Raw genomic sequence first — 57,341 nt, forward strand, 5'->3', positions numbered from 1 at the left:
AGCCATCACCACCCGCTGGCTCGACCCCTCCCACGGCGGCATCAACCTCGGCTTCCCCGAGAACGCCTGATCCCTCCCCGGCGAGCGTGCGTGTCTGCACCCCGACACGCCCCTCGTGGATGGGAGTCCACGCACGCTCGCCGGGGAATCCGTTACCCGCTGCCGCCGCACTGAGTGAAAGATGGACCTATGACGACCACCCCTGACATCGCGACGCTGCCGAACGGTCTGACCGTCGACGACGCCCGCGCCGAAGCCGCCCGCACCTATGAACTCGACCGCGCCCACGTGTTCCATTCCTGGTCCGCGCAGGCGCAGATCAAGCCGATGACGATCGTCGCGTCGGACGGCTCCTATGTTTGGGATGGCGAGGGCAACAAGCTGCTCGACTTCTCCGGTCAGCTGGTCTTCACCAATATCGGGCATCAGCACCCGAAGGTCGTCGCGGCGATCCAGGCACAGGCCGCCAAACTGTGCACCATCGCGCCCCAGCACGCCAACGACGCCCGCTCGGAGGCAGCCCGGCTGATCGCCGAGCGCACGCCCGGTGATCTGAACAAGATCTTCTTCACCAACGGCGGCGCCGACGCCGTCGAGCACGCCGTGCGGATGGCCCGGCTGCACACCGGCCGCTACAAGGTGCTCTCGCGCTACCGCTCGTACCACGGCGGGACCGACACGGCCATCAATCTGACCGGCGACCCACGTCGTTACCCCAACGATTACGCCAGCGCCGGCGTCGTGCACTTCAACGGACCGTTCCTGTACCGCTCGTCGTTCCACGCCGAGAACGAGCAGCAGGAATCCGAGCGTGCGCTGGACTACCTGGAGCGCCTCATCCAGCACGAGGGGGCGACGTCGTTCGCCGCGATCATCCTCGAGTCGGTGCCGGGCACCGCGGGCATCATGGTGCCGCCGCCCGGCTACATGGCCGGTGTGCGGGAGATCTGTGACAAGTACGGCATCGTCATGATCGCCGACGAGGTGATGGCCGGATTCGGCCGTACCGGCGAGTGGTTCGCCATCCAGAACTTCGACGTGACACCGGATCTGATCACCTTCGCCAAGGGTGTCACCTCCGGGTATGTCCCGCTGGGTGGCGTCGCGATCAGCGAGAAGATCGCCGCGACATTCGCCGACCGCGCCTACCCCGGTGGGCTGACCTACTCCGGCCATCCGCTGGCCTGCGCGGCCGCGGTCGCGACCATCAACACGATGGAGGACGAGGCAATGGTGGCCAATGCCAAGCGCATCGGCGCCGACGTGCTCGGTCCCGGCCTGCGCGACCTGGCGGCCAGACACCGCTGTGTCGGCGAGGTGCGCGGCCTCGGCGTGTTCTGGGCCGTCGAGCTAGTGGCCGATCAGCAGACACGGGAACCGTTGGCGCCCTACGGCGGATCGAGCCCGGCCATGAACGCGGTCATCGCGGCGTGCAAGTCCGGCGGACTGCTGCCGTTCGCGAACTTCAACCGCATCCACGCCGTTCCGGCCTGCAACATCAGCGATGACGAGGTCCGCGAGGGCCTGGCCATCCTGGATGCCGCGCTCAGCGAGGCCGACGCCGCGCTCTAGGGACTCACACACACATCGATGGTCGTGCACCCACCCGGGTGCACGACCATCGACGTTTCAGAGCGGTGTTTCAGGCCAGCAGGTATCCGCCGAGCCGTTCGCGCGCCTCGTCGGGGATCGGGGTGGGCCCGTCGTCATCGAGCATCACCAGCACGGTGTCGCACAGGCTGACGCAGGTCTGGCCGACGAACAGGGCGGTGGACGCCACATAGGATGTGCGGCCGAGCTTGCCGATACCCAGCCCGGTCTCGATGGTCGCCGGCCAGTGCACCTCGGCAAGAAAATGCACGACGTTGCTGGCCGACACCAGCCGGACCGTGCGCGATGCCGGCTGGTAGATGTCGGGGAAGATGTGCTCGTTGAACTCCGCACGAGCGGTCTCGTGCAGTGACTCCAGGGCAAGGTTGTTCACGTGTCCGTTGGCGTCGACGTCACCGTATCGGGCGATGGCCAGCCCGGTCACCGGGTAGAGAGCCTTGTCCGAGCGGGTGGGGTGCGGGCGCTGGATGGGTGCGACGAGGGACTGATCATGCTGGCTCATATCGGCGCAAGTAGATCACGACGTAGGGTGACGAGCATGGTCGACCTGCATCCCGCGATGACGGTCCTGGAGCCTCTGCTGGGTATCTGGGCCGGGCCCGGCGCGGGCGAGTACCCCACGATTCCGTCTTTCGAGTATCAGGAGTCGATCACCTTCGGTCACGTCGGGAAACCGTTCCTGTCCTATAACCAGCACACGCGTTCACGCGCCGACGGACGACCGCTGCACGCCGAGACGGGTTACATCCGGATACCCGAGCCCGGCCGGGTCGAATGGGTGTTGGCGCACCCCACCGGCATCGTCGAGGTGATGGAGGGGCCATTGCAGATCGGCGACGACGGTGCGCTGACCATGACGATGACCTCCACCATCGGCCGGTCGTCCTCGGCCAAGGATGTCAGCGCCATGGCTCGCACCTTCACACTGCGCGGTGAGGAGCTGAGCTACACCGTCCAGATGGCCGCCGTCGGCCAACCACTGCAGCACCACCTGTCCGCGGTGCTGCGCAAGGACGCCCCGTGAGCGTTCACGAGGGTCGCATCCAGGTGACCGACGACCTCGACGCGATCACCGATCGGGGCATCGAGGATACCGATGAGGTTGATTCCGGTGCGGTGGAACGGATCTGGGATGCCGCCACGCACTGGTACCGGGCCGGTATGCACCCGGCCATCCAGGTCTGCCTGCGCCGCAACTCCAAGGTCATCCTCAATCGCGCCATCGGACACGCGTGGGGGAACGGGCCGCACGATCCCGCCGATGCCGAGCGCGTCCCGGTGCGCACCGATACGCCGTACTGCGTGTACTCCGCCGCAAAGGCGATCACCACCACCGTGACCCACATGCTGGTCGAGCGCGGCGCCTTCTCCCTCGAGGATCGCGTGTGTGACTACCTGCCCGACTACACCAGTCATGGCAAGGACCGCACCACCATTCGGCATGCGCTGACCCACAGCGCCGGCATCCCGTTCGCCACCGGGCCTCGTCCCGATCTGAAGCGGATGGACGACAGCGAATACGCGCGTGAGATGCTCGGCCGGATGAAGCCGGTGTACCGGCCCGGTCTGGTCCACATCTACCACGGTGTGACGTGGGGTCCGCTGATGCGTGAGATCATCTCGGCGGCCACCGGACGCAGCATCCGCGATATCCTCGCCGAGGAGATCCTCGATCCACTCGGTTTCCGTTGGACGAATTATGGTGTTGCGCCCCAGGACGTTCCGTTGGTTGCGCCGAGCCATGTGACGGGCAAGCCGTTGCCCGCGCCGATTGCCAAGGCATTCAAGACGGCCGTCGGAGGTACCCCCCAACAGATCATCCCGTTCTCCAACACGCCCGAGTTCCTCACCGGTGTCATCCCGTCGTCGAACACCGTCTCGAACGCATTCGAGTTGTCACGGTTCGCCGAGATCCTGGTCCGCGGTGGGGAACTCGATGGGCACCGGGTACTGGCGGCAGACACGTTGCGCCGGGCGACGGCCGAAGCCCGGCGGCTGCGCCCGGATCTCGCGACGGGTTTGCAGCCGATGCGCTGGGGCACCGGCTACATGCTGGGGTCCAAGCGGTTCGGCCCGTTCGGTAAGGATGCCGGTGGGGCCTTCGGGCATACGGGGCTGACCGATATCGCGGTGTGGGCCGATCCGCAGCGCGCGTTGTCGGTGGCGGTGATCAGCAGCGGCAAGCCGAGCGGCCACCCGGAAGCCAAACGTTATCCGGCGCTGCTGGACCGGATCAACGCCGAGATCCCGCGGATCGCCTGAACCTCTCGGCTGCTGTGAGCAGCCTCACCCCCCGGGATGCATGCGCTTTCGCCGCTTCGTCACGACCAACAGTCAGCAACGAAGCGAGAAAGGACACCGATCATGGCAGATATCACGAACAAGGCAGAGGAACTCGCCGGCCGCGCCAAGGAGGCCGCCGGCGATCTGGTCGGCAATGACGACCTGAAGGCCGACGGCGCCGCGGACAAGGCGACCGCACAGGTCAACCAGGGGCTGGACGCGGTCGCGGACAAGGCCGAGGACGCGGCGCAGGCCGTCACCGAGAAGGCCCAGGATGCCAAGCAGGCCGTCGCGGAGAAGACCGACGAGGTGAAGCAGGTCGTCGCCGAGAAGGCCGACTCCCGTGTCGCGATCGCGGTCGTCGCCGGCTTGGCCGTCGTTGCCCTCCTGGTGGTCCGCCGCAATCGTGGGAAGTCACGTCGGCAGAAGCACCCGGTGGCCAAGAAGGTCGTGGCGGCGGGTGTGACCAGGGCCCTGACGCACTGAGTTCGCCCGTACGACTGCTCAGACCGATGCCATTGCCTCGAGAGCCTCGAAGCGGGCAAGCACCTCGGCCTGCAGCACCGCGACCGCCGGGTCGGACGCTTTGCGGGGTCTGGGCAGATCGACGTCGATGACCTCGTGGATGCGTCCACCCGGCGCGAGCACCACGATCCGATCGGACAACTGCACCGCCTCGGTGACGTCATGGGTGACGAACATGACGGTGCGCCGGGACTCCAGCCAGATCCGTTCCAGATGCTCACGCAGCGTCCGCGAGGTCATCGCATCGAGGTGGCTGAACGGCTCGTCCATCAGCAACACATCGGGTTCGACTGCGAACGCGCGGGCGATACCGATCCGCTGCTGTTGGCCACCCGATAGCTGCGCGGGAAACCTGTTGCCGCAGTGACTCAGTCCCACCAGGTCCAGATAGTGTTCGGCCCGTTCCTGCCAGCCTGCACGCTCGTGCTGCACGAAGCCCAGATTCGCCATCACGGTGCGCCACGGCAGCAGTCGGGGATCCTGGAACACATAGCCGACGCGGGCGTCGTCGGAGCCCGAGCGCAGGCGCACGCTGCCCGAGGTGAGCGTCTCGATCCCCGAGACGATATTGAGCAGTGTGGTCTTTCCGCTGCCCGACGGCCCGACGACGGACACGAATGTCTCACCCGAGATGGTGAGATCCACCCCGTCGATGACGCGGGTGATGTCGCCGCGGCGGTCGGTGTACTCCTTGACCAGGTTCTGGATATCGATGGAGGCCATGGCTTTTCCTTAAGTTCGGTACGGTCGGGTGGTCAGGCGGTGCGCCAGCGGGTGGCGTAGCGCTCGATGGGTCCGAGGATCAGCAGATCGGCGATGACGAGCAGCAGGATGAAGACCAGCACCCAGGCCAGGAAGCCGTCGAGTTGGTTGGCGTCATACCAGTAACGGGACCGCCAACCTACACCGGAGGTGGCGCCGAACCACTCGGCAAGCAGCAGGCCGTTCCAGGCGCTCATGATGGCGAATCTGACTGCGGCCACCGTGGATCCGGCGACAGCGGGGACGACGATCTGCCGCAGCACCGTCGTCCGGGAGACCCCGAAAGCCCGCGCCATCAGCACCAGGTCGGCCGGTACCGCTCGGGTCGCCTTGGCGATGTTGACGATCACGAACGGCAACCCGGACAGGAAAGTTCGGCGAAGAGGTCGGCCGAGGACTTGCCGTCATAGAGTGCCCGCACCGATCCGTCGCGCAGTTCTCGAGCAGACAGGTCGGGGTAGCAGATACAGGCATCGATCTCACCGCGTGCCAACAGATTCGACAGGTTCTGGATATCGGCGACCACGATGTCGACATCGCTGGGGCGCTCACCCGCGGCGACGAGATTCATACCGTGCATCTGCTGCACGAGCGCACTCCATACCAACGTGCCCGACACGGTGGTGAAGACACCGAGTCGTCGACCCCGCAGATCCTCCAGCGACCGGGCGGGATCATCGGCACGGACCAGGATGCGGCTGCGTTCGGCGTTGTAGCGACCGATGATGACGGTCTCGCGCTGGGTCTGCTCTTCAAGGGCTGGGACCTCGAAGGAGGCCGAGGAGATGATGTCGGCGTGCCCACCGGCGAACAGCCCGAATTCGTCCCAGGTGGCGCTGGTTTCGATGGAGTAGCCGGTGTCGCGTTCCCATTCGTCGATGACCCCGGTGTCATGCATGTAGTCCCAGATCGGGTCGGGGGCAAAGGTGAACCGGATGACACCGTCCTGGGCCGAGCGGGATGAGGCCGGACCGCCGAGGCCTGCGGAGCATGCCGTGGCAGCGGCGATGGTGAGCGCGGATGCGAAGGCAACGGCGATCTTGGCGAGTCGGTTTCCTGTGATGGTCGTCACGAGAACACGATGCGGGTGACGTGGCCCGACCGACAATGTCGGCGGACACACTCTTGGCCCCACGCCTATGTCGGTGCAGACACCCGGTCCGGCGGCAACGGCGGGGCGTGCGGGACAGGCGTGCGTCGGATTCCACCCGCACCGGGGCATCGCGGTCGGTACTGTCCCGGGAACAGACAACAGACCGGAGACCCGTATCCCCATGACGCCGCCGTCCGCCGATGTGATCGTGGTCGGTCACGGACTGGCAGGTCTGGTGGCTACCCACGAGCTCGTCGAGGCGGGCAGACGCGTTCTGCTGCTGGACCAGGAGGGGCCCGTCGATTTCGGCGGTCAGGCCTACTGGTCGTTCGGGGGCTTGTTCATGGTCGACACCCCCGAACAGCGGATGTGTGGGATCCGGGATTCACGCGATCTCGCGTGGCAGGACTGGCTGGGTTCGGCGCAGTTCTCCGACGGCGACGATGATCATTGGCCGCGGCAGTGGGCCGCGCACTATGTCGACTTCGCCGCCGGCGAGAAGCGCCGCTGGCTGCGCGGACTGGGTTGGCGCGCCTTCCCGCTCCCGGGCTGGCCCGAACGGGGCGGGCACGGCGCACTCGGGTCCGGAAACAGCGTGCCACGCTTCCACATCACCTGGGGTACCGGCCCGGGTTTGGTCGATGTCTTCGCCCGCCGGGTGCTCGACGCCCAGGCGCGCGGTCTGGTCACCCGTCTGTTCCGCCACCGTGTGACCGGTCTGGACGCCACCGGCGGTCGCATCACCGGTGTCCACGGAACACTGCTCGAGCCGTCCCCGCATCGGCGTGGCGCGCGTTCGAGCGAGACCGCGGTGGGCGAATTCAGCGCCACCGCAAGCGCTGTGCTGTTGGCGACCGGCGGCGTCGGTGGCAGCCCGACGATGGTGCGGCGCCTGTTCACCGAGAGCTTCGGCACCTTTCCCGACGACATGCTCTGCGGCAACCCCGCCTACGTCGACGGATCGTTGATCGCCGTCGCCAAACGGGCGGGGGCGAAGATCGCCAACGAGAACCGGCTCTGGTTCTATCCCGATGGCGTCACCAACATCGATCCGGTCTGGCCCAATCACGGAATCCATATCACCGCGGGCCCGTCGGCGCTGTGGCTCGACGGCGGCGGCATCCGACTACCTCCGCCGCTGTACCCGAACTTCGACACCGTTGGAGCCGTCCGGTACGTGATGGCCTCCGGCCACACCCACTCGTGGCTGGTGATGAACGCCGAGATCTTCGCCAAGGAGTTCGCGATGTCCGGTCAGGAGCTGAATCCGGCGATCACCGGAAAGCACCCGTTGGCGGTGATACACGGTCTGCTGCGTCCTCGATTGGGCGGTTTCGCCGAGAAATTCCTGGACCGTGGAGCGGATTTCGTGCAGGCGGCCACCATCGGTGAGCTGGCCGCCCGGATGGCCGTCGACCCTGCTGTCCTGGAACGCGAGATCACCGCCCGCGACTCCCAGGTGGGTAACCGCTACAGCAAGGATCCCCAGTTCGCGGCGATCTACAACGCCCGCCGCTACTGGCCCGACCGTTTCCGCGTCGCCAAGCCGGGGCGCATCCTGGATCCGAAGGCCGGCCCCTTGATCGCGGTCAAGCTGCACATCACGACGCGGAAGACATTGGGCGGAGTACAGACCGATCTTCAGGGCCGAGTGCTGACCGAGACCGGGACCGTACTGGAGGGCCTCTACGCCGCGGGGGAGGTTTCCGGGTTCGGTGGAGGCGGGATCCACGGCCACCGTTCCCTGGAGGGCACATTCGTCGGCGGCTGCCTGTTCACCGGCCGCGCCGCGGGCCGCAGCATCGCAAGGAGTGTCGGATGAACATCGGGGAGTTCCTGCTTCGTCGGCTGGCCGAGGTCGGCACCACACACGCCTTCGGTGTGCCGGGTGACTACAACATGTCGTTCCTGGAGCAGCTGGAGGCGCATCCGACGATGCGCTGGATGGGTAACTGCAACGAGCTCAACGCCGCCTACGCCGCCGACGGTTACGCGCGCTCGGGAAAGCCGGGCGTGCTGATCACCACCTACGGCGTGGGCTGCCTCAGTGCGCTCAACGGGGTGGCCGGCGCGTACTGCGAACACATCCCACTGATCCACATCTCCGGCGCGCCACCCGCGCACGCGGTACGTGATCGTAAGTCGTTGCACCACAGCCTGCTCGACGGCGGTTATCGCAACGTCCACCGAGCGTTCGCCGAGTTCACCGAGTACTCGGCGACGATCTCGACCGATAACGCCGTCGAGGTCATCGACCACGCCCTGCGGGCGGCGTTCCGGTCACGGCGGCCCGTCCGCCTCGAGTTGCCCTCGGATCTGCCCCACGTCGACATCGCCACGCCCGAGGACATACTGACCGTCGGTGACGCCGAACCGGCGCACCGGGACGTTCTCGCGGCGGCCGGGCGGCTGTCCGAGATGTTGTCCGGGGCGCGCCGGCCGGTGGTGGTGTTCGATGCGGCCGCCGTGCGCTGGGGCGCCCTGCCCGCGATCGAGCGATTCTGCGCCCAGCGGGACATTCCGTACTTCTGCACCTTGCCCGCCGTGCACTACGCCGACCCCATGTCCGAGCAGTACCAGGGCATGCTGCCCGGCTCCGCGGGTCAGGCCATCTTCGATGACAGTGATCTGGTGATCACCTGTGGCTTCACCAGATCCGATGTCACCACCGCGTGTTTCACGCTGGACTTCTCGGGCAGGTCGGTCGTGCGGCTGGAGCCCACGTACACCCAATTGTCGGACAGCACCGTGTATTACGGCACGACCATCGACGCGGTACTGGGATCGGTCGATACCGCCGCCCGCCCGCGGTGGTGGCACACCACGCCGCGGGGCCAGGCCGACGAGCCCGACGGTGGCGAACTCACCGAGGCATTCTTCTTCGGGCAACTGCAACGGTTCCTGCGCGGCGGCGATGTGCTGGTCGCCGAAACCGGCACCTCGGCTCAGAACACCGTCGGGATGTCGCTGCCCGAAGGGGTCAGCTATATCAACCAATCGAGCTGGGGCTCAATCGGGTACGCGCTTCCCGCCCTGTTCGGTTCCCTGGTCGCCCGCCCGGACCGACGGCATGTGCTGTGCACCGGCGACGGTTCGTTCCAGGTGACCGCGCAGGAACTGTCCTCGGTCATCCGGCACGGGTTCGCGCCGGTGATATTCCTGCTCAACAATCGCGGCTACACCATCGAACGATCGATCCTGGGGGCCACCTCGGCCTACAACGACGTCGCCGACTGGGTGTACCCCGATGTGCCACGGGCATTCGGCATCGACGACGACCGGCTGTTGGCCGCGGTCTGCACCACGCGTTCCGAACTACGGGACGCACTCGCCGCTGCGGCGGACGCCGATCGCCTGGTGTTCATCGAGGTGGCCTTACAGCCGCTGGACATGACCGCGGCCACGGCCGCGGTCGGAGAAGCCACCCGCGTCTTCGATTACGGCGTGAACGGCCCGCCGAACCGGTAGCGGCCTCGCGGTCAGGCGCGCGACGCGGCGCGCACCAGCAGGCGCAGCAGCACCTGCCCGACCACCGCGAGCGGCGCCTTGACGAGCGGGAACGAGGCGGTCGAGCCGATCGTGTAGTCGATCTGCGTCCCGGTCCCGGACGGGGTCAGCCGCACCTCGCCGGTGTAGCCGGGGAACGGCGTGCCCGACAGCGCCTTGTAGCCGAAGACATGGGGTGCCTCGAAGGTGGTGACCTCTTCGACGATGTCCGGTCCGGGTCCGGGTGTGCTGATCCGGCGCACGGCCCCGAGTCCGTTGGGCTCGGGAGCGCCGGGGCGTCCCAGGGTGACGCTGATTCCGGGCCCCCAGCCGGCCATGCCCAGGTGGTCGGTCAGGGTGTCCCACACCTTCTGGATATCGGTGTCGACGGTGGCGTGCGCGGTCACATGCATGAACGCCATCCTGCCCCACCGGTTGGTAGACCCGCATACGTGACGTCGATCACTCTTGCCTAGGGTGGCTGCATGAGTGCGACAGCAGATGCCGAACGGGTCGCCGAACGTGCCAGGCGAGTCGTCGAGGAGCACGACCCCAAGGTGGTGCCCGTCCCGGAGTTCCTGGCCGCCTGTTACGACGCCGGTCTGGCGTGGGTGCATTTCCCCGAGGGCCTGGGCGGTATGGGAGTGTCTCGGGGACTGCAGGCCGTTGCCGACGCCGTCCTGCAGGGTGCCGGCGGTCCGATGCCCCTGGGGTTGAACCCGATGGGCTACGGGATGGCCGCACCGACGGTGCGGGAACATGCGCAATCCGAGGAACTCAAGCGGTTCTGGCTGCGGCCGCTGGCCAGCACCGAGGACATCTGGTGCCAGCTGTTCTCCGAGCCCGGCGCCGGATCCGACCTGGCCGGCCTGGCCACCTCGGCGGTGCCCGATGGCGACGAGTGGGTGATCAACGGCCAGAAGGTGTGGACCAGCCTGGCGCACCGCGCGCGCTGGGGCCTGCTGTTGGCCCGCACTGATCCCGGGGTCGCCAAGCACAAGGGGCTCACCTACTTCGTCCTGGACATGCACGCCCCCGGCGTCGAGACCCGACCGCTGCGACAGCTCACCGGGCAGGCCGAGTTCAACGAGGTCTACATCACCGACGCCCGCATCCCGGATGCCCACCGGCTCGGGGCGATCGGCAACGGTTGGGGTGTCGCGATGACGACACTCATGAACGAGCGCAGTGCGCTGGGCGGTAGCGGATCGCGGCGCGGTGCGGGCACCATCTCCGAGGCCGTCGGGCTGTGGGCGGCGCGCCCGGACCTGCAGACCCCGGTGCTGCGCGAACGATTGACCCAACTGTGGTTGCGCTCGGAAGCACAGCGCCTCACCGCGCAGCGATCACGGGCGACCGCGAGCGTCGGCGGCCCCGGCCCGGAGGGGTCGATCGGCAAGCTCGTCGGCGCCGAGCTCAACCAGCACATCTACACGTGGTGCATGGATCTGCTTGGCGCCGAGGGCATCCTGTACCACAGTTACGCGCTCGAACGCGATGACGACGGTGACTGTCGCGGTCCGATCCAGCAGCGTTTCCTGCGTAGCAAGGCCAACACGATCGAAGGCGGGACATCGGAAGTGATGCGCAACATCCTGGCCGAACGAATCCTGGGGTTGCCCGGGGATCTGCGCGCTGACGCGGGCATGCCGTGGAAGGAGATTCCGCGTGGCTGAGGAGTTTACGGATCAGCCCGACAAAAAGGCTGAGGAGTTTACGGATCAGCCCGACAAAAAGGCTGAGGAGTTCGTGTTCACCGATGAACAGAATCAATTACGGTCCGCGGTAAGGAAATTCGCCGCGGACAACTTCGGCGAGGCCAGTGCCCGGGCACACATGGAGTGCGAGCCGCGGTTCGACCGCGCGGTCTGGCGGCGGCTGGGCGCCGAGCTCGGCGTGCTCGGCCTCACGGTGCCCGAATCCGACGGCGGATTCGGCGGCACGCTGGTCGACCAGGCCATCGCGGTCGAGGAATTGGGTGCGGCATTGGCCACCGGGCCATTGTTCGGGACGGTCTATCTGTCGATCCCGGCGCTGGTGGCGGCACCGGCAGGGGCCGCGCGTGACGAGCTGCTGGGCGCCTTGATCGAGGGGGCCCGCACCGCTGCGTTCGCGGTGCCCGACCGGGCGGGCGCCTTCGATCCGGCCGCCGTCACCGTCTCGGGGACCGACCGACTCACCGGCACCGTCGCACGTGTCGTGGACGGTGCCGCCGCCGACGAGCTGCTCGTCGCGGCGCGTGGCGGCGGCGGGGTGTCGTTGTATGCCGTCGACGCCGACGCCGAGGGTGTGTCACGCACTCCGTTGGTCACCCTCGACCTGACCCGTCCGCAGGCCGATATCGCATTGCAGGACGCCCCGGCGCGGCTGCTCGCCGGACCCGACGAGGCCGTCCGGGTGATCACCCACGCCCTACAGGTCGGCTCGGCCCTGCTGGCGGGCGAGCAGGTGGGCGCCGCGCAGCATCTGCTCGATCTGTCGGTGGCCTACGCGACGTCGCGGTTGCAGTTCGGTAGGCCCATCGGCTCGTTCCAGGCGGTCAAGCACCGGTTGGCGGAGGGCATGGTCGACCTGGAGCATGCCCGCTCGGCCGCCTATCACGCGGCGTGGGCCATCGGGGACGGCTCCGACGACCCGGCGTTGGCGGCCAGCATCGCCCAGGCCGTCGCCTCGGCGGCCTTCAGTCGTATCGCCGCGGACACCATTCAGGTCCATGGCGGCATCGGTTTCACCTGGGAACACCAGGCACACCTCTATCTCAAGCGGGCGACCACCGATGCCGCTCTGCTGGGAAGTGCGGAGGCGCATCGCAATCGGGTTGCCGAGCTGGTGCTCGACACCGCCGAGCCGAAGCCGCCGCGGGTCGCGACCGGGCGTTAGCAGACATTCACGACCGGCACAAGGTGCTGGCGGGCCGAATTTTCGGACCGTACGGCTGAGTACAGCGGATGCCGAATTCCGAAGACTCAGGGGGTGCTCTCACCAACCCGCCGACAATTGCTGTTCGGTCTCGCCGCGGCCCCGCTCGTCCTGAGCGTGGGGTGCTCACGCACCACCGCCGCCGCCGAGCGCTCGACCCGTCCGCTGCCGATACCGCCGCAGGCCGATTCCACCGTCGTCGACGGGACCCGCACCTTCGTGTTGCGGGCGATGTCCGGGCACACCGAGATACAGCCCGGCGTGCGGACGGCGACCTGGGGATTCAACGGGTCCATCCTCGGCCCGACACTGCGCGCGCGCCGTGGGGAACAGGTCGCGGTGCGCGTGCAGAACGAGTTGGCCGAGCCGACCACCGTGCATTGGCACGGCATGCACGTTCCCGCGCAGTGTGACGGCGGGCCGCATCAGACCGTGCCGGCCGGTGGTTCTTGGGAACCCCGTTGGGAGATAAAACAACCCGCGGCGACGCTCTGGTACCACCCGCACCCGCACGGTGCGACCGAGAAGCACATCTACCGAGGACTGGCCGGGCTGTTCCTGATCGATGACGACACCGTCGACGGACTGCCGCGCGACTACGGTATCGACGATATCCCGCTGATCGTCCAGGACCGCAGGTTCACCGCTGCGGGAGCGCTGGACGAGTCCGACCCCACCGATATCGGACTTCTCGGTGACACGCTCCTGACCAACGGCATCACCGGTGCCCATCTTTCGGTGACCACGCAGCGTGTGCGGTTGCGTCTGCTCAACGGGTCGGGCGGCCGGCTCTACAATTTCGGGTTCGGCGATGATCGCCGGTTCCACATCATCGCCGGTGACGGCGGATTGTTGGCGGCTCCCGTCGAGGCCTCTCGCGTCCAGCTCTCCCCAGGGGAACGCGCCGAGATCGTCGTCGGTTTCCGGCCCGGTGAATCCGCTGCGCTGCAGTCGTTCCCCATCGAGAACCGGGCCGGACTGGCCGATGACGAAGCGGCCCGCTTCGGCGTGGACGATGCTTTCACCGTCCTGGCGATCCACGCCGACGACACGCTCGGTCGCAGTCCGGTATTACCCGCGACGCTGGCCGCGTTACCGGCGCTGCCCGATGATGCGGCGGCGGTGCGGCGGCAGTTCGACCTGCAATGGTTCATGATCAACCACAATCGGATGGACATGAACCGCATCGATTTTCACGCGACGGTGGATACCGACGAGATCTGGACCGTGCGCAACGTCGACAACTGGCCGCACAACTTCCACGTCCACGACACCCAGTTCCGGATCATCGACATCGACGGTGCCGCGCCACCGGCACACCTCGCCGGCTTCAAGGACACCGTGTACATCGCTCCGGCGCAACGGATGCGGATCGCCGTTCGCTTCACCGACTACACCGATCCCACGTGGCCGTACATGTACCACTGCCACCTGGCCTGGCACGAGGACCAGGGGATGATGGGACAATTCCTCGTCCTCGGCCCCGGGCAGCAGCCGGCGGGTCCGCCGGCAACCCCGATGGCGGGTCACACCATGCGCTGATACCCGTACACCGCGAGCTGTACCCGATTCTGGGCGCCCAGCTTGGTCATCAGGTTCGCGACATGGGTCTTGACCGTCGTCACCCCCAGATGCAGGCGTGCCGCGATCTCCTGATTGGACAAACCCTCGATCACCAGCGGCAGCACATCCTCTTCTCGTTCGGTCAGCGGGACCGGTTCCACCGCCGCGGTGCCGCGCGCGTCGACAGCGCGAAGTACCAAGCGCTGCAACACATGCGCCGACAACACCAGTTCCCCGGCGGCCACCCGTCGCACCGCGGCGAGCAGTTCACTCGGTTCGGTGTCCTTGACCAGAAACCCCGACGCGCCGGCGGCCAGCGCCGGGTACAGGTGCTCGTCATCATCGAACGTCGTCAACACCAGGATCTTCGAATCGGCCCGTGCCGAGCGGATCTGCTCGGTCGCGGTGATGCCGTCCACCCCTGGCATGCGGAGATCCATCAGCACGACGTCCGGCATCAGTTCAGCGGTGGCACGGACGGCCTGCGCCCCATCGGAAGCTTCCGCGACCACCTCGATGTCCTCGGTCGAATCGCAGAGCATCCGCAGACCCGCTCGCACCAGGCGCTGATCGTCGGCGATCACGACACGGGTAACCATGCCCGCACCTCCCATCCCCGCTCACCGCGACCGGAGCGGAATTCACCGCCCATGAGGGCCAACCGCTCCGACATCCCGACGATCCCCAGCCCACCCGCCGATTCGTCGCCACCGGCGTTGTCCACTCGGATGTCGATGCCACCATCGCGTCGTGTCACGCTCAGCGTCACCGGGCCCACGGGCTCGGCATGTTTCATCACATTGGTCAGCGATTCTTGGATCACTCGCAGCACCGTGAGCCTGGCCATCGCATCCAGACCCGTGCCGTCCCTGTCGATATCGGCGGTCACCGCGAAACCTGCGGCGCGGGTGCGTTCGATCGCGGCGTCGATCTCACTCCACAATGCTTCGGGTTCCACCATGGCGACCTCGTGCAGGTCCGGATCGCGCAGTGCGCTCTGCCATCTGCGGATATCGGCCAGTGCGTCCGCGGCCGTGCGGTGCACGTCGCCGAGTACCTCGGCGACCCGCGGGTCGGCACCATCGATCACGTGTTCGGCGACTCCGGTGCGCAGAACGATCGATGCCATGTGATGCGCGACGAGGTCATGCAGTTCGCGCGCCATCGCGGTGCGCTCCTGGGCGCGGACCTGCGACTGGGCGGCCGACCTTATCTGACGTTGGCTTCGCAGATACAGGCCGAGCAGCAGGGGGAGCCCCAAAGCCGCTGCCACCGTGGTCAGATCGGCCGCACCCCAGCGCTGGGCGTGGTCATCGAGCTCCACACCGAGCAGCAGCGCGGCCAGCCAGGCTGCACTTGCCACCGCCACGACCCTGTTGCTGTCCACCCGGGCGGTCAGATCGGCCAGCGCGATCGCGCCGAGATAGGGCACCACCCCCGACAGGCCCCAGGCCTGATCGGCGAACATCGGCACCGCAAGTACCGACAGGATCAGCGATACCGGCAACGGCCGGCGCTCACCGCAGAGGAAGACCACCGCCGATGCGCAGGCCAGTAGCCAAAAGGGCAACGAGACGCGGAACTGCCCGGGAAAGGTGCTCACCGCCAGCAGCACCGGCGTCAACACCAGTGGCACGCTCCGGAGCAGCAGGCGGTGCACGCGATCAGGCTATCGTCTCGGTCCAGGATTCCGGACCGAGCCGCTCAGCGGTCGCGGACGCCGCCGTAGATGCCCCGCTTGACGATCCACGGCTGGAGTACCCGCTCGATGGACCAGGCCGGGAATCGGAACGCGCGCCCGGTCGGGGTGAACACCTCCAGACCGTCGGGTTGCGCGCCGAGCACCGAGCCCCACCGCCGCGCCGCCGGGCGGAACCGTCGCGGGGCACCGCGGCGGTCGAGCTGGACCCGGACATTGTGGGCGACCAGCCCGTCGGCACGATTGCGCGCCGAGGACCGCAGTGGATCGCTGGCCGCGACATCACCGATGGCGAAGATCTCTGGGCGCCCGGGGACCTGGAGCTGATCGGTGACCTCGACGAAGCCGGCCTCGTCGAGCAGCTCGCCGGGTAGCCATTTGGTGTTCGGCCGCACCCGACCGATCGCCCACAGCACGGCATCGGCATGCGCCCCCGCCTGGCCGGTACTGAATTGGACCGCCCCGCTGGTGATCTCGTCGCACTGGAAGCCCTCGGGCACCACGGCGCGATGCCGGGGATGCAGCGCGACGCCCGCGTCGAGCAGTCGGCGCTGTACCCGGCGCCATACCCGCTCGTGATGCTGGGGCAGCGCGCGGTCGCCGGGAAAGTAGAGCGCGACGAGCGCCCGTGGGAGCGCCGCGGCCAGGTTGGCCGCCGCGCTGACCGCGGCCGCGCCCCCACCGAGCACCGCGATGGTCGACGCCGCGGCGAGTCGCACATGTGCGGCGTGCAGCTCGGCGTCGATCTGATCGTTGGACTGCCGGTGTGGGTGCCGCCAGAAGCCATTGCGCACCCCGGTCGCGATGACCAGCGCGTCATAGGGCTCGATGGTGGTCGCCGCACCGGTATCGACCGACACGGTGCGCGCCCCCAGGTCGACCCCGGTCAGGGTGCCGTGCACCGTGCGTACCGGGTCGAGCGCTCGGTAGCGGTGGAAATCGATCCAATAGTGCCGAGCCCAGTCGTCGGGGCGGGCCAGGCGGATACCCAGCTCCTGGCCACTGACCACGCCGGGCTTGGACGAGATACCGACGACGTCGAAATGCTGTGCCAGCTTCATCGCAGTCAGCACTCCCGCGTCGCCCAGACCGGCGACCACCACACGCTGCATGCCGTCATCTTCGCCGCCGACGCTTCGGTTGTCGGCGGAAAGCCACGGAAAGATCGCGAAAAATCGTCGTCCCGGGGGGTAGGTGCCCATCCGTAGGATCGCGGAGGTGAAGCTGCGTCGCACCCGCACCCAGTCCGGCCTTCAGATCGAATTCCTTGCTCCCGGGGGTGACTGGCGGCCGGCGTCGAGCAGCACCGCGCTGGGCGGGCGGGTGTTCGACGCCGATTGGGAGGCCGAGCAGGCCGACCGGCACCTTCGGAACAGCCCACATCTGCTGCCGTTCCAACCGCTGTCCTTCCGCGACTTCATGCTGTACGAACAGCACAACATCGATGCCGCCCGGGGTCTGATCCGCCGCTTCCATCCCGGTCTACACCGTGCCGCGGCGGCATACGAGAAGGTCACCGGTCACCCCGCTCCGCAGCTTCGGCCCAAGCCGCTGTTCTACCGCCAGCCGATCTACTACATGGGTAATGCTCAGACCTTTGTCCCGACCGGCACACCGGTCGCCACACCGAGTTACTCCGACGCGCTCGACTTCGAATTGGAGCTCGGGTTCGTACTGTCGGCCCCCTTGCTCGACGCCACGCCCGCCGAAGCCGAGCGGGCGATCGGCGCCTTTGTCGTCGTCAACGACTTCAGCGCGCGCGATGTCCAGCGCGCCGAGATGGACAGCGGATTCGGCCCCCAGAAGTCCAAGCACTTCCTGAGCTCGATGTCGGATACCGCCGTCACCGCCGATGAGGTACTGCCGCGCATCGACGCACTCACCGGATCGGTCGCCGTCAACGGTGCGACCGTCAGCATCGTCCGAAGCGGCAATATGGCGCACGGGATCGGCGAAGTTCTGGCCCACGCCTCGCGTTCGGAACAGCTGCACGCCGGCGAACTGTTCGCCACCGGGACCCTGACCGGTGGCTCCGGAATGGAAACCGGCCACTGGTTGCGTCCCGGCGACACGCTGACGCTCACTCTCGACGGTGTGGGCCGGATCGAGCACCTCATCACCTAGAACGCCCGGGGCGGCAATGGTGCGCTCGGGGTGAGAGAAAGCCTTTCTCCAATTAGTTTTCTGCTCTTCGTTATATACCGCGGTTAGACAATCGGTGTGGACCGAGCGTTCCGCACCACGGCACAGCCGGCGGGCTTGCCGATGTGTTCGAACAGCAACATGCGTCAATCGAGCTGAACGCCAGCTGATCCCATCTGATGACATCGAGATACGTTGTTGGCAAGGATATATCGACGGTAGCTGGAGCAAAGCGGAAGCAAAGCGCCGATATTCACCCCTCGAGGCACCGGTACATCGGTATAGTCAAAATCCGTCACGATCGAAAACAAGGGCTCGGTCCACGGGATGTCTGCTGTGCGACCGGCGTCCGCAAGAATGGAGCCAAGACCACACCGGGGGAGGTCTTTTCGTCCGATGGCAACGGAACTGACGCGGATCTCCGCGGACCTGAGGACGACCATGGAATCGCTCCTCGGGACCATCGACGACTTGGCACGCGAACTGGTTCGGGTGCTCGGGGTGAACCAGACGGATCGACGGGCCCTCGAACTCATCATCTTGGCCGGCGAGAAGTCGATGACCCCGGGAATACTGGCCGACAGGCTCGGCCTCACCGCCGCGGGCACCACGATCGTGCTCAACCGACTGGAGAAGATGGGCTATGTCAGCCGGTCGCTGCATCCCACCGATCGGCGGCGCGTCATCGTGCTGGCCACTGACCTGGCAGCGCGCCGGATCTCCGAACTCCTCCACCCGCTACTCGACCGTGGCGGAAAGCTGCTGGCCAGCGATTACGACGCGCGGGAGATCGCCTTCGTCGTCGAGTTCCTCAATCGCACCATCGCACTCCAGCAAGAGCATCTCGACCATCTGCGCGAGTTGGACCCCTACCCACACTGACACGTCCGCATGGACGCACCGCGCTGACGCACGACCCGCGGTATCCCCTCCCCCGTGCGACGCACCCTCGGGGTGGCCATGGTCGAGCACCGCACGGCGCCCTCTTTTCGGCGTGACCAAAATACAAAGCACGGGGCGGAATTTCGTGCAAATACTTTCATTACTTAATTAAGCGCATTTAGTTGTTTATCGGTAAGTACCGAACATTTATAAGGGATTTGCTGTGAGGCCACAGAACCCATCTCAGCCTGCTAGTTTTCTCCCCTTTGATTTTGCCCCATGCGCTTGATGTTCGGGAAATCACCATTCCATACTTGCTGCCGATTTTCTCAGGTAACTTCCAGCTACCTAGCCCGACAATTACCAGGAGAATGCATGAGCGCGACCGTACAACCACGTCTGAAAATCGGCATCGCGGTAGCTGGTGCCGGCGCGATAGCGCTCGCCCCGGTCATTCAGCCGATGCCCGATATCGCGGAGCCACTGGCGCGTTCGGTGTCGACAGCGACGGTTGCGCTCAGCGCGACGACCAACCCGATCGAACAATGGCTGCAGATCATCAACACCGCGATCGCCAACGGCGGTGCGCTCGCCCAGACCTACCTGGCCAATCCCGCACCCATCCTGCGCCAGCTGATTCTGAACGGAATCGGTTATGGCGAGCAGACGTTCACCGCTCTGCAATCGACCGTGACCGCGTTGATCGACAACCTGCGCTTCGACAACCCCAGCGGCCTGCCGATGAATCTGAAGAACGCCTGGGATCAGATCATGGCCGGTGACATCACCAATGGTCTGCCCGCACTCTACTCAGCGGTGGCGGGATACGCACTCTTCAGCGCCTTCCCGCTGATCAATCTGCTGGAAATTCCCTCCACGATGGCACAGAACTTCGCGAATGCCGTCGAGGCCGGGGTACAGGGCGCTCTTGGGCTGGTCTTCGGCGCTCTCGCCATTCCTCCGGCCATCGTCGAGGCCACCGCAGTCCAGTTCCAATCCGTCTTGAACGCCGTACAAACCGGAGACTGGCTGGGTGCGATCAACGACACATTCGGTATCCCCGGCGCGATGGTCGGCGCCTTCTTCAACGGATTCGGCTTCAACGCGGGGTTACTGAGCCCCGACGGACTGATCGACATGGCCATCAAAGCCATGAACTCGATAGCCGAGGCGCTCGGGGCGGTACCGCCGGCGGCGGCAATGGCCGCACCGCTGGTAGCCAAGGCGGCAGACCTGGGACCGTCGGCGTTGCCTGCGGACGAGTCGAGCGTGACCACGGTGGTCCTGCGCACCGAGGGCACGGCGAGCGCTGAAAACACCGACGGCTCCGCCGCCGTCGAACCCGGCGCCGAGCAACCTGCAATCGACGGCACCACTCCCGCCGAGCCACTGGCAGCAGAACCGGAGGTCACCGAACCCGACCTCACCGCGCCGGAGATCACCGAACCCGACCTCACCGAGTCCCTCTCGGCAGAGCCCACCGACACCGAGGCCGAGTCCGAGTCCGAGCGCGAATCCGGATACCAGGATCTACGGTCTCCGTCGGCTGAGAGCACTGATAGCGACCTCGGCACCGGAAATGCCCGCAGCAGCAGGCCGACCGAGTCCACCGACTCCGCTCAGTCGACCAACCGCGAGGATCGCTCGGAAAGCAGCAACTCGGGCAGCAACAGCGGCCCTGAGGCCGGCGGTGGCACGTCGGCAAGTGAGTCCTCCGGCGCCGCGGCATAACGACCGCGTCGCCACGACGCGTGGGCCCCGCTCCTGAACGAGCGGGGCCCACTTTTGTGCGGTCCCGCAGGCACGGGAGTTTCAGCTCATCGAAATAGACCCGCGCAGAGAAAGGACGACAATGACCCTCGGCTGGAATTCTTCCGACCGAGGGTCATCGCACAACTATTCACGTCATGCAAAGCCGCAGAATTGTGCGGTCAAGCGATCAGGTGACGTTGGTGGTCGTGAGCGTCGGCGACGGATTCGGGTAGCACGACGTCGCAACGTTGATACCGGGTGACACCCGGGTGGTCATGGTCATGCCGGGGCTGGAGTAGCTGGTGCCGGCGTACTTGCTGGTGATCGTTCCGGGAGCATTGGCCGTGACGTTGATCGTGACCGCGGGCGGTGTGAAGCTGCTGCCACCGCTGATCGGGCCGGGGACGGTGAGCACCACATCGGACCCCACCAGGGCCGCCGAACCGGACACGGTTCCACCGGATGTGCTGGTGGAGACGAATGTCGAGTTCGCCGGGACCGGAATGATCATCTTCAGATTGCTGATATTCGTCACCGTGAAGCCGGAGGCGGACGACGGCACGCTCGACGAACCCGGCGTGAGGGTGATGGCGACCGGAGAACCCGCGGTCACCGAACCCGGCGCGACGCCGTCGACCGACGTGGTCATGCTGGAGGTCTGGGAAACGCCGAGGACCGTGCCCTGGCAACTCCAATTGACGGTGGTGGCCGCGTTCGCGACTCCGGCGAAACACATGGCGGCAGCGAGCGCCATCGGGGTTACCGCACCGACGCGAAGCATCGTGGACGTATTCGATCGCATTACTTACTCCCAAAAGGTGAGGGTTACGGCGTGGCCGGAAAGCAACGCCGCGGTGGAACGCAGAAAAGATAACCCGTCGAATTTGAAATTCCGTGCACATATTCGACACGTTTTGATAGCAATATCGGTTAATTCAATTTAACTATTCGACGCAAGAATTAACACAAATGCGAATAGCGTTATGCGCAACAATTAAAATATTCGGCGCGATACCCGGTAGCCCGCTACCGGATCGCCGCGATGGCCTTGTAGATCCGCTGTTCACTGACCGGCCGCGGGGTACCCAGCTGTTGAGCCCACAGACTCACCCGCAATTCCTCGATCTGCCAACCGATATCGACGACATCCTGCCCGGCGGCGCGAGCCGGGGAGAGGCTGCGCAGCAGGTCGTCGTAGGCGTCCTCGACGGCGTGTACCCGGTCCATCCGCTCCCGGTCGGCCACCAGTCCGTGCGGCAGCCGTTCCATCCGCCTGCCGATCGCCAGCAGATAGCGGGTCAGGTCGGCCAGTTTGGTCACGCCGGTCAGCGTCACGAAACCCTTGGGGAGCAGGCGACCCAGTTGTGCGCGGACATCGGCGACGGCGTCGACCTGGGCAGCGGCGGGCCTATCGGGGATGGCCACCTGCGCCTCGTGAGCGGCGGCCAACACCTTGTCCACCCGCCGGGCGACTTCCATCGTCGTGGCGGCCAACGACCTCCCGACCTGCGCCGTCAATGCCTCGAAATCTGCTCGTGTCCAGACCACCTCGCGGGCAAGCACATCCACCGCGGCATCGGCACAATCGTCGAGCAACGCGGCCAGCGAGCCGTCGGGGCTGGTATTCAGCGTCAACCGGGCGCGCATGTCCAGTCCGCGCTCGACCGCCTTGACCGGCGAGGGCACCGACAGCCGCACCAGCCGGCGCAGACCCGGACGCATCACGGCGGCCTGCTCGGCCGCCAGCGCAAAGACCTTCACATCCACGGCGGCCCCGGTATCGACGAAGGCCGGGAACCCGCGCACGGTGTGCCCGCCGCTGACCTGCTCCACGCTGCGCGGCAACTCGTCCAGATCCGCGGGCCAACCGGTCAGCCCGGTGCGCTCCCACGAGCCCGCCACCGCGCGGGCGACCGCCCGCTGCACCGGTGCCGCCAATCGATCCTGCAGCGCGGCAAGGTCTTTGCCGCGCGCCACCTCGGCACCCTCGGCGGTCTCCACGGCGAAGGTGACCCGCAGATGCGCGGGCACCTTGGCGACGTCGAAGGCCTCGACCGGCACCACCACCCCGCTGCGCCTGCGCAGTTCCCTGGCGATCTCGGCCAACAGAGACCCGTTCTCGGGGTGCAGGTCGTCCAGGATGGCGCGGGCGGTGTCCGGTGCCGGAACGAAGTTACGGCGCAGATCCTTGGGCAGCGACTTGATCAGCGCGGTCACCAGCTCCTCGCGCAATGCGGGCACCTGCCAGGCGAACCCGTCACCACCGATGCGGGTCAGCACCTCGACCGGGATATGCACCGTCACACCGTCGTCCGCCGCACCCGGCTCGAAGCGATAGGTCAGCGGAAGTGCCAGATCCTCGGTGCGCCAGGTGTCGGGATGCTCGTCGGACTGCTCGGTGCGCAGCAATTCATCTCGGGTGAAGGTCAGCAGATCCGGTGTCTTGTGCCGCTGCTTTTTCCACCAGGCGTCGAAGTGCCTGGCCGAGACCGCCTCCGGCGGTATCCGGGCGTCGTAGAGGGCGAACAGTTCGTCATCGCCGATCAGCAGGTCGCGACGCCGGGCCCGCTCCTCGACCTCCTCGAGTTCGGCGCGCAGGCGGGCGTTGTCCCGGAAGAAGTGGTGGCGGGTCTGCCAGTCACCTTCGACGAGGGCGTGGCGGATGAACAGGTCGCGCGAGACCTCCGGGTCGATCTGGCCGTATCCGACGGATCTGCGCGGCACCAGCGGCAACCCGTACAGGGTGACGCGTTCGAAGGCCATCACCGCGCCGCGGCGGGCGTCCCAGTGCGGTTCGCTGTAGGTGCGCGCCACCAGGTGCCCGGCAACCCTTTCGATCGCGTCGGGGTCGACGCGGGCCGCCGTCCGGCCGAACAGGCGGCTGGTCTCGACCAGGTCGGCGACCACGATCCAGCGCGGGGGCTTGCGGGTCAGTACCGAGCCCGGCGCCAACACGAACTTGGTGTTGCGCGCCCCCTGGTAGTCACGACCGTCACCCTCGCGTAATCCGATGTGGGACAACAACCCGGCGGTCAATGCGGCGTGGATACGACTCGGGTCCGCATCCTCGGACACCTCGCGGATGCCCAGATCCCCGGCGATGCTGCGCAGCTGTCCGGCCAGATCCTGCCATTCCCTGATGCGCAGGTAGTGCAGGAACTCGTCACGGCACATGCGGCGGAATGCACTGCCGGACCGCTCCTTTCGCTGTTCGCGCAGGTACCGCCACAGGTTCAGGTAGGACACGAAGTCCGAGTGTTCGTCGGCGAAGCGGGCATGCTTCTGCCGCGCCGCCTCTTCCCGGTCCGCGGGACGCTCACGCGGGTCGGGGATGGACAGCGCGGCGGCGATCACCAGCACCTCGCGCACGCAGTTCTCGTCGTCGGCGGCCAGGATCATCCGGCCGATGCGCGGGTCCAGCGGCAACCTCGCCAACCGGCGGCCGATTTCGGTGAGCGCGCCCGAGGAGTCGAAGGCGCCGAGCTCCTGCAGCAACTGCACACCGTCGCGGATGCTGCGCGCGTCCGGCGGATCGAGAAACGGAAAGTCCTGCACGTCACCGAGTTTCAGCGCAGCCATCTGCAGGATCACCGCGGCCAGGTTGGTGCGCAGGATCTCCGGATCGGTATAGCGCGGCCGTGCTGCGAAGTCGGCCTCCGAATACAGCCGGATGCAGACACCAGGCGCGGTACGGCCGGACCGGCCCGCCCGCTGATCCGCCGAGGCCTGCGATATCGGCTCGATGGGCAGCCGCTGCACCTTGGTGCGCCGGCTGTAGCGCGAGATACGTGCGGTACCCGGGTCGACCACGTAGCGGATACCCGGGACCGTCAACGAGGTCTCGGCGACGTTGGTGGCCAGCACGATCCGACGGCCCGAGCGACCGGGGGTGAACACCTTCTGCTGCTCGGCGGTCGGCAACCGGGCGTACAGCGGCAACACCTCGGTGTTGGGCAGATCCTTCAGAGAATCGGCAGTATCGCGGATCTCGCGTTCCCCGGACAGGAACACCAGCACATCGCCGGGCGGTTCGGCCTCCAGCTCGCGGACTGCGTCCACGATCGCCTCGGTGGGGTCCCGCACCACGTCGGCGGTGCCGACCATGGATTCGGTACGCACGATCTCGTGGTCGGGATCGTCGGGATCCGCCGGGTCGTCGGCGTCGTCGGAAGCACGCACGGGCACCTCCAGCGGCCGATATCTGATCTCCACCGGATACGTCCGCCCCGACACCTCGACGATGGGGGCGGCCACCCCGTCGATCGCGAAGTGCTCGGCGAAGCGTCCCGGCGCGATGGTGGCCGAGGTGACGATGACCTTCAGATCGGGACGGCGCGGTAACAGCTCGCGCAGATAGCCGAGCAGGAAATCGATGTTCAGGCTGCGCTCGTGGGCCTCGTCGAGGATCAGGGTGTCATAACGCAGCAGCCGGCGGTCGCGCTGGATCTCGGCGAGCAGGATGCCGTCGGTCATCAACTTGATCAGCGTGGAGTCGCTGGCCTGATCGGTGAATCGCACCGTGTAGCCCACCGTTGACCCGAGCGGGGTGCCCAGTTCGTCGGCGATGCGTTGGGCCACTGTGCGCGCGGCCAGCCGGCGGGGCTGGGTGTGCCCGATGGTGCCGCGGATGCCACGGCCGAGCTCCAGGCAGATCTTCGGCAACTGGGTCGTCTTGCCCGACCCGGTGGCCCCGGCCACCACCACCACCTGGTTCTCGCTGATCGCCTTCGCCAGTTCGTCGCGGCTGTCGGAGACGGGCAGATCCGGGTAGCTGATCTGCGGTACCGCGGACGCCCGGGTGTGCACCAGTGCCTCGGCCGCGGCGAACTGGGCGAGCAACTGTTCCGGCGGGTCACCGCGCAGGCCCTTGAGTCGGCGGCCCAACCGGGACGCGTCGCGGTAGGTCAGACCGTCCAGACGGGCGTACAGCTCACGGACGGCGGGGTCGGACACTCACACGAGGCTAGCCGGAGCGGCCCGGCGACCAGTAGTCGAGCATCGCGGCGAAGGTCTCGAAGGCCGGCCGCGACGGACCGTAGGCCGCCTCGAAGTGCACGCTGAGCGGGAAACCGAGGGCGCCGACGCCGTCGATCACCCGCTTGTACAGATCGAGCATCTCGCGGCGCTTCTCGGCCGGGTCCAGCCCGGCGATACGCGTCACGAACTCCTGCTCGGCGGCCACGGCCGCATTACCGGGGTCCTGGATCAGCCAGTTGATCAGGCCGACCTTGGACTCCATCTGCGGCACGAACCCGAAGGACAGCAGGATCTCGGGGCGGTGGTCGGTGGAAGCGGCGAACTCGGTGAGGAAGCCCACGATGGCATCCGAGTACAGCAGCTGGGTCATACCGTAGGTCGCGCCCTGGTCCAGCTTGAACGTGAACCGTCCCTGCTCACCCTCGCGGGTCGGGATGAGGATGACACCGCGATTGGGCACCAGCGAGGCGAAGGTGGACAGCGCATCGGTGGGGGCGACGCCGCCGCCCTCGCCGTCTTTGAGGGTGCGCGGCACGCCCACGAAGGCGATGCCGTCGAAGTGTGCCGCGTTCAGTTCGGTGAGCCGGCCGCGCAGGGCGCTCTCGTCGAGGAAGGACGTCACCTGGGTGCACAGTCCGCGCGCCTGCGGCAGTTCGGGCTGGATCAGCGACCAGTACTCCAGCACATCCATCTTGGGTTTCATCTCGACGGGACGGTCATCGTCCTCGTCGATCATTCCGGGGATCATGATGTGTCCGAGGGACACGCCCGATTCGGCGGACAGTGCCCGCACCTTGGCCGCCTCGTCGACGGCGTACTGCGCACCCCGTTCCACGTTCGGTGGGACGAGTTCGAGTGCGATGGTGTGAAGCGGCACGACCGCCACCCTAAACGGCGCGGTGCCCGCGTGATACACCTCCACCCATGGCGCAACGCTGCATCTTCCCCAGCGCGACGGGGCCGGAGCTGGCCGGGATCATCGACCTGCCCGAGGGACCGGTACGCGGTTGGGGGGTGTTCTCGCACGGGTTCACCCTGGGTAAGGACTCCCCGGCGGCGGCTCGGATCTGCAAACAACTGGCCGCCGACGGCATCGGCATGCTGCGGTTCGACGCACTCGGGCTGGGCGGTTCGGCGGGCGACTGGGGTGACGGGTCCTTCACCTGCAAGGTCGACGACATCATCCGGGCGTGTGCGTTCATGGCCGACCGCGGCACCCCGGCCGATCTGCTGGTGGGGCATTCGTGGGGCGGTGCGGCGGTGATCGCCGCGGCCCGCGACTGCGTGGGCGTGCGGGCGGTCGTGACGGTGGGTGCGCCGTTCGACCCCACCCATGTCGAGCATCAGTACGACGCCTGCCTGGAGCAGGTGTTCGCCGAGGGCAGCGGTCAATGGATGGTCGGCGGCAAGACACTGACCCTCAAGCGGGCCTTCGTCGAGGATGTCCGCCGTGCCGATCTGCGCGACAAGATCCGGGACCTGAAGCTGCCGCTGTTGATCCTGCACTCCCCGACCGACAACACCGTAGGCATCCAGAACGCCAGCGATATCTTCCAGACCGCCCGGCATCCGCGCAGCTTCGTATCCCTGGAGGGCTCCGAGCATCTGTTGACCGGTCCCGGCCAGGCCAAGCGTGCCGGCCGGATCATCGGCGCCTGGGCGGACGCCTACCTGGGCGGGTGAGTCAGGCGCGCCCCGCCGCGATCATGTCCTCGCGCGGCACCACCTTGACGCGTTCGCGGCCCTGCTCGGCGCCGAGGGCGATCTCATGGGCATCCAGGCGCTCCCACTCGGCCCAGGTGGTGTAGTCCACACCTCGGCCCGCCAAGACCTCCAGAATGGCGTCGGGGTCGCTGACCTCGGGCGGGGCGATGGCGGGCAGATCGGCGAGCAGGCTGGAAACCGTCTCGGCCGCATCCGATTTCGTATGCCCGATGAGTCCGATCGGCCCGCGCTTGATCCATCCGGTGACATAGGTGGCGTCGACCACCATCCAGTCGGCGTCGAGCACCCTGCCGGCATCGTTGGGAATCACGCCTGCGTGGTGATCGAACGGCAGATCGGCCAGATGCGAGGACATGTACCCCACCGCACGGTAGACGGCCTGCACCGGCCAATCGGTGAATTCGCCGGTGCCACGGACCGTGCCGTCACCGATGAGTTCGGTGCGTTCGGTGCGCAGTACCTCTACCCGGTCGGTGCCCAGTACCGCGACGGGAGCCTGGCACAGATGGATGTGGATGCGGTGCGGGGCGCCGGTCGGCTCCCGGTCCATGTACTTCATCATGGTGTCGACGACGAGCTTGGTCGCCTTGGTCGAGTTGATGGCCTTCTGGCTCGCCTCGTCGATCTCGAAACCCTCGGGGTGCACGATGACGTCGACACTCGGCGAGTGCGAGAGTTCACGAAATTCCATGGGCGAGAACTTGATCTGGGCCGGGCCGCGCCGGGCGAAGACGTGGACGTCGGTGGCTTGGTTGAGCGCGAGCCCGGCGTAGACATTACCGGGGATCTCCGTGCCGAGTTGTTCGTCGGCAGGTTTGGCCAGCACCCTGGCGATATCGAGGGCCACATTGCCCGCGCCGAGGACCGCGACCTCGCGGGCCTGCAGCGGCCAGTCGCGTGGCACGTCGGGATGCCCGTCGTACCAGGACACGAAGTCCGCGGCGCCGTGACTGCCCGGTAGGTCGATACCCGGGATGTCCAGCGGACGGTCGTGGCGGGCTCCGGTGGAGAAAATGACGGCGTCGTAGTGGCTGCGCAGGTCCGCCAACGAGAGATCGGTGCCGTAGTGGACGTTGCCGATGAACCGAATCTCGTCACGCGAGAGCACTCTGCGCAGCGCCTTGATGATCTCCTTGATGCGCGGATGATCGGGGGCGACGCCATAGCGGACCAGCCCGTACGGGGCGGGCAACCGGTCGAACAGATCGACCCGGGCGTCCGGGTATTCGCTGGTCAGAATGTCGGAGGCATAGATACCTGCCGGGCCGGCTCCGATGACCGCCACACGGATCTTCCGCATCGAGACCTCACTTCCAGATATGGGTAAGGCGACCCTAACTTGGTGCTCACGTACCGCAAGGCCTACCTCCGAGACCTCGGTCACACCGCCCGAGCGGCCGTAGGCATCCGGCGGTAGCGTCGACTCATGAACGCCATGCCCGCAGCGTTCATCGGGCACGGCAGCCCGATGAACGCCGTCGACGACAACCGATACACCGCTTCGTGGCGGGCATTCGGGCAGTCGGTCCCCCGCCCGCGGGCCATCCTCGTCATCAGCGCGCACTGGTACATCAACGCCACCGCCGTCACCACGATGTCCTGGCCGCGCACCATCCATGATTTCTACGGCTTCCCCCGCGAGCTCTACGACATCCGTTACCCCGCACCGGGTTTACCCAATCTGGTCGACGAGATCTCCGCGATCGTCCAACCCACCTGGGTCGGTGCCGACGAGGACAGCTGGGGTATCGATCACGGGGCCTGGTCGGTGCTGGTACACGCCTTCCCCGAGGCGGACATCCCCGTGGTCCAGCTGTCGATCAACGCCGAACAGCCGCTGGAGTACCACCTCAATCTCGGGGCGCGCCTGGCGCCGCTGCGTGACGCCGGTGTCCTGGTGCTCGGTAGCGGCAACATCGTGCACAACCTGCGCCTGATGGACTCCGGATTTGCCGATACCGGATTCGACTGGGCGACACGGTTCGACACCGCGGCGCGGGAGCTGCTCACCACCGACCCGGCCGAGGTACTGCGGTTGCGTGAGCACGCCGACTACCCGATCGCGGTCCCGACGCCCGATCACTTCATCCCGATGCTGTACTTCGCAGGCATCGCCGGCGCCCGACCGGCCTCGGTGCTGGTGGACGGATACAGCTACGGCTCGCTGTCGATGACGTCCTACGTCGCGGACTGACCCCTGGCCAGCCGCACCGCCGGGGCGGTCGAGGACGGCAACAACGCCGCGGGGTCCGCCGGCCGATGCACCCGGACCCCGATGCCGTCACCGAACCGATAAGGCTGCGCCTCGATGATGCCGACGAGTTGCTTACGCAGACGTGACATCTCGGCCCGCACCGTCACCACCCGACTCCGGTCACCGTAGAGGTCGGCCGCCAGCTCCGGCGCGGTACGTCCCGCCCGATGAACGGCGAGCACCAGCAGGATCTCCGCGTGCCGGGGCGAGATGTCCTGCCGCCACGCCCCGGACGGCCCGGCCAGTTCCAGCACCGGCTGTTGGCGCAGGTCCAGCGTCAACTCGGCGGCGGCTGCGCCCTCGTCGTGGGCCGCATCGGAGACCGGGCGCACCAACCACCCGCCCGACAGCGGCTCCAGCTCACACGCCCCCAGCGCCGGTATCCACGCTCTACCCGGTCCGGCCTTCTGCGGCAACATGATCCGGTTGTGCGGCGGCATCGAGTCGACCGCGGCCACCCACCCTTCCGGATCGACGGCCAGCGCCGGCTCGCCCAGCCGGGCCAGCATCGGGGCCGCCACCGCCCGCAGCCGGTCCAGCGTACGGGCGTGCGCCTCCCGCAGCTGCGATTCGGCCAGCCGCGCCACCAGGTCCACCAGCGCGATCGTGGTGGGGTGCACCGTCGAGGCCGGGCCGGACACGTCGACAGCGCCGATCACATGCCCGGTGCGCGGATCCCGGATCGGCGCACCCGCGCAGGTCCACGCGTGGTGACTGCGCAGGAAGTGCTCGGCGGAGAAGATCTGCACCGCACGCCGCGACACCAGGGCGGTGCCGATGGCGTTGGTGCCGACCGCCGACTCGCCCCAGTCGGCACCCTCCACGAACCCCAGCCGGTCGGCGTTGCCGAGCACCCGCGGTGTCCCTGAGCGCCACAACACCCGGCCGCGAGCGTCGGCGACCACCAGGATGTTGCTGCCGTCGGCGATCACCGATTCCAACCCGCGGGTGATGTCCTCCAGAACCGTCACCAGCCCGGAGGACTGGCGCAGCAGATCCAATCCACTGCGGTCGATATCCGGGGGGTCGTGACGCTCGGGGTCGATCCCGCTGTCCAGCAACCGGTTCCAGGAATCGGCAATCACCGGACGCGGCTTGGCCGGCGATCGCCCGCCCGCCATCGTCGCGTCGTAGACCTCGGAGAGCAGCATGGCGTAGCGACGCGGGTCGTCACCGACGGCGACCGCGGGCTCGGGGTTCGAGGCGCCTGCCACTCGTTCGATTGTGCTCCCCGTCACACGGGCTGTCACGCGCGGGTCACCGGTAGACCATGCCTCCGTCGATCAACCCGGCCTGACCTGTCATGTAGGCCGCACCGGGTCCGGCCAGGTAGGCGACGAATCCGGCGACGTCCTCCGGGGTTTCCGGCCGCCCCAGGGCGATGGTGGCGGAGAACTTCTCGAAGGTCTCCCCCTCCTTTGCACCGGTCAGTTCGGCGAACCGCTTGTCGATCTCGACCCACATATCGGTGCCGACCACCCCTGGGCAGTACGCGTTGACGGTGATGCCGTCGGCTGCGTGCTCCTTGGCCGCAGCCTGGGTGAGCGCCCGCACCGCGAACTTCGTCGCGCTGTAGGGTCCGAGCATCGCAAAACCCTCGTGCCCGGCGATGCTGGACGCATTGATGATCCGGCTGATCTTGCCGCGCTCTTTGTTTCCGAGCGCGATGAACTTGGCGACGGCGGCCTGAATACCCCACAGCACACCGTCGACATTGATGGCCCACAACCGCGACAGCTGCTCGGGGGTCACCTCGGCGATCGGCCCGACCAGCGCGATACCGGCGTTGTTGACCATGATGTCGAATCCGCCGAGGGCCGCGGCGGCATGCTCGACGGCGGCGAACACCGCATCACGGTCCGAGATGTCGGCGACGAATGTGGTCACTTTGGAACCGATTTCGGCGATCTCCTCGGCGACCTGGGCCAGCGCGTCCGGATGGATATCGACCAGCGCGATATCGGCACCCTGGCCGGCCAACTCATGGGCGATACCGCGGCCGATGCCGCGGCCCGCACCGGTCACCAAGGCCACCTCGCCCAGCAGCGGGGCGGGGATCGTTCGTGTCGTGTCCGTCTGCGTCATGGTTGCACCAGTACTTTCATCTTGGTTCCGGCATGCAGGGCCTCGAAGCCCTCGTCGATGACATCGTCGAGGCCGATGGCGGTCACCCAGCCGGTGGTGTCGTAGGCGCCCTCGGCCATCAGACCGATGACGGCCTGGAAATCGGCTGCGGTGTAACACAATGAGCCCTGGATCCGGGATTCGTTCATCACCAGGTTCAGCAGCGGGGTGGTCAGCGGCTTCTCGTAGATCGCGACGCTGACCATCGCCTTGCGCGCCCCGACGCATGCCAGGGCGGTCTCGACCGCCGGTGCGACACCGGCGGCGTCGTATACCGCGCCCGCGCCATGCCCGTCGGTGTGATCGGCGATGAAGCCCGGGACGTCCAGTGCCGTCGGATCCAGCGTGCGGGCACCGAGCGCCTCGATGGCCGACCGTCTCGTCGCCGAGGGTTCGACGACGAACACATCCTCGATGCCTTTGCCGCGCAGCGCGAACCAGAGGCCGATACCGATCGGTCCGGCACCGAACACCATGGCGGTGCGGTCGGGGTCGGGATCGCCGAGGGTGGCGGCGTGATAGGCCACCGACATCGGTTCGACCAGGGCGCCGAGTTCGAGCGAGACATTGTCGGGCAGCTTGTGCAGCATGTCGGTCGGCACCACCGTGTACTCGGCCATCCCACCGTCGGACATCAGACCGTGAAATCCGATCTGTGCGCAGATGTTGTAGGTGCCGGCCAGACATGGTCCGCACCGTCCGCAGCGGTAGATCGGCTCGATGGCGACCCGGTCGCCCTCGGCCCACCCGGTGACCCCCTCGCCGAGCGCGGTGATGGTCCCGGAGAACTCGTGGCCCATCACGATGGGCAGTTGCGCACCGGTCAACGGATGCGGTTCGGTCGGCACGAAGATGGGGCCCGCGTAGTACTCGTGCAGGTCGGTGCCGCAGATGCCGTTGTAGCCGACCTGCACCTTCACCGTTCCCGGCCCGGGCTCCGGTTCGGGGACGTCGGTGACATCCACTTTGTTGGGTCCGTAATACACAGCTGCTTTCATGCTCACATTCCTATGTGAGCTGGCGCACAGCCGAAAGGGTTGCAGGGGGTTGCAGGTCTTGCGCCGCCGCGAGCCACGGGTGTGAGCTGGCGCACATGACTCAGATGATTGATGCGCCCGCCCCCGTCCGCTCACCGCAGGACCGGGTGGACGCCTGGCTCTCCGAATTCGAGACCGCGCTGGCCACCCGCGATACCGATCACGCCGTGGGGTTGTTCGCCGTCGACAGCTTCTGGCGTGACCTGGTGTCCTTCACCTGGAACCTGAAGACGCTCGAGGGTCGCGAGAGCATCGCCGCCATGCTGACCGAACGCCTCGCCGGCACCGATCCGGCGGGGTGGCGCACCCGCGAGACACCCACCGAGGATGACGGCGTCGTCACCGCGTTCATCGAGTTCGAGACCGCCGCCGGCCGGGGCATCGGCCATCTGCGGCTGCGTGACGAGGACGGCACCGACCGCGCCTGGACGCTCCTGACCGCGCTGCAGGAGCTCAAGGGACACGAGGAACCCAAGGGAACGCGCCGTGTCATGGGCGCGGTCCACGGCAGCGATCCCGATCCGCGGTCCTGGGCCGAGCGCAAGGCCGCCGAGGACGCCGAGCTGGGCCGCACCGTTCAGCCCTACACGCTGGTGATCGGCGGTGGCCAGGGCGGTATCGCGCTCGGCGCGCGGCTACGTCAACTCGGGGTGCCGGCGATCGTGGTCGACAAGCACGAGCGGCCTGGCGACCAGTGGCGCAAGCGCTACAAGTCGCTGTGCCTGCACGATCCGGTCTGGTACGACCACCTGCCCTACCTGCCCTTCCCGCAGAACTGGCCGGTGTTCGCGCCGAAGGACAAGATCGGTGACTGGCTGGAGTTCTACACCAGGGTCATGGAGGTGCCGTACTGGTCGAAGACGAGCTGCCTGTCCGCCACCTTCGACGACGAGTCCCAGACCTGGACGGTGGAGGTCGACCGCGACGGCGAGCGGCTCACCCTGCATCCCACCCAGCTGGTGCTGGCCACCGGCATGTCCGGTAAGCCGAATGTGCCGGTGTTCCCCGGCCAGGACGAGTTCCGCGGCGATCAGCACCACTCCTCGGCACATCCCGGTCCCGACGCCTACGTCGGCAAGAAGGCCGTGGTGATCGGCTCGAACAACTCCGCACACGATATCTGCAAGGCGCTGTTCGAGAACGGTGTCGACGTCACCATGGTGCAGCGATCCTCCACGCATATCGTCAAATCGGACTCGCTGATGGAGATCGGTTTGGGCGCACTGTATTCCGAGCAGGCGCTGGCCGACGGGATGACCACCGAGAAGGCCGACCTCACATTCGCGTCGCTGCCGTACCGGATCATGCACCAGTTCCAGATCCCGCTGTACGACCAGATGCGCCAGCGCGACAAGGAGTTCTACGAGCGGCTGGAGGCGGCCGGGTTCGAATTGGACTGGGGCGACGATGGTTCCGGTCTGTTCATGAAGTATCTGCGGCGCGGGTCGGGCTACTACATCGACGTCGGCGCCTGCGATCTGGTCGCCGACGGCAGCATCAAACTCGCCCACGGCGACGTGGAACGGCTGACCGCGGACTCGGTGATCCTGGCCGATGGCACCGAATTACCGGCCGATGTGGTGGTCTACGCCACCGGGTACGGCTCGATGAACGGCTGGGCGGCCGACCTGATCGGCCAGGACGTCGCCGACAAGGTGGGCAAGGTGTGGGGCCTGGGCAGCGATACCACCAAGGACCCGGGACCGTGGGAGGGCGAGCAGCGCAACATGTGGAAGCCCACCCAGCAGCCCAACCTGTGGTTCCACGGCGGCAATCTGCATCAGTCGCGGCACTATTCGCTGTATCTGGCGCTCCAGCTCAAGGCCCGGTACGAGGGGCTGCCGACGCCGGTGTACGGGCTGCAGGAGGTACATCACCTGTCCTGACCGCTCCCCTCCCTCGGCGAGCAGACGCGTATACCCCCAAACAGGCAGACTTTCAGGGGTATACGCGTCTGCTCGTGGGGAGAACCACGGCCGCCAATCTATCCGCTCAGGCGCAGGTCACCAGACCCAGACCGACATATCGTCGGGCGGGTAGTTCTGGCAGACCGCGGTCGACGCCGCGACGACGCCCTTGTTGTTGAAGAAGATCTTGGCCCAGTTCGGCCAATTCCAGGCCAGCTGCTCGTAGAAGGCGTTGGTGGCCGTGTCCTCCGAGTACTGCCGGCGGCCCGCGTAATCCATGGCGAAGAACCAGTGGATGCGGTCCTGGACGGCGCGGTGCACCTCGGGGGACTTGTTGTTGTAGTCGATCATGTAGCGCTCGTAGTAGACCGGGTTGGTGTCGCGGGTGGCGGCCAAGATCTGCTCGGCGGTGCACGGGGTCTTGAGGATCTTGCTGGGAATCGGGTACTCGTCGGTGGCATCGGCGGAGGCGACCGGTGCGAGCGTCAGTGCCGCCGCGGCGGCCAGCGCGGCCAGTGTCAGCTTCTTCATCATCGTTGTCTCCCTTACTGGGTGAGCAGGACGCGCTTGTCGGGGCAGTAATAGTTCATCGCGGCGCCGAGGAATTGGTAGGTCTGTTCGGTGCTGGTGCCACGCGCCAATTGATCGGAGACGAACTTCGCCGAGTCGCGTGCGGTGGCATCGACACCGCGATCGAGACGTTTGCAGGCGATCTTGCCGATCCAGGCGTTGAAGTCCTTCTGCCCGTAGATGCCGTAGGTGTGTAGTTCCTTGGCGAAGTCGCTGTCCGGATCGGCCTGCGCGGGCGCGGCCAACGCCAGGGAACCCGCCGCCAGTGCTGCGGCCACCACCGCGGTGAATCTCGTCGTCGCCATCACGGACTCCTTACTTCTCCGGTGCGCCGGCCGACACCGGTTCTGTCGGCGGCGTGGGCCACGGGGACGGCAGCGGCCGTCGGCGGACCTGCTGGGGCCACCAGAACCACTTACCCAACAGCGCCGCGATCGAGGGTGTCATGAAGGCCCGGATCACCAGGGTGTCGAACAGCAGACCCAGACCGATCGTAGTGCCGACCTGACCCATCACGGTCAATTCGCTGACCGCCATCGAGATCATCGTGAAGGCGAACACCAGACCCGCGGCCGTCACCACCGAACCGCTGCCGCCCATGGCGCGGATGATCCCGGTGTTCAGGCCGGCGTGGATCTCCTCCTTGAGCCGGGCCACCAGTAACAGGTTGTAGTCGGCGCCCACCGCTAGCAGGATGATGACCGCCATCGGCAGCACCATCCAGTGCAGCGGGATACCGATGATGTGCTGCCAGATCAGCACCGAGATCCCGAATGCCGAACCCAGTGAGATGACGACGGTGCCGACGATCACGGCGGCGGCCACCACACTGCGGGTGATGAGCAGCATGATGATGAAGATCAGGGCGATCGAGGCGATCCCGGCGATGATGAGATCCCAGTTCGCGCCGTCCTGCATGTCCTTGTACGTGGCGGCGGTGCCGCCGAGGTAGATCTTGGAGCCCTCCAGCGGGGTGCCCTTGATCGCCTCCTTGGCGGCGTTCTTGATCGCATCGATACGGGCGATCCCGGCGGGACTCAGTGGGTCACCGTCGTGGCTGATGATGAAGCGCACCGCATGCCCGTCCGGGGACAGGAAGTTCTTCATCCCGCGTTTGAAGTCTTCGTTCTCGAAGGTCTCCGGCGGGAGATAGAACGAGTCATCGTTCTGGGCGGCGTCGAAGGCCTCACCCATCGCCGACGAGTTGTCCTGCATCGCCGACATCTGATCCTGGATGCCCTTTTGGGTCTGGTACATGGTCAGCATGTAGCGCTGCATGTTCTTCATCGTCGCGATCATCTGCGGCATGAGGACGACCATCTGGGGCATCAGCTCGTTGAGACGCTCCATGTCCGGGATGATCTCTTCGAAGTTGTCGGTCATCACGTCGATACCGTCGAGGGTGTCGAAGATCGACCGGATGGCCCAGCAGCCCGGGATGTTGAAGCAGTGCGGTTCCCAGTAGAAGTAATTGCGCATGGGCCGGAAGAAATCGTCGAAATTGGCGATGTTGTCCCGCAATTCGGCGATGTCGAGCGACATGTTCTTCATCTTGGCCACCATCGACGCCGTGGTCTGCGCCATCTGCACGGTGATGGAGTTCATCTTCTCCATGCTCGTGATGGTGGTCTGCATGTCATCGGCCTGCTTGAGCATGTTGGCCATCATGTCCTGCTGGTACTTCTCGTTCATTTTCTGAGTCGTACCCTGCATGCTGATCTGGAACGGGATCGAGGTGTGCTCGATCGGCGTGCCCTGCGGGCGGGTGATCGCCTGCACGCGTCCGACGCCCTCGGTGCGGAAGATGGCCTTGGCGATCTTGTCGATCACCAGGAAATCCGCCGAGTTACGCAGATCGTGATCGCTTTCCACCAGCAGCAGTTCGGGATTCATCCGCGCTTGCGAGAAGTGCCGCTCGGCGGCTGCGTAACCCTCTTGGGCGGGCAGGTCCGTCGGCAGGTAGTTCCGGTCGTTGTAGTTGGTCTGGTAGCCGGGCAATGCCAGCAGACCGACCATCGTGATGGCGATGGCGCTGACCAGGATCGGGCCGGGCCAGCGCACGATGGCGGCACCGATCTTGCGCCAGCCGCGGGTGCGCATGGCGCGCTTGGGTTCCAGGGTCTTGCCGAACCGCGAGGCGATGCTGACGATCGCCGGACCCAGGGTCAGCGCGGCCAGCACCACCACGATCATGCCGATCGCCAGCGGGATACCCAGGGTGACGAAGTACGGCATGTTCGTGAAGTGCAGGCAGAACGTGGCGCCCGCGATGGTCAGACCCGATCCCATGACGACGTGGGCGGTGCCGTGGAACATCGTGAAGTAGGCGGCTTCTCGGTCCTCACCCTCGGCGCGGGCCTCTTGGTACCGGCCGAGCAGGAATATCGCGTAGTCCGTCGACGCGGCGATCGCCAGCGTCACCAACAGGCCCGTCGCGAAGACCGACAGGCCGATGATCTCGTGGTACCCGAGGAAGGCGACGACCCCGCGCGCGGCGAGCAGACACATCACCACCATGACCAGGGTGACGATCGTGGTGACGAACGACCGGTAGATCAACAGCAGCATCACGATGATGACCAGGAACGTCAGCCCCTCGATCACCTTGAGGCTGCGGTCGGCCGCGATCTGCTGGTCGGCGGCCAACGCCGCCGGGCCGGTGACGAACACCTTCAGCCCAGGCGGCGGCTGCATCCCGTAGACGATGTCCTGGACCTTCTCGATGGACTCGTTGGCCAGCGCCTCACCCTGGTTGCCCGCGGTGTAGACCTGCACATAGGTGGCTTTGCCGTCGCCGCTCTGGGCGCCGGCCGCGGTCAGCGGGTCGCCCCAGAAGTCCTGGACGTGCTGGACGTGCTCGGGGTCGGCCTCGAGCTTGCCGATCATCTCCTTGTAGAAGTCGCGATCGGCCTCGTCGAGCTGACGATCGGCCTCCAGCACGATCATGATCGAACTGTCCGAGGTGAACTCGTCGAAGACGGTGCCGACCCGTTTGACGGCGATCACCGACGGGGCATTCGACGGGCTCATCGACACCGACCGCATCTGGCCGACTTCTTCGAGCTGGGGTACCGCCACGTTCAGCAGCCCGATCAGCACCGCCCAGATGATGATGATCGGCAGAGCCAGGGTCCGGATCCACCTGGCGATACCGTCACCGCGGTGGGCCTTCGCGACCGGGATGGCGTCGGTGCGGGGTTCGGCACCGCCGTCGGTCATGGTCATGCGGACTTCACCAGGCAGTAGGTGTGCGCGCCGACACCGTTGACCGTACGCTCGTCCTTGACCTCGTCGTCGACGGTGATCCGGCAGGACAGGGTGCTGCCGTCACCTTGGCCAGAGATGGTCGGGAACACCGACGGCGCGGTGGTGCTCAGCGTGATCTCCCAGGGCAGCGTGACGTTGTCCGCGCGCACCGGCTTGGCGTCCAGGTCCATGTAGTTGACGTTGGCCGTGGCGCCCGGCTCGCCCCAGACCTCGTACTTGACGACCTTGGGATCGAACGGCTCGGAGTCGTCGGCGGCGCTGTTCTCGGTGGACACATATCCCGGCCCGGTGCCGAAGAACGTCCGCACCCGCATCACCGTGAACGTACTGACGAACACCACCGCGAGGATCACCAGCGGGATCCAGATCTTCTTCAGCACGTTCACTGCTGAGATGCCATTCGCTCTGTGACCTTTCATACCGCGTGGGGCCCACGCCCGGACGCCGGTCAGAGTAGCCTTGTCCGACTGCGGTCAGGTTAGCCATGCGGCTAAGCTTCTACAAGTCGCACGGCTAGAAAATGTGACGAGCGCTACTCATCTGCCGCGACGCTGGACGCGACATGCCAAGGTGTCCGGGAAACAAGGCGTCAGGGAAAGGAGGAGGTGCCCAGTGGCCAAGCCGGTATCGCAGCGCGGGTTCGCGCGCGAGCGGGTCATCGAGGCCGCGCTGCACCTCTTCGCCGAGCGGGGCGTCAACGGGACCTCGCTGCAGATGATCGCCGATCACCTCGGCGTCCGGAAAGCCGCGATCTACTACCAGTTCCAGACCAAGGACGACATCGTGCTCGCGGTGGTGCGCCCGGTGTTCGACGATATGGAGCGCCTGGTCCGCATCGCCGAGTCGATCTCGTCGGCGGAATCCCGGCGCGACGCCGCGATCAGCGGGTTCGTCGAACTCGCCGTCCGGCACCGCCGCATCGGATCGATGTTCTACGGCGACCCTGCTGTGTTGACGCTGGTGCAGTCGCACCGCGAGTTCGAGGAGATCACCGACAGTCTGCGCGAGTTGCTGATCGGTACCACCCATGACGCCGAAACCCGGGTGACCATCGGGATGATCACATCGGGCATCTTCGGCAGCACCGCCGAGCCGCGCCTGCAGGACATCGCCGATGCGGACCTGCACCGGATACTGCTGGACTGTGCGCAGCGGATGCTGCAGTCGTCACGACCCGCTGAAAATCTCACCTAGTTGCCCGCCGACCTCCGCGGGTCCCGGTGGCGGCAGCGGGGTGGTCACCGTGACCGTCGTCGTGGGCCGGGTGGTCGCCGTGGTGGTGGGGGCTGACGACGTCGGTGTGGAGGACGTCGGGGCCGACGACGTGGAAGTGGACGTGGACGTGGAGGTGGACGTGGACGACGAGCTGCCCGAGGTGCCGGGTTCGTGCACGTCGATCAGTGGCTCTTCCCGGATGACATCGTCGCCGACGCTGAACACCAGCGATTCCGGCGTCACGGTGTAGGACTGTCCCTCGTTGAAGGCCACGTACCCGGTGCCGGAGCGGGTGGCCGACAGCACCAGTCGGGCACCGTCACGCACCCGGACGCCGCGGTATTCGAAGCCACCGTCGGGATCGGCGCAGATGGCCACCCGAGAGGTGTCGGTGGCGCCGAAGATCACCGCGGTGTCGGGGGAAGCGCAGCGGGCGAACGAACCGAGGTAACCCTGGTCGTCGGATTCGGGGGCGGCACCGGCCGGACCCGAGAACACCAGCAGCGCGGCACCGGCCACCGCGGCGGCGGCGGACAGTTGAAGAGCGGGCGTGGCGGTCATCGACTCAAGCTGACCATGCACAGGCGCATTTCGGCCACCCGACGCGCCGTCGGTGGACGTAATTGACACCCAACAGCCGGCGGTCGCCGATCCGGCGATCCACTAGGGGTCGCCGTACTCGTCGAACCAATGAGCCAGCTTGCCCCGGCGGCTGACGGCGCGCAGCCGGGCCTCGGCGGCGGCCCGCATCTTCGCGGTGGTCACGATCAGCAGTTCGTCACCGGTGGCGATGCGGGTGTCCGGAAGCGGCACAAAGGTGTTGCCGTCTCTGATGATCAGGGTGATCACGGCGGGATCGGGCAACCGCAGTTCCAGGATGCTGACATTGTGCAGACGCGATGGTGACTGCACCGTCATCGTCAGCAGCTCCGCGTTCAGGACATCCAGGGGCGCCGCCTCGACCTGGATCTCACGGGTGGCGCCGGAGTCGGTGAGCCCCAACAGCCGGGCGACCAGGTGCAGGCTGGGCGCCTGGATCAGGGTGAAGATCACCACCAGGACGAACACGATGTTCAGCAACCGCGAGCTGCCAGACACCCCTGCCACGATCGGGAACGTCGCCAGCACGATCGGGACGGCACCGCGCAGCCCCGCCCAGGACAGGAAGAGCTGCTCGCGAAGCGGGATACCGAAGCCGACCAGCGACGCCGCCACCGAGACCGGTCGGGCCACCAGCAACAGCACCAGACCGATGACGATGGCGGGCAACAGATCCCGGCCCAGCTCGCTGGGATCGACCAGCAGACCCAGCAGCACGAACAGCCCGATCTGGGCCAGCCAGCCAAGGCCCTCGGCGAAGGACCGCGTCGTCGTCCGATGTGGCAGGCCGGAATTGGCCAGCACGACCGCGGCCAGGTAGGCGGCCAGGAAACCACTGGCGTGCACACTGCCCGCGGCGGCGAAGGCCACCACGCCCAATCCGAAGGTGGCGATCGGGTACAGCCCGGACGCCGGCAACGCCATACGGCGCAGGGTCAGTGCACCGACGAATCCGGTGACCAGGCCGATCGCCGCGCCGGCGACGAGTTCGAAGACGATCTCCCACAAGGTGCCCGCCGGTTCGAAGACGAACGGCACGACGCTGAACATCAGCACCAAGATCACCGCCGGGGCATCGTTGAATCCGGACTCGGCCTCCAACAACCCGGCCAGCCTGCGGGGCAGCGGTAGCACCCGCAGTACGGAGAAGACCGCGGCCGCATCGGTGGAGGACACGATCGCGCCGAGCAGCAATGCCAGCTGCCAGTCGAAGCCGAGCAGGAAATGGGCGCCTGCCGCCGTGAGCGCCGTGCTGACCACCACCCCGACCGTGGCCAGCGCACCGGCGGGTGCCAACACCCTTCGGATATCGGCGAATCGGGTGGTCAACCCGCCCTCGACGAGGATCACCGCCAGGGCGGCGGTGCAGATGTTGCGCGCTGCCTCGACGCTGTCGAACTGCAGGCCGAGCCCGTCCTCACCGAGCACCACGCCGACCAGTAGGAAGAACAGCAGGGCCGGGAAGCCGACCCGGGTGGCCACCCGGGTGCCGACGATGCTCGCCAGCAGCACCAGACCGCCGATCAGCAGCGCCAGGTACAGCTCGTGCAGCGTCATTTCGCCCCCGCCCCCTTACCGCGATAAGTCAAACTAGCGGGGTGGCAGTGCGCAAGATGCGTATCGGGGTGGCCGGCGCGGGCAACGTCGGCAGATCCGTGGCGGGCGAGCTCGCCGGCTACGGCCACAAGGTGTTGTTGATCGAGCGGGAGCGACGGCGCTTCGAGCCGGATTCCGTGCCGGCCGCGGACTGGCTGCTCGGGGACTCCTGCGAGCTGTCGACGCTGGAGGAGGCCGGGGTACACACCTGCGATGTGGTGATCGCCGCCACCGGGGACGACAAGGCCAACCTCGTCATCGGGCTACTGACCAAGACGGAGTTCGGTGTGCCCCGGGTGGTGGCCAGGATCAACGATGTCGACAATCAGTGGCTGTTCGGCCCCGCATGGGGTGTCGATGTCGCGGTATCGACGCCCGGCGCCCTGGTCGCCGCCGTCGAGGGTGCCATCGACGTGGGACACCTGGTTCGCCTGATGGGCCTGCGCGAGGGCCGCGCGGCGCTGACGAAAATCACTCTGCCCCAGCTTGATCCGCTGGTCGGATGCCGAGTCGATCAGTTGGATCTGCCGGCGAACACCGCCCTGGTGACACTGGTGCGCGCCGGCACCGTGCTGGTGCCGGCTCCCACCGACGTGTTCGCCGCAGGGGATGAGTTGCTGTTGATCGCCGACAGCGCGCTGACCTGGCCCGGTGACAGCCAGACGATGCGGCTGCCCACCTGAGCCGGACAACCCCCGACCTCGCCGTCGTGGTCGCGTCGGGCAGGCTGGTGGTCGACATGACTGCCGCTCCCCTCTCACCCGACCCGGATGCCGACCCCGATGCGCTGTTCACCGCCTTCGGTGAGTGGGCGGCGGGCAACGGCACCCAGCTCTATCCCGCGCAGGAGGAGGCGCTGATCGAGTTGGTCTCCGGGAGCAACGTGGTCCTGGCGACACCGACCGGATCGGGCAAGTCACTGGTCGCCACCGGCGCCATCTATGCCGCGCTGGCCGGTGATCGGGTCAGTTTCTACACCGCACCGATCAAGGCTCTGGTCAGTGAGAAGTTCTTCGCCCTCTGCGAGGTGTTCGGAGCAGACAATGTCGGCATGCTGACCGGGGACGCGTCGGTCAACGCCGACGCCCCGATCATCGCCTGCACCGCGGAGATCCTGGCCAACGTCGCCCTGCGGGAGGGCAGCGACGCCGATATCGGTCTGGTGGTGATGGACGAGTTCCACTTCTACGGTGATCCCGACCGCGGCTGGGCCTGGCAGGTTCCGCTGCTGGAGTTGCCGAGGGCCCAGTTCCTGCTCATGTCCGCCACCCTCGGTGATGTCACATTCCTGCGCGAGGACCTCACCCGGCGCACCGGTCGACCCACGGCGCTGGTCACCGGCGCCGAACGTCCGGTGCCGTTGTTCTATACCTATGCCACGACGCCGATGCACGAGACGATCGGTGAATTGCTGAACACTCGGCAGGCGCCGATCTACGTCGTGCACTTCACCCAGGCCTCCGCGCTGGAGCGGGCCCAGGCCCTGATGAGCGTCAACGTGTCCACCAAGCAGGAAAAGGCCGCCATCGCCGAACACATCGGCGCCTTCCGGTTCTCCACGTCATTCGGGTCGACGCTGTCGCGGCTGGTGCGCCACGGTATCGGCGTCCACCACGCCGGCATGCTGCCCAAATACCGGCGGCTGGTCGAACAACTCGCCCAGGCGGGTTTGTTGAAGGTCATCTGCGGTACCGACACCCTGGGTGTGGGGATCAACGTGCCGATCCGCACGGTGGTGTACTCGGCGCTGTCGAAATACGACGGCACCCGTACCCGGTTGCTCAACGCCCGCGAGTTCCATCAGATCGCCGGGCGCGCGGGGCGGGCCGGATTCGACACCATCGGCAACGTCGTGGTGCAGGCGCCCGAGCACGAGGTGGAGAACCTCAAACAATTCGCCAAGGTCGCCGAGGATCCCAGAAAGCGACGAAAGCTGGTACGTCGCAAAGTTCCCGAGGGGATGGTGCCATGGAGCGAGAAGACCATGACCCGACTCGTCGAGGCCACTCCCGAAGCGCTCACCAGCAGCATGCGGGTCTCGACGGCCATGGTGCTCGATATCGTCGACAGGCCCGGTGACCCGTTCGCCGCGATGCGCCGGTTGCTCACCGACAATCACGAACCGCGCAAGCGGCAACTCAGGCTGATCCGCGAGACGCTGGGCATTGCCCGCTCCCTGCTGCAGGCCGGGATCGTGCAGCGCCTCGACACCCCGGAGCCCGACGGGCGGCGCTACCGGTTGACCGTGGATCTGCCGGCCGACTTCGCGTTGAATCAGCCGCTGTCCACCTTCGCACTCGCGGCGGTCGACGTACTGGACACCAGCGCCGAAACCTATGCCCTGGATGTGGTTTCGGTGATCGAGGCGACACTGGAGGATCCCCGCCAGATCCTGGCCGCACAGCTGAAGAAGGCCAGGGGCGAGGCGGTCGCGGCCATGAAGGCCGAGGGCATCGAGTACGACGAGCGTATCGAACTGCTCGACGAGATCAGTTATCCGAAGCCGCTGGCCGAGTTGTTGGAGCACACCTTCGCGGTGTATCTGCAGACCAATCCATGGGCCGCCGACGGGGCGCTGTCGCCCAAGTCCGTGGTCCGCGAGATGTGGGAAAAGGCCATGACGTTCCGGGAATACGTCAGCCAGTACGGGCTCACCCGTTCCGAGGGTGCGGTGTTGCGTTACCTGTCGGATGCGTTCAAGGCGCTGCGCTCGGGTGTGCCGACGGCGGCGCGCACCGAAGAGGTCAACGATATCGTCGAGTGGCTCGGTGAGCTTGTCCGCCAGGTCGATTCGAGCCTCCTCGACGAGTGGGAGCAGCTGACCAGCCCCGAACTACCCCACGATGTCCCGGTGGCGGTACCGGCACGACCGCGGCCGCTGACCGGCAACGACCGCGCCTTCACGGCCATGGTGCGCAATGCCCTCTTCCGCCGGGTGGAGCTTTTCGCGCGACGACGCTGGACCGAACTGGGTGAACTCGATTCCGGCTCCGGATGGAACGCCCAGCGCTGGGCGGAGGTCGGCGCGGACTATTTCGACGAGCACGACGATATCGGCATCGGTCCGGATGCACGCGGACCCGCCATGGTGATCATCGACCGTCAACCGAACCGATGGGAAGTGCGCCAGATCATCGACGATCCTGCACGCGAACATGATTGGGCGATCGTCGCCGAGATCGACCTGGCCGCCTCCGACGAGGAGGGTGCAGCGGTGGTCCGCCTGATCAGCGTGGGCACGGACTAGCTGGCGGCGCCGGAGCTCACGGAGATCCGGTGAGGCTGCGCAGCGTGTCGATCTCCCGCGGTCGGTATGGCCGGCCGTCGTCGAACATCAGGTCGTGGAACCACTCCCGGGGCGGGTCGAGATAGGGTTTGTCCCAGGAGTCCCACGGCAGGTAGGTCTGCGTCTTACCTGCCACCAGGCCCCAGGTGTATGCGCCGACGTGGCGCCGCTTGGCCACCGGAAGCACGCCCTCGATGGTGCTGCCCTCGGTGCGCGCCAGGTATTCGGTACACATCATCGGTCTGCCCCATGGCTGGAGCTCCTCGATGCGCCTCTCGAATCCGGCAGGGTTGTCATAACTGTGGAAACTCAGCACATCGGCGAGACCCAGTTGAATGGACGCCATCTCGCTACGCCGGGCGGCGTCACGCCATTCGCCTTCCCAAACCCCGGTGGTCAGCGGTTGGATCGGATCCACCATGCGGGCCCAGCGGAACACCTGCGGCAGCAGCTCGGCCACCAGTTCGGACTTGTCCTTGCGTTCGGTCTTCGCATAGACCGCGGCGGGATTGTCCGGCTCGTTCCACAGATCCCAGCCCAGGACCCGATCGTCGTTGCGGAACTGGCCGATTACCCGGATGACATACTCCTGCAACACCTGCCGGTAGCGCCGGTCGTCGAGGCGTTCGGCACCGGGGCTCTGCACCCAACCCGAGTTGTGCACCCCGCGGGTGGGCGCCCGTTGCGGCCCACTGCGCGGCAGCGGATCCCAACACGAATCGAAAAGGACCAACAGCGGCCGAATGCCGTGCTTTGCCGCGATATCCACGAATTGGCCGAGGCGATGGTGGAATCCGACCCGATCCTGCGTCCACAGCTGATCGTGCAGGAAGACCCGCACCGTGTTCAATCCGATCGAGCGGGCCATCCGCAACTCGTTGTCGATGCGTGCCGGGTCGAAGGTCTTTGCCTGGAACATCTCCAGCTGGTTGATGGCATTCGAGGTGATGTAGTTGGCGCCGACCAACCAGCCCTGTGCGCGAAACCACCGGTGCGCACGATCGGTCGACCATCGGCCCGCCACTGCCGCCGAGGCGGTGGGCGTCGCCGACAGGGCCGCAGCCGCAGGCGCCGCGAGCAATGGAACCTTGAGGAGTGTTCTGCGGCGCACCGTTCGATCTGACCGAATCCCTTTGGTGTGTCTCAGATCACGTAGCAAGTTGTCGTCCTTCGATTTCGCAGTGGTCATCGATCCCCCGGACAGCCGTACCGTACCCGTATCGGCACCGGCGTACACAAATCGACCCGGCGCTGGGTGCGCCGGGTCGATGTGTTGTCACTGTTCAGGGCGTGAGAATCACCTTCACCGCACCGTCGGCCTTGCGCTGGAAGATGTCATAGGCGTGCGGCGCCTGATCGAGCGGCAGCACGTGGGTCGCGAAGGTGTCGACACCGAGCGGGTCGTCATCGCCGAGCAGCGGCATGATGTCGTCCACCCATTTCTTGACATTGGCCTGGCCCATCCGGAGTTGAACCTGCTTGTCGAACAGCGTCAGCATGGGCAGCGGGTCCGCCATTCCGCCGTAGACACCGATCAGCGATATCGTGCCGCCCCGGCGGACGATGTCGATCGCCGAGTACAGCGCATCCAGCCGGTCGACACCAGCCTTCTGCAGCAGCGGTTTGGCCAGGGCATCGGGCAGTAGTCCGCTGACCTGTTGTGCCACTTTGGCTATCGGTGAGCCGTGGGCCTCCATACCGACGGCGTCGATCACCGAATCGGTGCCGCGACCGCCGGTGAGTTCCCGGATTGCCTCGCCGAGTTCCGGGTTCTGGTCGAGGTCGAGCGTGCGCAGTCCCCGCTGTTGCGCACGCGCGAGACGCTCGGGTACCCGGTCCACCGCGATGACGTCGTATCCCAGATGGGCGGCGATGCGTGCGGCCATGTCGCCGATCGGTCCGAGGCCGAGCACCGTGACCGAACCACCCTCGGGGATGCCGGCATAGGCCACCGCCTGCCAGGCGGTCGGCAGGACGTCGGACAGATAGACGAATCGCGAGTCCGGCGGGCCCTCGGGCACCTTGATGTGGGTGAATTGCGCCTGTGGCACCCGCAGTAGTTCGGCCTGCCCGCCCGGCACCTGTCCGTAGAGTTCCGAGTAGCCGAACAATGCGGCACCCATCCCGTGTTCGCGTACCTGGGTTGTCTCACACTGCGTGTAGAGGTCGAGGTCGCACATGTAGCAGGAACCGCACGAGATCTGGAACGGCACCACCACCCGGTCGCCGACCTTGAGGTTCCCGACTTCGGCGCCCACCTCCCGCACGATTCCCATCGGTTCGTGGCCGAGGATGTCGCCCGGATTCATGAAGGCCCCCAACACCTCGTACAGGTGCAGATCGGAGCCGCAGATATTGGTGGAGGTGACTTCGATTATCGCGTCGGTGGGCTGTTCGATCTTCGGGTCGGGTACCTGTTCGACCCGAACATCGCGTTTTCCTTGCCAGGTGACAGCTTTCATGGAGCAGGCGATACCCGGGCACCACGGTCCGAAACGGGCAACACGCAACCCCGGCTGGTTCCGACGTCAGTCGGACGCACCCTCGCTGTCGTCGAAGAAGGCCCATCCGTCATCGGACTTGACCTCCATGCGCCAGCCGAGTTCGGAGTTGTCTGCCTTGGAATCGACGAACCAGGCGTGCGCGTCCTGGGCGCTCTCGATGTCTTTGGTGTCGACGACGTCGCCGTGGGGGTTCAGAACTCGGTAAGTAGCCATAGCTCAAGTACTTTCCCGTTTTCGGCCCGACTAACCCAGGTATGCCGGTGCCGATTGGCCATCGCCGTCGTGGGTACCCGTTGGCGATGACAGGTCCAGATCCCGAAAAGCATGAGTCCGAGCACGGCGAATCCGACGTCGATGACGACCCCAAGGTGGCCGGCTCGCGCGCCGACGGCGACGACGGCGGCTCATACGTGGGCCGAACCTTCTCCGATGACGATTTCGATACCGGGCAGACCGGTGCCGAGGCGCGCAGCGAGGCCGACTAACGCAGTTCGATATCGACGACCAGCGGGCGGTGATCGGACAATTCGACGGTAGGTGCCTCGGCGTAGCGCGCGCGCAATCCGGGAGCGTCGGTGAGGATGTGGTCGAGCTGCCTGTTCGGGGCGTCCGCGGGAAAGGTCGGAGCACTGGCCAGCGATCGAAACCCGGTACAGCGGGCCACGATATCGGGGGGCAGATTCAGATCGCCGGTCAGGATGCGCGGGCCCGGTAGCCCCTGCAGATTACGCACCAACCGGCGCAATTGCCGGCGATTCCATCCCGGTACGAACGACAGATGGGTATTGGCAACCGATATCGGCCCCAGCGGCGTGTCCAGTGCGGCGATCACGGCGGCACGGGGTTCCTCCTTGACCATGACCATCTTGCGGGGCCCCGGTAGGTACAGCGGAAATCGCACCGGAATCCGGGGCATCCTGACCACCTGCCAACTGGCGGCCGGGAACCGGGAAAGCAGCGAGATACCGTACGCCGCGGTGCCCAGCTGTTCCGCACCGTCGGCCGCCATCCACGTGGCGCCCGGTGTTCCTGCGATCGCGGCAACGAACTGGTGCGCCACCGCACCCATCGCCTCGGCCGCCACCGCGGTGAGATCGGCGCGACCCGATCGCTGCTGCTCGAGATCGACCTCCTGCAGCGCGAGGATGTCCGGATCGAGGCGTTTTATGCACTCGGCCAAGCGCTCGGGATGTACGCCCCCGCCGACAGTGCGTCCGTGCAGGATGTTGAAGGTGGCGATCCGCATGATCAATGGATACCCCAGGTTTGCTTCCCGATGTCGAGGACGCCGTCGTGGCGCCGGCCAACCGCCCCCGAGCCGACCGATCAGTGAGTGCGCAGCTTGTCGACGAGCTTGTCCTTGGTCAGTTTCGAGTAGCCGGTCATACCGAGCTCCTTGGCGCGCTTCTTGAGGTCGGCGACGTTCCAGTCCTCGTAGGATCCCGACTCGCCCCCTTTGCGCGCCACCGCGGATTTGCCGCGCGCAGCGACCGCGTTGGAAATGCGCGCCGCTTTTTCCTTCGAGTTGCCCTGCTCGCGCAGGTCTTCATACATCTTCTCGTTCTTGATCGATGAATTCGGCATGTGGGTGGATTCCCGGCCGCGTGCCGGGCGAAACGGGGCCGTCAGCCCTTGGCGACCTTGCGGACCAGGCTGCGGGTCGCCTTCTCCAGGATTGCCACGGCAGCCGCCCGGTCCTTCTGCCGTGCGGCGCGTTTGGCCGCGGCGGCGATGGTTGCGCCCTGCTCGTAGCCGGCGACCACCCGCGGATCGACATACGAGCTCCGCGCCACCGCCGGGGTGTTACCGAGTTCCTCGGACACCTGCTTCATCACCCCCGACACCGCGCGCTTGCGTCCGCGTTCCGTCTCGCCCGGATCGGCCTCGGCGAAGGCCGCGGCCGCCAGCACCGTACCGTGCCAGGTGCGCAGATCCTTGACGCTGTACTCGTCGCCGACCAGCTCCTTGAAACGCGTGTTCAGGTCCGATGCGTGGATCTCGACCCAGCCCGAATCGTTGCGGCACACCAGCAACCGCTCGGTACGGGCATCGCGGCGCAACAGCGCGCGCACGGCGCGCAGCACCTCGGGATCATCGATCTCCCATGTCCTGCGCACGCCGCTCTTGGCCGGGAAATCGAAGGCCACCGCGCCTTTTCGCAGGGTGACATGCTCGCATTGCAGGGTCGCCAGTCCGTAGGACTCATGTTCCTCGGCGTACTGCTCGCCGCCGGCGCGGAAATAGCCGAGATCGAGCAGGTGTAATGCCAGCGCCAGCACCCGGTCACGGGACAGCCCGCGCCCGGTGAGGTCTGCGGCGATCCGCGCACGCCACGCGGGCAACGCAGTCGACATCTCCAGCACTCTGTCGAACTTCTCCTCGGCGCGCTCCTCCTGCCAGGCCTGGTGGTAGAGGTACTGCCTGCGGCCCGCGGCATCGGTGCCCACCGCCTGGATGTGACCGTTGCCGTACGGACTGATCCACACCTTGCGCCAGGCCGGCGGGATGACGAGATCCTTGATGCGGGCCAAGTGGTCGGCGTCCGCCACCGGGTCACCGTCGGGACCCCGATAGGTGAAGCCTTTTCCCTTCCGCAGCCGGGTGATACCCGGTCCGTCGAGAACGCTCCGCCGCAACCGCATGCGTCCTATTACCCTGGTGGCGAGTGCTTTACACCTGGTCAGCCGTGGCGCACCCGGGCCCGCTCCCTGATGGAGGCGACAACCCCGCCGTCGTTGAGGATGTCGGTTCCGGTGAGATAGCCCGCGCGGTCACTGATGCAGAAGGCGAACAACTCGGCCATCTCCTCGGCTGTGCCCCACCGAGGCACCGCGGCGTCGGAGACCACCGCGTCGGCACCGCCGGCCTCCTCCAACCTGCCCATCTCGGTGTCGACTGCTCCCGGTGACACCGAGACAATGCGCAGCCCGCGGCCATTGAACCGTTCGGCCTGGGCACTGCTGTACCACTTCACGAAGTTCTTGCTGATGCCGTACGCGATAGCGGAGCGTTTCTCGTCCCCGGCAACCGCACAGGCGGGCAACACATCGGCCAAGAACGCACACTCATCCTGGAGCGCCTCTGGGAACCGATCGACGGGGATGAGGGACTCCGGCAGAAGGTGTGCGGCCATTGACGCGACGTTCACTATCGCGCCACCCGGTCCGACGGAGCCGAAGAACGCCTCGTTGATGTGTACCGTGCCGAACACGTTGGTGCGCATGATGTATTCGGCGTCTCCCATGGCGGGACTCACCCCTGCGGTGTGCACGACGGCCGTCACCGGGCCCAGTTCGGTCGCGGTGGCGTACAGCGCATCGACGGCCCGCCGGTCGGTGACATCGCAATGAACAGGCGTTGCCGCAACCCCGAATCCGGCCAGTGCCGTCACCGCGCCGTCGAGTCGGTCGGCACGTACATCGGCCAGGACCACCTGTTGATCACGCCCGACGATCCTCGCCGTGGCCACACCCATACCGCCGGCCCCGCCCGTGATCACCACTACCGTTTCCATCACTCGACGGTATCTGTTGTCTGCGCAGGGTCTACGGAGAAGCGTCCCGCAGGATGTCACCGAGGCGATCCAGCGGATCGCCCTGCTCGGGATTCAGGCGGCGTTCCTGGACACCGGGTGTCGCGCTCCCCGGGACTGTCGCTGCCGGCGGCGGCGGCGCGCCGGCGGGCGGGGGTGGCGGAGCGGCCGGAAGCGGCTGCGACAGCGCCGCGATCTTGGTGTCGAGCCTGGCCGCCGCCTGCGCGCGGATTTCCCGGCGGTCGGGATCGGCGTCGGTGTTGCCCGCGAAGCAGCCCGGCGGTGCCTGCTCGACAACCTCACGAGCACCGCGATAGTGCTCGCGTGCGTCATCGGCCTCGACGTCCGCGACCGCCCGGTCGCCCAGGGTCTCGCGCACCAGGACCAGATCGACCCGCAGCGGACAGGATCGACCGCCATCGACGCGACCGAGCGCCGCCGCGAGGTCCTCGTTCGCCTCGACGAGTCGGCCATCACGCGCCGCGCTGACACCATCGGAGAACCGCTGCGCCGCATCACCATCCGCCAGCCCGGTCCACGTCAACCGGCCGGCGATGAGCAGCAGGACCAGAACCACCGGGGCGGAGAGCACCAACATTCTCCTGCGCAGGGGGGTCACCGGCTCACCTCCACCCGGTCCAGCCGGGTGCGGCGCAGTTCCCGCAGCGCCTGGTAGAGCGCGCACAGTAGCAAGACCGCTGCCGCGCCGCTGAGCACCCAGTACAGCTGGAATCCCGATGCCCCCTGTCTGGCCGCCACCGGCTCACCTGCGGTGACATCGTCGGCGTCGAGCTGATCGTCCAGCGCACTGCCGGGGTCGCGCGGGAGGTAAGGCACCCCGAGTTGATCGGCGACGGTTTGTAGGGTCGATACACCGGCGTTCCCGTAGCCGAACACCGCGCCACCGTCAACCGAGTTCTCGGGCAGCGCGAATTCTCTTGGCGGAAGCTCAGATCCGGGTGCACCGGCGCCCAGGTAGAACACCAGATTGCGGGCCCTTGGGAACTGTTGCGTGGCCCCGATGAGCTGGTAGCGCAACACCGTCGCCGCGGCACCGGCATTGGCGGCATCGGCGGGTGCGGTCTCATCGGGGGCGATCGCGGCGGCCAGCGCGCGCAGGCTCCACGTATCGGCGGACAACGGCCAGTCCAACGATGGCCGGGCCGCGAAGCCGATGACGGCGAAGCGGGCGTCGGGATAGCGGTCGATCAGGGCCTCGATATCACTGCGTGCCTGCATGATCGATGACCCGACCATATCGGGCGATCGGTCGACGACCACGAAGATGTTCGGGTCGCGGTCGCCGGCGACCCGGGTCACCGCCTGCTCGGAGCCGATGACCGGGCGCACCAGGGCGCACAGCAACAGCAGCGCCGCCGTCACGAGCAGGCCAATCGCGGTGCGCCCGCGGAGCAGGCCAATCGCGGTCGCGGTGATCACCAGTGCGCCTGCCGCGATGAGCAGCCATATCGGCAGCGCGGGTTGCAGCGTCATCGGCGGATCACCACCGGCAGCAGCAGCACGGCGGCGATCGCGATAATTGCCGCCAGCACAGCGGGATCCGGGGTCTCCGACGCGTACGCGGCCGCGCCGTCGGCATCGGGCACCGGTGGCGGTGGGTTGCGGCGGATCTCGGCCAGCCGGGCCCCCACATCGCTGGTGGCCGGGTATGCGCGTCCCCCGGTGGCCTCGGCCAGCTCGGCAGGCAGTCCGGCACCTGTGCTGACGGCATTGACCTGCACCGCGCCGTCGCGAGCCAGTGCGCGCACGGCGGTGTCGCTGAACAGCGCCGGCGCGGGATCGTCGGGCATATCGGCGGGTCCGATATAAATCAGCGACCGACGCTGCGGTGCCGCGGACTCGAAGTCCGGGAACCCGGTCAGACAGAGCGCCAGGATATCCGGGACCGTCCGGGCATAGTCGATATAGGAGACTGCCGAAGTCAACTGCCCCGGATCGGCGAACCGCGCCGCCGCGTACTGATAGTCGCGGGTCAGCGGGATGACGCGTCGGTCGGCCGACGTCAGACCGATGCGCTCGCTGCCGAACCCCCGGACCGCCTCGGCGAAGTACCGCATGGTCGTCTGCACCGCCGCGTCGTCGTTCGCGGCACCGACGCACACCATGATGTCTTCAGGTTGAGCTGCCGCGGCCGCGCGTTGCGGGATCGGCAAACCGGTGGGTCGCGCGGCGGCCAGTGTTGCGGCCGAGAAGGCCGCCAGCAGCAGGATGATGCTCAGTGCGGCCGCGACGGCCTGTAGCCGGGCGGCGCGCGCGTACTCCGGAAGGGCCGTCAGTCGCCGGGTGTTGGCCAGCGCGTGCGGCGGTCGCTCGGAGGTCCGGGACGGCCAGAGCAGGGCGGCGACGATACAGCCCGCCAGACCCAGGCATGCGAACACCACGACGGCCCACCACGTCAGATCCATTCGCGCACCAGCCGTTCCGCGGCGTCGGCGGCGACCTCGACATCGGTGATCGTGTCGCGGTTGAACTGGACGTCATCGAGGGCGGTGAGCACGGGTGCCGCCGGGGCCAAGGCGCCCTCGGCGATCTCGGGAAGCTGGAGATACTCGACGCGCTGTCCGGTGCTCTCCCGCAGGAAGCGGCGCACGTGTCCGCTGAGGTCCGATGCGGCAGCCGGCGCACTCAGATCGGCGCTCCGGTAACGCTTCCTGGTATCGGCGATGGCTCGCAACGCCCGGCGGCGCGTCATCGACGTACGCGCCGCTCCCACCACGACGGGTTCGGCCCGCCCCGGAGCAGTCCACCACAGCACACCCAGGTACCAACCGGAGACCGCGGTGACGATGATCCCGACGCCCCATAGCCATCCCATGGGCGTCGGCGGCGCATCCATCAGGTACCTCAACAAATCATCCGGCACGGGCGTACACCCCCGTCATCGCCACCAGCGCCGGGGCGATGCCCGCGCTCGATGCGATCCGAGCGTGCGGCACCCGCAGCTCGGTCAAGAACTCCGAAAGATCCTGTCTCCGTTGTTCTTCTGCTCGTCGGTAGGCACGCACGACCCTCTCGCCGAGGATATCGAGGCCGAGCACCCGGCGACCGTCGGCGACGTCGTACCCGGCGCCGGGATCGCCGGGATCCACCGCGGGCCGGTCCCCGACCATCGCCCACAGCACATCGTGGCGCGCGCCGAGTGACCGCAGCGTATCCCGCAACCGGTCGCTGATATCCGGCTCGTCGGAGACGACGATGACCAGCAAGGGATGCCGTTGATGGCGGGCCACCCATTGCAACTGGACCACGATATCGCTGGCATCAGGTTGATCGCCGACATGCTGGTGATAGCGGTGCAGCATGCGTTCGATGTGGGTTTCGCCGCGCCGCAGGCGGATATCCACGCACCCCCGGCGATCGCCGGTGACCAGCCCGATCTCGTCCGAGCGCGGCAGGGTGATGAGTCCGATTGCACCGATGACATGTGCCGTCAGTTGCCATTTCGGCTCACCGGTCGGCGTCTCGGCACGGGCGTTACGGCCACCGTCGGCGACGACCAGGATCTTGTGGTGCTTCTCGGTGACGAACTGTTTGACCAGCGGGTGACCGGAACGCGCGGTGGCCTTCCAGTCGATGTCGCGGACGTCGTCGCCGGGGACGTAGGGCCGCAGCTCGTCGAATTCCATGCTCCTGGTGTGCACCAGGGCATACCTACCGCCGGCGAGCATGCCCGCCGCATCCCGGCCGATGTACGCCTTGGCCGCATCGAGGTGCTTACCCATCGCCGCCTCAGGGGACCGGGACGGCCCGCAACACCGCGTCCACCACGGCATCGGGGGTGACCCTTGCGCTGGCGGCCTCGAACCCCAGGACCATCCGATGCCGCAGGACTCGGTGTGCCAGCCGCGCGATATCGTCGGGCAGGACGTGATTTCTTCCACGCAGGACGGCCAAAGCCCTTGCGGTGCGGCAGAATGCGATGGTGGCACGCGGGCTCGCCCCGTACTCGATCAGCCGGGCGACGCTCGCGGGAAGCCGGCCGTCCGGATCGCGAGTCACGCCGACCAACCGGCCCGCGTACTCGACGAGCACACGGTCCATGTGCACGGCGCGCACGGCGGCCTGGGCGCGGCGGACGTCGTCGACGGTGACGACGGCGCGCGCGGGGTGATCGCGATCGTAGAGCCCGGCATCCATCCGCTCGATGATCTCGACCTCGTCCTCGACCGAGGGGTACTGCACCAGCTCCTTGAGCATGAAGCGGTCGGTTTGGGCCTCCGACAGCGGATAGGTGCCCTCCTGGTCCACCGGGTTCTGGGTGGCGATCACCACGAATGGGGACGGGATCGGATACTCGACGCCGGCGATCGTCGTCTGGCGTTCCTGCATCGCCTCCAACATGGCGCTCTGGGTCTTGGCGCTGGAACGGTTGATCTCGTCGAGCAGCACGATATTGGCGTGCACCGGCCCCAGTCGGGTGGTGAACGAGTTGCTGGCGGCCTCATAGATCTGGGTGCCGATGATGTCGCTGGGCAGCAGATCGGGGGTGCATTGGATGCGCCGGAAGCTGCCGTCGATGGATTCCGCGACCACTCGCGCGGCGGTGGTCTTCGCCAGCCCGGGGACGCTCTCGACCAGTAGGTGCCCACCGGCGAGCAGGGCGAGCAGCATGGACTCGCGCAACTGATGCTGGCCGACGACCTTGGTGGAGAATTCGGCTGCCACCGCGGCGGCGACGTCTCGGGCATCACCTATTGCCGCCTCGGAGGGCTGCAGATGCGAAGCGGTCATGGATCCTTCCGGAGGTTGCCTGGCCGGCCACGAATACCCACCCTGGGCGATCGCCAAGCCATGCCGGGCAATCCCGACCCGGTGCGCACGGGTCGACCAGGGCCGTCACACCGACTGTGTGAACTTAGCCATGTTTGCTAAACATGGTTGGTGCCACAGCTCACCGACCGCGATGCGCCGGCGCGTCCGCGCGGGCCGTTCGGGTTGCTGTTGGACCCGGTGTTCGGCACCTTGTTCTGGGGCCGGATGTTCTCCATCGTCGCGGTCTGGACGCACAGCATCATCGCCGCTGTCGTGGTGTACGAGGCCACCGGGTCTGCTCTGATGGTGGGCCTGGTCGGGGTCTTCCAGTTCGGGCCGCAGCTGCTGCTCAGCCCCGTCAGCGGCCGCTGGGCCGATTCCGGTGATCCCGGCAGGCAGATCCTGCTCGGCCGGGTGCTCTGCATGGCCGGATCGGGTTCGATTGCAGGCTGGATGTTCCTGCAACCCGCGCAGCAGGGCACACCCGCCGCGGTGGCGGTCCTGCTCGGATCGCTCATCGTCGGCATCGGCTTCGTGGTGGGCGGCCCTGCGATGCAGTCGATCGTGCCGGACCTGATCCGACCGGGTGAGTTGTCGACTGCGATGGCGCTCAACAGCATTCCCATGACCATCGGTCGCATCGCCGGTCCCGCGGCCGGGGCGTACCTGGCCGCCCACTTCGGCGCGGCCACCGGATTCGCGGTGAGTGCCTGCCTTCATCTTGTCTTCGCGTTGTTCATCGTCGCGGTGCGGTTGCCCGCGCCTCCGGAACGGGCCGCCGACGCCGACCGTCGGGTGCGGGCCGCGCTGCGGCACGTCTGGCGTGACCGCCCACTGCTGATGGCCCTCCTCGCCGTCACGACCGTCGGCGTCGCTGCCGACCCGTCGATCACGCTGGCACCCGCGCTGGCCGATGCGCTCGGCGGCGGCACCCAACTCGTCGGAATGCTGTCCGCCATCTTCGGGGTCGGTGCAGCGGCGGGGATGGGCGTACTCGCGATCATCGGCGGCCGGCTCGCGTCCGCGCGGGTGTCCTTCCTCGGCTTGATCGGGCTGGGACTGGGGTGTGCGGTATTGGCGGGCAGCGTCGTGCCCGCCGTCGCGATGGGCGGCTTCGCGTTGGCCGGGCTGGGCTTCGGCTGGGCCTTGACCGGTTTGACCACGGTGGTGCAGGAGCGCGCACCGCAGGACCTGCGCGGCCGGATCATGGCGCTGTGGATGGTCGGCTTCCTGGGTTCCCGTCCGATCGCGGCCGCG

General features: G+C 66.9%; 55 protein-coding genes (1 of these 55 running past the window's edge). 21 read left to right on the forward strand and 34 right to left on the reverse strand.

Annotated elements, in window-relative coordinates; all coding sequences use genetic code 11:
• The first annotated feature begins 189 nt into the window (after window positions 1-189).
• On the forward strand, window positions 190-1,572 hold the full coding sequence (locus G154_RS21000; RefSeq protein WP_019514325.1) for an aspartate aminotransferase family protein: 1,383 nt from the start codon (window positions 190-192) through the stop codon (window positions 1,570-1,572).
• Window positions 1,573-1,642: 70 nt separating this feature from the next.
• Here the strand turns inward: G154_RS21000 and G154_RS21005 are convergent, their stop codons facing one another.
• Complete coding sequence (locus tag G154_RS21005) at window positions 1,643-2,113, reverse strand: thioesterase family protein (RefSeq protein ID WP_019514324.1); 471 nt, start codon at window positions 2,111-2,113, stop codon at window positions 1,643-1,645.
• Window positions 2,114-2,149: 36 nt separating this feature from the next.
• Here G154_RS21005 and G154_RS21010 point away from each other — a divergent pair, with 36 nt between their 5' ends.
• The 3 genes from G154_RS21010 to G154_RS27425 all read left to right on the forward strand — a co-directional run bounded on the left by G154_RS21010 (window position 2,150) and on the right by G154_RS27425 (window position 4,380).
• Window positions 2,150-2,635, forward strand: a complete 486-nt coding sequence (locus tag G154_RS21010; protein WP_019514323.1) for a peroxynitrite isomerase — start codon at window positions 2,150-2,152, stop codon at window positions 2,633-2,635.
• Window positions 2,632-3,873 carry a lipase LipE gene (gene lipE, locus G154_RS21015; protein WP_019514322.1) on the forward strand — a complete coding sequence of 414 codons (1,242 nt, stop codon included), beginning with the start codon at window positions 2,632-2,634 and terminating at the stop codon, window positions 3,871-3,873. The genes G154_RS21010 and lipE overlap by 4 nt, the downstream gene beginning before the upstream one ends.
• A 102-nt stretch (window positions 3,874-3,975) precedes the next feature.
• Entirely contained in the window at window positions 3,976-4,380 is a 405-nt protein-coding gene (locus tag G154_RS27425) for a CsbD family protein (protein WP_019514321.1), read from the forward strand.
• Between the two features lie 18 nt (window positions 4,381-4,398).
• Here G154_RS27425 and G154_RS21025 read toward each other — a convergent pair whose 3' ends face one another.
• The 3 genes from G154_RS21025 to G154_RS21035 are packed head-to-tail and all read right to left on the reverse strand — an operon-like array spanning window position 4,399 to window position 6,253.
• Window positions 4,399-5,142, reverse strand: a complete 744-nt coding sequence (locus G154_RS21025; RefSeq protein WP_019514320.1) for an ABC transporter ATP-binding protein — start codon at window positions 5,140-5,142, stop codon at window positions 4,399-4,401.
• 32 nt (window positions 5,143-5,174) lie between these two features.
• Entirely contained in the window at window positions 5,175-5,531 is a 357-nt protein-coding gene (locus G154_RS21030) for an ABC transporter permease (protein WP_019514319.1), read from the reverse strand.
• Window positions 5,528-6,253: an ABC transporter substrate-binding protein gene (locus G154_RS21035; protein WP_019514318.1), complete on the reverse strand. Its 726-nt coding sequence runs from the start codon at window positions 6,251-6,253 to the stop codon at window positions 5,528-5,530. The genes G154_RS21030 and G154_RS21035 overlap by 4 nt, the downstream gene beginning before the upstream one ends.
• Before the next feature lie 202 nt (window positions 6,254-6,455).
• Here G154_RS21035 and G154_RS21040 point away from each other — a divergent pair, with 202 nt between their 5' ends.
• Entirely contained in the window at window positions 6,456-8,096 is a 1,641-nt protein-coding gene (locus G154_RS21040; RefSeq protein ID WP_019514317.1) for an FAD-binding dehydrogenase, read from the forward strand.
• A complete protein-coding gene (locus G154_RS21045) occupies window positions 8,093-9,742 on the forward strand; it encodes an alpha-keto acid decarboxylase family protein (protein WP_019514316.1) in 1,650 nt (549 codons plus the stop codon). The genes G154_RS21040 and G154_RS21045 overlap by 4 nt, the downstream gene beginning before the upstream one ends.
• A gap of 11 nt (window positions 9,743-9,753) precedes the next feature.
• Here G154_RS21045 and G154_RS21050 read toward each other — a convergent pair whose 3' ends face one another.
• Entirely contained in the window at window positions 9,754-10,173 is a 420-nt protein-coding gene (locus tag G154_RS21050; RefSeq protein ID WP_031601225.1) for an SRPBCC family protein, read from the reverse strand.
• Window positions 10,174-10,245: 72 nt separating this feature from the next.
• Here G154_RS21050 and G154_RS21055 point away from each other — a divergent pair, with 72 nt between their 5' ends.
• The 3 genes from G154_RS21055 to G154_RS21065 all read left to right on the forward strand — a co-directional run bounded on the left by G154_RS21055 (window position 10,246) and on the right by G154_RS21065 (window position 14,221).
• Window positions 10,246-11,436, forward strand: a complete 1,191-nt coding sequence (locus tag G154_RS21055) for an acyl-CoA dehydrogenase family protein (protein WP_019514314.1) — start codon at window positions 10,246-10,248, stop codon at window positions 11,434-11,436.
• The gene (locus tag G154_RS21060) at window positions 11,429-12,640 is read left to right on the forward strand and encodes an acyl-CoA dehydrogenase family protein (protein WP_023985025.1); all 1,212 of its coding nucleotides are present in this window, start codon (window positions 11,429-11,431) and stop codon (window positions 12,638-12,640) included. Before G154_RS21055 ends, G154_RS21060 begins: the two co-directional genes overlap by 8 nt.
• A 93-nt stretch (window positions 12,641-12,733) precedes the next feature.
• The gene (locus G154_RS21065) at window positions 12,734-14,221 is read left to right on the forward strand and encodes a multicopper oxidase family protein (RefSeq protein ID WP_023985026.1); all 1,488 of its coding nucleotides are present in this window, start codon (window positions 12,734-12,736) and stop codon (window positions 14,219-14,221) included.
• Here G154_RS21065 and G154_RS21070 read toward each other — a convergent pair.
• The 3 genes from G154_RS21070 to G154_RS21080 are packed head-to-tail and all read right to left on the reverse strand — an operon-like array spanning window position 14,206 to window position 17,053.
• Window positions 14,206-14,841, reverse strand: coding sequence for a response regulator transcription factor (locus G154_RS21070; RefSeq protein ID WP_019514311.1), 636 nt, complete (start codon window positions 14,839-14,841; stop codon window positions 14,206-14,208). The genes G154_RS21065 and G154_RS21070 overlap by 16 nt on opposite strands.
• Complete coding sequence (locus G154_RS21075; RefSeq protein ID WP_019514310.1) at window positions 14,823-15,902, reverse strand: sensor histidine kinase; 1,080 nt, start codon at window positions 15,900-15,902, stop codon at window positions 14,823-14,825. Before G154_RS21075 ends, G154_RS21070 begins: the two co-directional genes overlap by 19 nt.
• Before the next feature lie 44 nt (window positions 15,903-15,946).
• Window positions 15,947-17,053 carry an FAD-dependent oxidoreductase gene (locus G154_RS21080; protein WP_031601226.1) on the reverse strand — a complete coding sequence of 369 codons (1,107 nt, stop codon included), beginning with the start codon at window positions 17,051-17,053 and terminating at the stop codon, window positions 15,947-15,949.
• Window positions 17,054-17,159: 106 nt separating this feature from the next.
• Here G154_RS21080 and G154_RS21085 point away from each other — a divergent pair, with 106 nt between their 5' ends.
• From G154_RS21085 to G154_RS21095, 3 genes are all read left to right on the forward strand, one after another.
• On the forward strand, window positions 17,160-18,065 hold the full coding sequence (locus G154_RS21085) for a fumarylacetoacetate hydrolase family protein (RefSeq protein ID WP_019514308.1): 906 nt from the start codon (window positions 17,160-17,162) through the stop codon (window positions 18,063-18,065).
• Between the two features lie 414 nt (window positions 18,066-18,479).
• Window positions 18,480-18,965 carry a MarR family winged helix-turn-helix transcriptional regulator gene (locus G154_RS21090; protein WP_019514307.1) on the forward strand — a complete coding sequence of 162 codons (486 nt, stop codon included), beginning with the start codon at window positions 18,480-18,482 and terminating at the stop codon, window positions 18,963-18,965.
• Window positions 18,966-19,340: 375 nt separating this feature from the next.
• A complete protein-coding gene (locus tag G154_RS21095; RefSeq protein ID WP_019514306.1) occupies window positions 19,341-20,696 on the forward strand; it encodes a hypothetical protein in 1,356 nt (451 codons plus the stop codon).
• 208 nt (window positions 20,697-20,904) lie between these two features.
• Here G154_RS21095 and G154_RS26855 read toward each other — a convergent pair whose 3' ends face one another.
• Window positions 20,905-21,228 carry a hypothetical protein gene (locus G154_RS26855; RefSeq protein WP_131701323.1) on the reverse strand — a complete coding sequence of 108 codons (324 nt, stop codon included), beginning with the start codon at window positions 21,226-21,228 and terminating at the stop codon, window positions 20,905-20,907.
• Between G154_RS26855 and G154_RS26860 the strand changes: the two genes are divergently transcribed.
• The gene (locus tag G154_RS26860; protein ID WP_131701324.1) at window positions 21,221-21,661 is read left to right on the forward strand and encodes a hypothetical protein; all 441 of its coding nucleotides are present in this window, start codon (window positions 21,221-21,223) and stop codon (window positions 21,659-21,661) included. The two genes, G154_RS26855 and G154_RS26860, sit on opposite strands and share 8 nt — an antisense overlap.
• Window positions 21,662-21,743: 82 nt before the next feature.
• Here G154_RS26860 and hrpA read toward each other — a convergent pair whose 3' ends face one another.
• The gene (gene hrpA / locus G154_RS21105; protein WP_019514304.1) at window positions 21,744-25,670 is read right to left on the reverse strand and encodes an ATP-dependent RNA helicase HrpA; all 3,927 of its coding nucleotides are present in this window, start codon (window positions 25,668-25,670) and stop codon (window positions 21,744-21,746) included.
• 10 nt (window positions 25,671-25,680) lie between these two features.
• Complete coding sequence (locus tag G154_RS21110; protein ID WP_023985029.1) at window positions 25,681-26,571, reverse strand: mycobacterial-type methylenetetrahydrofolate reductase; 891 nt, start codon at window positions 26,569-26,571, stop codon at window positions 25,681-25,683.
• 47 nt (window positions 26,572-26,618) lie between these two features.
• Between G154_RS21110 and G154_RS21115 the strand changes: the two genes are divergently transcribed.
• Window positions 26,619-27,377 carry a S9 family peptidase gene (locus G154_RS21115; protein WP_019514302.1) on the forward strand — a complete coding sequence of 253 codons (759 nt, stop codon included), beginning with the start codon at window positions 26,619-26,621 and terminating at the stop codon, window positions 27,375-27,377.
• Window position 27,378: 1 nt separating this feature from the next.
• Here the strand turns inward: G154_RS21115 and G154_RS21120 are convergent, their stop codons facing one another.
• Window positions 27,379-28,719: an FAD-dependent oxidoreductase gene (locus G154_RS21120; protein ID WP_019514301.1), complete on the reverse strand. Its 1,341-nt coding sequence runs from the start codon at window positions 28,717-28,719 to the stop codon at window positions 27,379-27,381.
• Between the two features lie 126 nt (window positions 28,720-28,845).
• On the opposite strand from G154_RS21120, the gene ygiD reads away from it, so the two are divergent.
• Entirely contained in the window at window positions 28,846-29,613 is a 768-nt protein-coding gene (gene ygiD, locus G154_RS21125) for a 4,5-DOPA dioxygenase extradiol (protein WP_019514300.1), read from the forward strand.
• On the opposite strand, the gene G154_RS21130 is transcribed toward ygiD, so the two are convergent.
• From G154_RS21130 to G154_RS21140, 3 genes are read right to left on the reverse strand one after another with little or no spacing between them, the layout of a single operon-like run.
• Complete coding sequence (locus G154_RS21130; RefSeq protein ID WP_019514299.1) at window positions 29,598-30,887, reverse strand: GAF domain-containing protein; 1,290 nt, start codon at window positions 30,885-30,887, stop codon at window positions 29,598-29,600. The genes ygiD and G154_RS21130 overlap by 16 nt on opposite strands.
• A 43-nt stretch (window positions 30,888-30,930) precedes the next feature.
• Complete coding sequence (locus G154_RS21135) at window positions 30,931-31,758, reverse strand: acetoin reductase (RefSeq protein WP_019514298.1); 828 nt, start codon at window positions 31,756-31,758, stop codon at window positions 30,931-30,933.
• Window positions 31,755-32,795: a 2,3-butanediol dehydrogenase gene (locus tag G154_RS21140; protein ID WP_019514297.1), complete on the reverse strand. Its 1,041-nt coding sequence runs from the start codon at window positions 32,793-32,795 to the stop codon at window positions 31,755-31,757. The genes G154_RS21135 and G154_RS21140 overlap by 4 nt, the downstream gene beginning before the upstream one ends.
• A 95-nt stretch (window positions 32,796-32,890) precedes the next feature.
• Here G154_RS21140 and G154_RS21145 point away from each other — a divergent pair, with 95 nt between their 5' ends.
• Complete coding sequence (locus tag G154_RS21145) at window positions 32,891-34,720, forward strand: NAD(P)/FAD-dependent oxidoreductase (protein WP_023985032.1); 1,830 nt, start codon at window positions 32,891-32,893, stop codon at window positions 34,718-34,720.
• A 117-nt stretch (window positions 34,721-34,837) separates the two neighbouring features.
• Here G154_RS21145 and G154_RS21150 read toward each other — a convergent pair whose 3' ends face one another.
• The 4 genes from G154_RS21150 to G154_RS21165 are packed head-to-tail and all read right to left on the reverse strand — an operon-like array spanning window position 34,838 to window position 38,964.
• Complete coding sequence (locus tag G154_RS21150) at window positions 34,838-35,275, reverse strand: DUF5078 domain-containing protein (RefSeq protein ID WP_023985033.1); 438 nt, start codon at window positions 35,273-35,275, stop codon at window positions 34,838-34,840.
• Between the two features lie 11 nt (window positions 35,276-35,286).
• Window positions 35,287-35,616, reverse strand: coding sequence for a DUF732 domain-containing protein (locus G154_RS21155; protein WP_019514294.1), 330 nt, complete (start codon window positions 35,614-35,616; stop codon window positions 35,287-35,289).
• A gap of 10 nt (window positions 35,617-35,626) precedes the next feature.
• A complete protein-coding gene (locus G154_RS21160; protein WP_023985034.1) occupies window positions 35,627-38,530 on the reverse strand; it encodes an RND family transporter in 2,904 nt (967 codons plus the stop codon).
• 2 nt (window positions 38,531-38,532) lie between these two features.
• Window positions 38,533-38,964: an MmpS family transport accessory protein gene (locus G154_RS21165; RefSeq protein ID WP_019514292.1), complete on the reverse strand. Its 432-nt coding sequence runs from the start codon at window positions 38,962-38,964 to the stop codon at window positions 38,533-38,535.
• A gap of 226 nt (window positions 38,965-39,190) precedes the next feature.
• Between G154_RS21165 and G154_RS21170 the strand changes: the two genes are divergently transcribed.
• Window positions 39,191-39,772 (forward strand): TetR/AcrR family transcriptional regulator, encoded by a 582-nt coding sequence (locus G154_RS21170; RefSeq protein WP_019514291.1) that lies wholly within the window; start codon window positions 39,191-39,193, stop codon window positions 39,770-39,772.
• Here G154_RS21170 and G154_RS21175 read toward each other — a convergent pair.
• Entirely contained in the window at window positions 39,746-40,354 is a 609-nt protein-coding gene (locus G154_RS21175) for a hypothetical protein (protein WP_019514290.1), read from the reverse strand. The two genes, G154_RS21170 and G154_RS21175, sit on opposite strands and share 27 nt — an antisense overlap.
• Window positions 40,355-40,456: 102 nt before the next feature.
• Window positions 40,457-41,950, reverse strand: coding sequence for a potassium/proton antiporter (locus tag G154_RS21180; RefSeq protein WP_019514289.1), 1,494 nt, complete (start codon window positions 41,948-41,950; stop codon window positions 40,457-40,459).
• A gap of 56 nt (window positions 41,951-42,006) precedes the next feature.
• Here G154_RS21180 and G154_RS21185 point away from each other — a divergent pair, with 56 nt between their 5' ends.
• A complete protein-coding gene (locus tag G154_RS21185) occupies window positions 42,007-42,672 on the forward strand; it encodes a TrkA family potassium uptake protein (protein ID WP_023985035.1) in 666 nt (221 codons plus the stop codon).
• A gap of 56 nt (window positions 42,673-42,728) precedes the next feature.
• On the forward strand, window positions 42,729-45,236 hold the full coding sequence (locus tag G154_RS21190; protein WP_031601229.1) for an RNA helicase: 2,508 nt from the start codon (window positions 42,729-42,731) through the stop codon (window positions 45,234-45,236).
• A gap of 16 nt (window positions 45,237-45,252) precedes the next feature.
• Here G154_RS21190 and G154_RS21195 read toward each other — a convergent pair whose 3' ends face one another.
• From G154_RS21195 to G154_RS21205, 3 genes are all read right to left on the reverse strand, one after another.
• Entirely contained in the window at window positions 45,253-46,386 is a 1,134-nt protein-coding gene (locus G154_RS21195; RefSeq protein WP_031601230.1) for a 1,4-beta-xylanase, read from the reverse strand.
• A 172-nt stretch (window positions 46,387-46,558) separates the two neighbouring features.
• Window positions 46,559-47,737 carry a zinc-dependent alcohol dehydrogenase gene (locus tag G154_RS21200; RefSeq protein ID WP_019514285.1) on the reverse strand — a complete coding sequence of 393 codons (1,179 nt, stop codon included), beginning with the start codon at window positions 47,735-47,737 and terminating at the stop codon, window positions 46,559-46,561.
• Between the two features lie 66 nt (window positions 47,738-47,803).
• On the reverse strand, window positions 47,804-47,992 hold the full coding sequence (locus G154_RS21205) for a hypothetical protein (protein ID WP_019514284.1): 189 nt from the start codon (window positions 47,990-47,992) through the stop codon (window positions 47,804-47,806).
• A gap of 86 nt (window positions 47,993-48,078) precedes the next feature.
• Between G154_RS21205 and G154_RS21210 the strand changes: the two genes are divergently transcribed.
• Complete coding sequence (locus G154_RS21210) at window positions 48,079-48,264, forward strand: hypothetical protein (protein WP_019514283.1); 186 nt, start codon at window positions 48,079-48,081, stop codon at window positions 48,262-48,264.
• Here the strand turns inward: G154_RS21210 and G154_RS21215 are convergent.
• From G154_RS21215 to G154_RS21260, 10 genes are all read right to left on the reverse strand, one after another.
• Window positions 48,261-49,025, reverse strand: coding sequence for an endonuclease/exonuclease/phosphatase family protein (locus G154_RS21215; RefSeq protein ID WP_019514282.1), 765 nt, complete (start codon window positions 49,023-49,025; stop codon window positions 48,261-48,263). The two genes, G154_RS21210 and G154_RS21215, sit on opposite strands and share 4 nt — an antisense overlap.
• Before the next feature lie 80 nt (window positions 49,026-49,105).
• Window positions 49,106-49,363, reverse strand: a complete 258-nt coding sequence (locus G154_RS21220) for a hypothetical protein (RefSeq protein ID WP_019514281.1) — start codon at window positions 49,361-49,363, stop codon at window positions 49,106-49,108.
• 41 nt (window positions 49,364-49,404) lie between these two features.
• Window positions 49,405-50,421 carry a DNA topoisomerase IB gene (locus tag G154_RS21225; protein WP_019514280.1) on the reverse strand — a complete coding sequence of 339 codons (1,017 nt, stop codon included), beginning with the start codon at window positions 50,419-50,421 and terminating at the stop codon, window positions 49,405-49,407.
• Between the two features lie 38 nt (window positions 50,422-50,459).
• Window positions 50,460-51,293 carry an SDR family oxidoreductase gene (locus G154_RS21230; RefSeq protein ID WP_023985037.1) on the reverse strand — a complete coding sequence of 278 codons (834 nt, stop codon included), beginning with the start codon at window positions 51,291-51,293 and terminating at the stop codon, window positions 50,460-50,462.
• A 31-nt stretch (window positions 51,294-51,324) separates the two neighbouring features.
• Window positions 51,325-51,930 carry a hypothetical protein gene (locus G154_RS21235; protein WP_031601231.1) on the reverse strand — a complete coding sequence of 202 codons (606 nt, stop codon included), beginning with the start codon at window positions 51,928-51,930 and terminating at the stop codon, window positions 51,325-51,327.
• Window positions 51,927-52,805 (reverse strand): hypothetical protein, encoded by an 879-nt coding sequence (locus G154_RS21240; protein ID WP_019514277.1) that lies wholly within the window; start codon window positions 52,803-52,805, stop codon window positions 51,927-51,929. The genes G154_RS21235 and G154_RS21240 overlap by 4 nt, the downstream gene beginning before the upstream one ends.
• Window positions 52,802-53,737, reverse strand: coding sequence for a hypothetical protein (locus tag G154_RS21245; protein ID WP_019514276.1), 936 nt, complete (start codon window positions 53,735-53,737; stop codon window positions 52,802-52,804). The genes G154_RS21240 and G154_RS21245 overlap by 4 nt, the downstream gene beginning before the upstream one ends.
• Window positions 53,728-54,195, reverse strand: a complete 468-nt coding sequence (locus G154_RS21250; RefSeq protein WP_019514275.1) for a hypothetical protein — start codon at window positions 54,193-54,195, stop codon at window positions 53,728-53,730. Before G154_RS21250 ends, G154_RS21245 begins: the two co-directional genes overlap by 10 nt.
• Window positions 54,185-55,054, reverse strand: coding sequence for a DUF58 domain-containing protein (locus tag G154_RS21255; RefSeq protein WP_019514274.1), 870 nt, complete (start codon window positions 55,052-55,054; stop codon window positions 54,185-54,187). The genes G154_RS21250 and G154_RS21255 overlap by 11 nt, the downstream gene beginning before the upstream one ends.
• A gap of 7 nt (window positions 55,055-55,061) precedes the next feature.
• On the reverse strand, window positions 55,062-56,063 hold the full coding sequence (locus G154_RS21260) for a MoxR family ATPase (RefSeq protein ID WP_019514273.1): 1,002 nt from the start codon (window positions 56,061-56,063) through the stop codon (window positions 55,062-55,064).
• A gap of 150 nt (window positions 56,064-56,213) precedes the next feature.
• Between G154_RS21260 and G154_RS21265 the strand changes: the two genes are divergently transcribed.
• A protein-coding gene (locus G154_RS21265) for an MFS transporter (protein WP_031601232.1) crosses the window boundary here: on the forward strand, window positions 56,214-57,341 show its 5' portion. 120 nt of this gene lie beyond the right edge of the window; 1,128 of the gene's 1,248 nt are visible here — the first part of the coding sequence; it begins with the start codon at window positions 56,214-56,216; its stop codon lies beyond the right edge, outside the window.

The organism is Mycobacterium sp. VKM Ac-1816D, from assembly GCF_000416385.1.
GTDB classification, from domain to species: Bacteria; Actinomycetota; Actinomycetes; order Mycobacteriales; family Mycobacteriaceae; genus Mycobacterium; species Mycobacterium neoaurum_A.

Coding starts and splice junctions, on each gene's coding strand:
- G154_RS21240 (WP_019514277.1), bottom strand. CDS start 52,805: ATGACGCTGCAACCCGCGCTGCCGATATGGCTGCTCATCGCGGCAGGC.
- G154_RS21055 (WP_019514314.1), top strand. CDS start 10,246: ATGAGTGCGACAGCAGATGCCGAACGGGTCGCCGAACGTGCCAGGCGA.
- G154_RS21140 (WP_019514297.1), bottom strand. CDS start 32,795: ATGAAAGCAGCTGTGTATTACGGACCCAACAAAGTGGATGTCACCGAC.
- G154_RS21145 (WP_023985032.1), top strand. CDS start 32,891: ATGACTCAGATGATTGATGCGCCCGCCCCCGTCCGCTCACCGCAGGAC.
- G154_RS21230 (WP_023985037.1), bottom strand. CDS start 51,293: ATGGAAACGGTAGTGGTGATCACGGGCGGGGCCGGCGGTATGGGTGTG.
- G154_RS21000 (WP_019514325.1), top strand. CDS start 190: ATGACGACCACCCCTGACATCGCGACGCTGCCGAACGGTCTGACCGTC.
- G154_RS21005 (WP_019514324.1), bottom strand. CDS start 2,113: ATGAGCCAGCATGATCAGTCCCTCGTCGCACCCATCCAGCGCCCGCAC.
- G154_RS21175 (WP_019514290.1), bottom strand. CDS start 40,354: ATGACCGCCACGCCCGCTCTTCAACTGTCCGCCGCCGCCGCGGTGGCC.
- G154_RS21255 (WP_019514274.1), bottom strand. CDS start 55,054: ATGGGTAAGCACCTCGATGCGGCCAAGGCGTACATCGGCCGGGATGCG.
- G154_RS21080 (WP_031601226.1), bottom strand. CDS start 17,053: ATGCAGCGTGTGGTGGTCGCCGGTCTGGGCGACGCGGGAGTGCTGACT.
- G154_RS21025 (WP_019514320.1), bottom strand. CDS start 5,142: ATGGCCTCCATCGATATCCAGAACCTGGTCAAGGAGTACACCGACCGC.
- G154_RS21120 (WP_019514301.1), bottom strand. CDS start 28,719: ATGCGGAAGATCCGTGTGGCGGTCATCGGAGCCGGCCCGGCAGGTATC.
- G154_RS21200 (WP_019514285.1), bottom strand. CDS start 47,737: ATGAAAGCTGTCACCTGGCAAGGAAAACGCGATGTTCGGGTCGAACAG.
- G154_RS21090 (WP_019514307.1), top strand. CDS start 18,480: ATGGCAACGGAACTGACGCGGATCTCCGCGGACCTGAGGACGACCATG.
- G154_RS21220 (WP_019514281.1), bottom strand. CDS start 49,363: ATGCCGAATTCATCGATCAAGAACGAGAAGATGTATGAAGACCTGCGC.
- G154_RS21115 (WP_019514302.1), top strand. CDS start 26,619: ATGGCGCAACGCTGCATCTTCCCCAGCGCGACGGGGCCGGAGCTGGCC.
- G154_RS21155 (WP_019514294.1), bottom strand. CDS start 35,616: ATGGCGACGACGAGATTCACCGCGGTGGTGGCCGCAGCACTGGCGGCG.
- G154_RS21205 (WP_019514284.1), bottom strand. CDS start 47,992: ATGGCTACTTACCGAGTTCTGAACCCCCACGGCGACGTCGTCGACACC.
- ygiD (WP_019514300.1), top strand. CDS start 28,846: ATGAACGCCATGCCCGCAGCGTTCATCGGGCACGGCAGCCCGATGAAC.
- G154_RS21040 (WP_019514317.1), top strand. CDS start 6,456: ATGACGCCGCCGTCCGCCGATGTGATCGTGGTCGGTCACGGACTGGCA.
- G154_RS21135 (WP_019514298.1), bottom strand. CDS start 31,758: ATGACGCAGACGGACACGACACGAACGATCCCCGCCCCGCTGCTGGGC.
- G154_RS21190 (WP_031601229.1), top strand. CDS start 42,729: ATGACTGCCGCTCCCCTCTCACCCGACCCGGATGCCGACCCCGATGCG.
- G154_RS21095 (WP_019514306.1), top strand. CDS start 19,341: ATGAGCGCGACCGTACAACCACGTCTGAAAATCGGCATCGCGGTAGCT.
- G154_RS21160 (WP_023985034.1), bottom strand. CDS start 38,530: ATGACCGACGGCGGTGCCGAACCCCGCACCGACGCCATCCCGGTCGCG.
- G154_RS27425 (WP_019514321.1), top strand. CDS start 3,976: ATGGCAGATATCACGAACAAGGCAGAGGAACTCGCCGGCCGCGCCAAG.
- G154_RS21180 (WP_019514289.1), bottom strand. CDS start 41,950: ATGACGCTGCACGAGCTGTACCTGGCGCTGCTGATCGGCGGTCTGGTG.
- G154_RS21210 (WP_019514283.1), top strand. CDS start 48,079: ATGACAGGTCCAGATCCCGAAAAGCATGAGTCCGAGCACGGCGAATCC.
- G154_RS21185 (WP_023985035.1), top strand. CDS start 42,007: ATGCGTATCGGGGTGGCCGGCGCGGGCAACGTCGGCAGATCCGTGGCG.
- G154_RS21225 (WP_019514280.1), bottom strand. CDS start 50,421: ATGCGGTTGCGGCGGAGCGTTCTCGACGGACCGGGTATCACCCGGCTG.
- G154_RS26855 (WP_131701323.1), bottom strand. CDS start 21,228: ATGATCATTCCGGTCCCGGCGAACTCGACATTCGTCTCCACCAGCACA.
- G154_RS21050 (WP_031601225.1), bottom strand. CDS start 10,173: ATGCATGTGACCGCGCACGCCACCGTCGACACCGATATCCAGAAGGTG.
- G154_RS21150 (WP_023985033.1), bottom strand. CDS start 35,275: ATGATGAAGAAGCTGACACTGGCCGCGCTGGCCGCCGCGGCGGCACTG.
- G154_RS21260 (WP_019514273.1), bottom strand. CDS start 56,063: ATGACCGCTTCGCATCTGCAGCCCTCCGAGGCGGCAATAGGTGATGCC.
- G154_RS21245 (WP_019514276.1), bottom strand. CDS start 53,737: ATGGATCTGACGTGGTGGGCCGTCGTGGTGTTCGCATGCCTGGGTCTG.
- G154_RS21070 (WP_019514311.1), bottom strand. CDS start 14,841: ATGGTTACCCGTGTCGTGATCGCCGACGATCAGCGCCTGGTGCGAGCG.
- G154_RS21010 (WP_019514323.1), top strand. CDS start 2,150: ATGGTCGACCTGCATCCCGCGATGACGGTCCTGGAGCCTCTGCTGGGT.
- G154_RS21045 (WP_019514316.1), top strand. CDS start 8,093: ATGAACATCGGGGAGTTCCTGCTTCGTCGGCTGGCCGAGGTCGGCACC.
- G154_RS21215 (WP_019514282.1), bottom strand. CDS start 49,025: ATGCGGATCGCCACCTTCAACATCCTGCACGGACGCACTGTCGGCGGG.
- G154_RS26860 (WP_131701324.1), top strand. CDS start 21,221: ATGATCATCTTCAGATTGCTGATATTCGTCACCGTGAAGCCGGAGGCG.